This is a genomic window from Ancylobacter polymorphus, from assembly GCF_030813495.1.
GTDB classification, from domain to species: domain Bacteria; phylum Pseudomonadota; class Alphaproteobacteria; order Rhizobiales; family Xanthobacteraceae; genus Ancylobacter; species Ancylobacter polymorphus.
Map to the genome: position 1 here is coordinate 1 of NZ_JAUSUI010000004.1, position 55,166 is coordinate 55,166.

At 68.2% G+C, this 55,166-nt stretch carries 55 protein-coding genes and 1 pseudogene (1 of these 56 running past the window's edge); 22 read left to right on the plus strand and 34 right to left on the minus strand.

What is annotated here, in order from left to right:
• From J2S75_RS09685 to J2S75_RS09730, 10 genes and pseudogenes are all read right to left on the minus strand, one after another.
• Positions 1-151, minus strand: a pseudogene (locus J2S75_RS09685) (NAD(P)(+) transhydrogenase (Re/Si-specific) subunit alpha); the annotation flags it as partial.
• 8 nt (positions 152-159) lie between these two features.
• Positions 160-453 carry an aa3-type cytochrome c oxidase subunit IV gene (locus J2S75_RS09690; RefSeq protein ID WP_244375285.1) on the minus strand — a complete coding sequence of 98 codons (294 nt, stop codon included), beginning with the start codon at positions 451-453 and terminating at the stop codon, positions 160-162.
• Between the two features lie 88 nt (positions 454-541).
• On the minus strand, positions 542-1,906 hold the full coding sequence (locus J2S75_RS09695) for an ABC1 kinase family protein (protein ID WP_307019648.1): 1,365 nt from the start codon (positions 1,904-1,906) through the stop codon (positions 542-544).
• 72 nt (positions 1,907-1,978) lie between these two features.
• A complete protein-coding gene (locus J2S75_RS09700; protein WP_307019649.1) occupies positions 1,979-2,476 on the minus strand; it encodes a DUF6790 family protein in 498 nt (165 codons plus the stop codon).
• Positions 2,477-2,504: 28 nt separating this feature from the next.
• A complete protein-coding gene (locus J2S75_RS09705; protein WP_307019650.1) occupies positions 2,505-3,452 on the minus strand; it encodes a heme-dependent oxidative N-demethylase family protein in 948 nt (315 codons plus the stop codon).
• Between the two features lie 164 nt (positions 3,453-3,616).
• Positions 3,617-4,228 (minus strand): IMPACT family protein, encoded by a 612-nt coding sequence (locus tag J2S75_RS09710; RefSeq protein WP_307019651.1) that lies wholly within the window; start codon positions 4,226-4,228, stop codon positions 3,617-3,619.
• A 117-nt stretch (positions 4,229-4,345) separates the two neighbouring features.
• Complete coding sequence (locus J2S75_RS09715) at positions 4,346-5,947, minus strand: 5-guanidino-2-oxopentanoate decarboxylase (RefSeq protein WP_307019652.1); 1,602 nt, start codon at positions 5,945-5,947, stop codon at positions 4,346-4,348.
• Positions 5,948-5,998: 51 nt separating this feature from the next.
• Positions 5,999-7,189 (minus strand): pyridoxal phosphate-dependent aminotransferase, encoded by a 1,191-nt coding sequence (locus tag J2S75_RS09720; RefSeq protein ID WP_307019653.1) that lies wholly within the window; start codon positions 7,187-7,189, stop codon positions 5,999-6,001.
• A 4-nt stretch (positions 7,190-7,193) separates the two neighbouring features.
• On the minus strand, positions 7,194-7,835 hold the full coding sequence (locus J2S75_RS09725) for a TetR family transcriptional regulator C-terminal domain-containing protein (protein ID WP_307019654.1): 642 nt from the start codon (positions 7,833-7,835) through the stop codon (positions 7,194-7,196).
• A complete protein-coding gene (locus J2S75_RS09730; RefSeq protein WP_307019655.1) occupies positions 7,832-8,710 on the minus strand; it encodes a dimethylarginine dimethylaminohydrolase family protein in 879 nt (292 codons plus the stop codon). Before J2S75_RS09730 ends, J2S75_RS09725 begins: the two co-directional genes overlap by 4 nt.
• 239 nt (positions 8,711-8,949) lie before the next feature.
• Between J2S75_RS09730 and J2S75_RS09735 the strand changes: the two genes are divergently transcribed.
• The 15 genes from J2S75_RS09735 to J2S75_RS09805 all read left to right on the plus strand — a co-directional run bounded on the left by J2S75_RS09735 (position 8,950) and on the right by J2S75_RS09805 (position 23,804).
• A complete protein-coding gene (locus J2S75_RS09735; protein ID WP_307019656.1) occupies positions 8,950-9,723 on the plus strand; it encodes an ABC transporter ATP-binding protein in 774 nt (257 codons plus the stop codon).
• 49 nt (positions 9,724-9,772) lie between these two features.
• On the plus strand, positions 9,773-10,534 hold the full coding sequence (locus tag J2S75_RS09740) for a transporter substrate-binding domain-containing protein (RefSeq protein ID WP_307020063.1): 762 nt from the start codon (positions 9,773-9,775) through the stop codon (positions 10,532-10,534).
• A 63-nt stretch (positions 10,535-10,597) separates the two neighbouring features.
• On the plus strand, positions 10,598-11,317 hold the full coding sequence (locus tag J2S75_RS09745; RefSeq protein ID WP_307019657.1) for an ABC transporter permease: 720 nt from the start codon (positions 10,598-10,600) through the stop codon (positions 11,315-11,317).
• A 131-nt stretch (positions 11,318-11,448) separates the two neighbouring features.
• Entirely contained in the window at positions 11,449-12,183 is a 735-nt protein-coding gene (locus tag J2S75_RS09750; RefSeq protein ID WP_307020064.1) for an ABC transporter permease, read from the plus strand.
• 2 nt (positions 12,184-12,185) lie between these two features.
• A complete protein-coding gene (locus J2S75_RS09755) occupies positions 12,186-13,355 on the plus strand; it encodes a M20 aminoacylase family protein (RefSeq protein WP_307019658.1) in 1,170 nt (389 codons plus the stop codon).
• 43 nt (positions 13,356-13,398) lie between these two features.
• Positions 13,399-14,301, plus strand: coding sequence for a LysR substrate-binding domain-containing protein (locus J2S75_RS09760; protein ID WP_307019659.1), 903 nt, complete (start codon positions 13,399-13,401; stop codon positions 14,299-14,301).
• A gap of 149 nt (positions 14,302-14,450) precedes the next feature.
• Positions 14,451-15,533 carry an ABC transporter ATP-binding protein gene (locus J2S75_RS09765; protein ID WP_307019660.1) on the plus strand — a complete coding sequence of 361 codons (1,083 nt, stop codon included), beginning with the start codon at positions 14,451-14,453 and terminating at the stop codon, positions 15,531-15,533.
• 18 nt (positions 15,534-15,551) lie between these two features.
• Positions 15,552-16,667, plus strand: a complete 1,116-nt coding sequence (locus tag J2S75_RS09770; RefSeq protein WP_307019661.1) for an ABC transporter substrate-binding protein — start codon at positions 15,552-15,554, stop codon at positions 16,665-16,667.
• A gap of 56 nt (positions 16,668-16,723) precedes the next feature.
• On the plus strand, positions 16,724-17,563 hold the full coding sequence (locus J2S75_RS09775; protein ID WP_307019662.1) for an ABC transporter permease: 840 nt from the start codon (positions 16,724-16,726) through the stop codon (positions 17,561-17,563).
• Complete coding sequence (locus tag J2S75_RS09780; RefSeq protein WP_307019663.1) at positions 17,560-18,372, plus strand: ABC transporter permease; 813 nt, start codon at positions 17,560-17,562, stop codon at positions 18,370-18,372. The genes J2S75_RS09775 and J2S75_RS09780 overlap by 4 nt, the downstream gene beginning before the upstream one ends.
• A 1-nt stretch (position 18,373) precedes the next feature.
• Positions 18,374-19,372 carry a fatty acid desaturase gene (locus tag J2S75_RS09785; protein ID WP_307019664.1) on the plus strand — a complete coding sequence of 333 codons (999 nt, stop codon included), beginning with the start codon at positions 18,374-18,376 and terminating at the stop codon, positions 19,370-19,372.
• A gap of 3 nt (positions 19,373-19,375) precedes the next feature.
• Positions 19,376-20,230: a sugar phosphate isomerase/epimerase family protein gene (locus J2S75_RS09790; RefSeq protein ID WP_307019665.1), complete on the plus strand. Its 855-nt coding sequence runs from the start codon at positions 19,376-19,378 to the stop codon at positions 20,228-20,230.
• 12 nt (positions 20,231-20,242) lie between these two features.
• Positions 20,243-21,004 (plus strand): class II aldolase/adducin family protein, encoded by a 762-nt coding sequence (locus tag J2S75_RS09795; protein WP_307019667.1) that lies wholly within the window; start codon positions 20,243-20,245, stop codon positions 21,002-21,004.
• 44 nt (positions 21,005-21,048) lie between these two features.
• Positions 21,049-22,131 (plus strand): aromatic ring-hydroxylating oxygenase subunit alpha, encoded by a 1,083-nt coding sequence (locus J2S75_RS09800; protein WP_307019668.1) that lies wholly within the window; start codon positions 21,049-21,051, stop codon positions 22,129-22,131.
• 47 nt (positions 22,132-22,178) lie between these two features.
• Positions 22,179-23,804, plus strand: coding sequence for a phytoene desaturase family protein (locus J2S75_RS09805; RefSeq protein WP_307019669.1), 1,626 nt, complete (start codon positions 22,179-22,181; stop codon positions 23,802-23,804).
• An 82-nt stretch (positions 23,805-23,886) separates the two neighbouring features.
• Here the strand turns inward: J2S75_RS09805 and acnA are convergent, their stop codons facing one another.
• The 9 genes from acnA to J2S75_RS09850 all read right to left on the minus strand — a co-directional run bounded on the left by acnA (position 23,887) and on the right by J2S75_RS09850 (position 35,232).
• Positions 23,887-26,550, minus strand: a complete 2,664-nt coding sequence (gene acnA / locus J2S75_RS09810) for an aconitate hydratase AcnA (protein WP_307019671.1) — start codon at positions 26,548-26,550, stop codon at positions 23,887-23,889.
• Between the two features lie 16 nt (positions 26,551-26,566).
• Positions 26,567-27,424: a citryl-CoA lyase gene (locus tag J2S75_RS09815; RefSeq protein WP_307019672.1), complete on the minus strand. Its 858-nt coding sequence runs from the start codon at positions 27,422-27,424 to the stop codon at positions 26,567-26,569.
• 17 nt (positions 27,425-27,441) lie between these two features.
• Positions 27,442-28,590: an iron-containing alcohol dehydrogenase gene (locus J2S75_RS09820; protein WP_307019673.1), complete on the minus strand. Its 1,149-nt coding sequence runs from the start codon at positions 28,588-28,590 to the stop codon at positions 27,442-27,444.
• Positions 28,587-30,026 carry an NAD-dependent succinate-semialdehyde dehydrogenase gene (locus J2S75_RS09825; RefSeq protein ID WP_307019675.1) on the minus strand — a complete coding sequence of 480 codons (1,440 nt, stop codon included), beginning with the start codon at positions 30,024-30,026 and terminating at the stop codon, positions 28,587-28,589. Before J2S75_RS09825 ends, J2S75_RS09820 begins: the two co-directional genes overlap by 4 nt.
• A 32-nt stretch (positions 30,027-30,058) precedes the next feature.
• Positions 30,059-31,084 carry an NADP-dependent oxidoreductase gene (locus J2S75_RS09830; RefSeq protein ID WP_307019676.1) on the minus strand — a complete coding sequence of 342 codons (1,026 nt, stop codon included), beginning with the start codon at positions 31,082-31,084 and terminating at the stop codon, positions 30,059-30,061.
• Entirely contained in the window at positions 31,081-31,872 is a 792-nt protein-coding gene (locus tag J2S75_RS09835; protein ID WP_307019677.1) for an ABC transporter permease, read from the minus strand. The genes J2S75_RS09830 and J2S75_RS09835 overlap by 4 nt, the downstream gene beginning before the upstream one ends.
• Positions 31,873-31,988: 116 nt before the next feature.
• The gene (locus J2S75_RS09840; protein ID WP_307019678.1) at positions 31,989-32,801 is read right to left on the minus strand and encodes an ABC transporter ATP-binding protein; all 813 of its coding nucleotides are present in this window, start codon (positions 32,799-32,801) and stop codon (positions 31,989-31,991) included.
• A gap of 58 nt (positions 32,802-32,859) precedes the next feature.
• The gene (locus J2S75_RS09845) at positions 32,860-33,912 is read right to left on the minus strand and encodes an ABC transporter substrate-binding protein (RefSeq protein ID WP_307019679.1); all 1,053 of its coding nucleotides are present in this window, start codon (positions 33,910-33,912) and stop codon (positions 32,860-32,862) included.
• A gap of 81 nt (positions 33,913-33,993) precedes the next feature.
• Positions 33,994-35,232: a CaiB/BaiF CoA transferase family protein gene (locus J2S75_RS09850; RefSeq protein WP_307019680.1), complete on the minus strand. Its 1,239-nt coding sequence runs from the start codon at positions 35,230-35,232 to the stop codon at positions 33,994-33,996.
• A gap of 128 nt (positions 35,233-35,360) precedes the next feature.
• On the opposite strand from J2S75_RS09850, the gene J2S75_RS09855 reads away from it, so the two are divergent.
• A complete protein-coding gene (locus J2S75_RS09855) occupies positions 35,361-36,119 on the plus strand; it encodes an IclR family transcriptional regulator (protein WP_307019682.1) in 759 nt (252 codons plus the stop codon).
• Between the two features lie 21 nt (positions 36,120-36,140).
• Here the strand turns inward: J2S75_RS09855 and J2S75_RS09860 are convergent, their stop codons facing one another.
• From J2S75_RS09860 to J2S75_RS09890, 7 genes are all read right to left on the minus strand, one after another.
• Positions 36,141-36,920, minus strand: a complete 780-nt coding sequence (locus J2S75_RS09860) for a creatininase (RefSeq protein ID WP_307019683.1) — start codon at positions 36,918-36,920, stop codon at positions 36,141-36,143.
• A gap of 20 nt (positions 36,921-36,940) precedes the next feature.
• Positions 36,941-38,458 (minus strand): amidohydrolase family protein, encoded by a 1,518-nt coding sequence (locus J2S75_RS09865; protein WP_307019685.1) that lies wholly within the window; start codon positions 38,456-38,458, stop codon positions 36,941-36,943.
• A 36-nt stretch (positions 38,459-38,494) separates the two neighbouring features.
• On the minus strand, positions 38,495-39,580 hold the full coding sequence (locus J2S75_RS09870; protein ID WP_307019686.1) for an ABC transporter ATP-binding protein: 1,086 nt from the start codon (positions 39,578-39,580) through the stop codon (positions 38,495-38,497).
• A 5-nt stretch (positions 39,581-39,585) separates the two neighbouring features.
• A complete protein-coding gene (locus J2S75_RS09875) occupies positions 39,586-40,392 on the minus strand; it encodes an ABC transporter permease (RefSeq protein ID WP_307019687.1) in 807 nt (268 codons plus the stop codon).
• On the minus strand, positions 40,389-41,300 hold the full coding sequence (locus J2S75_RS09880; protein WP_307019688.1) for an ABC transporter permease: 912 nt from the start codon (positions 41,298-41,300) through the stop codon (positions 40,389-40,391). Before J2S75_RS09880 ends, J2S75_RS09875 begins: the two co-directional genes overlap by 4 nt.
• 71 nt (positions 41,301-41,371) lie before the next feature.
• A complete protein-coding gene (locus J2S75_RS09885; protein WP_307019690.1) occupies positions 41,372-42,535 on the minus strand; it encodes an ABC transporter substrate-binding protein in 1,164 nt (387 codons plus the stop codon).
• 44 nt (positions 42,536-42,579) lie between these two features.
• Complete coding sequence (locus tag J2S75_RS09890; protein ID WP_307019692.1) at positions 42,580-43,074, minus strand: nucleoside deaminase; 495 nt, start codon at positions 43,072-43,074, stop codon at positions 42,580-42,582.
• A gap of 386 nt (positions 43,075-43,460) precedes the next feature.
• On the opposite strand from J2S75_RS09890, the gene J2S75_RS09895 reads away from it, so the two are divergent.
• Positions 43,461-44,423, plus strand: a complete 963-nt coding sequence (locus J2S75_RS09895) for a LysR family transcriptional regulator (RefSeq protein WP_307019693.1) — start codon at positions 43,461-43,463, stop codon at positions 44,421-44,423.
• An 18-nt stretch (positions 44,424-44,441) separates the two neighbouring features.
• On the opposite strand, the gene J2S75_RS09900 is transcribed toward J2S75_RS09895, so the two are convergent.
• The 3 genes from J2S75_RS09900 to coxB are packed head-to-tail and all read right to left on the minus strand — an operon-like array spanning position 44,442 to position 47,976.
• A complete protein-coding gene (locus J2S75_RS09900) occupies positions 44,442-44,780 on the minus strand; it encodes a hypothetical protein (RefSeq protein ID WP_307019694.1) in 339 nt (112 codons plus the stop codon).
• The gene (gene ctaD, locus J2S75_RS09905) at positions 44,777-47,341 is read right to left on the minus strand and encodes a cytochrome c oxidase subunit I (protein WP_307019696.1); all 2,565 of its coding nucleotides are present in this window, start codon (positions 47,339-47,341) and stop codon (positions 44,777-44,779) included. Before ctaD ends, J2S75_RS09900 begins: the two co-directional genes overlap by 4 nt.
• A complete protein-coding gene (coxB, locus tag J2S75_RS09910) occupies positions 47,338-47,976 on the minus strand; it encodes a cytochrome c oxidase subunit II (protein ID WP_307020065.1) in 639 nt (212 codons plus the stop codon). The genes ctaD and coxB overlap by 4 nt, the downstream gene beginning before the upstream one ends.
• Positions 47,977-48,030: 54 nt before the next feature.
• Between coxB and J2S75_RS09915 the strand changes: the two genes are divergently transcribed.
• Entirely contained in the window at positions 48,031-48,540 is a 510-nt protein-coding gene (locus tag J2S75_RS09915) for a DUF2231 domain-containing protein (protein WP_307019697.1), read from the plus strand.
• On the opposite strand, the gene J2S75_RS09920 is transcribed toward J2S75_RS09915, so the two are convergent.
• The 4 genes from J2S75_RS09920 to J2S75_RS09935 all read right to left on the minus strand — a co-directional run bounded on the left by J2S75_RS09920 (position 48,501) and on the right by J2S75_RS09935 (position 52,876).
• On the minus strand, positions 48,501-49,007 hold the full coding sequence (locus tag J2S75_RS09920) for a CopD family protein (protein ID WP_307019698.1): 507 nt from the start codon (positions 49,005-49,007) through the stop codon (positions 48,501-48,503). The genes J2S75_RS09915 and J2S75_RS09920 overlap by 40 nt on opposite strands.
• Complete coding sequence (locus J2S75_RS09925) at positions 49,004-49,627, minus strand: cytochrome c oxidase assembly protein (protein ID WP_307019699.1); 624 nt, start codon at positions 49,625-49,627, stop codon at positions 49,004-49,006. The genes J2S75_RS09920 and J2S75_RS09925 overlap by 4 nt, the downstream gene beginning before the upstream one ends.
• A gap of 220 nt (positions 49,628-49,847) precedes the next feature.
• Positions 49,848-52,130 carry an FdhF/YdeP family oxidoreductase gene (locus J2S75_RS09930; RefSeq protein ID WP_307019700.1) on the minus strand — a complete coding sequence of 761 codons (2,283 nt, stop codon included), beginning with the start codon at positions 52,128-52,130 and terminating at the stop codon, positions 49,848-49,850.
• Between the two features lie 107 nt (positions 52,131-52,237).
• Positions 52,238-52,876 carry a pyridoxamine 5'-phosphate oxidase family protein gene (locus tag J2S75_RS09935; protein WP_307019701.1) on the minus strand — a complete coding sequence of 213 codons (639 nt, stop codon included), beginning with the start codon at positions 52,874-52,876 and terminating at the stop codon, positions 52,238-52,240.
• 163 nt (positions 52,877-53,039) lie between these two features.
• Here J2S75_RS09935 and J2S75_RS09940 point away from each other — a divergent pair, with 163 nt between their 5' ends.
• Positions 53,040-53,294: a BrnA antitoxin family protein gene (locus tag J2S75_RS09940; RefSeq protein WP_307019702.1), complete on the plus strand. Its 255-nt coding sequence runs from the start codon at positions 53,040-53,042 to the stop codon at positions 53,292-53,294.
• 44 nt (positions 53,295-53,338) lie between these two features.
• Here J2S75_RS09940 and J2S75_RS09945 read toward each other — a convergent pair whose 3' ends face one another.
• Entirely contained in the window at positions 53,339-53,593 is a 255-nt protein-coding gene (locus J2S75_RS09945; protein ID WP_307019703.1) for a hypothetical protein, read from the minus strand.
• Between the two features lie 168 nt (positions 53,594-53,761).
• Between J2S75_RS09945 and J2S75_RS09950 the strand changes: the two genes are divergently transcribed.
• The 3 genes from J2S75_RS09950 to J2S75_RS09960 all read left to right on the plus strand — a co-directional run.
• Positions 53,762-54,073 (plus strand): PepSY domain-containing protein, encoded by a 312-nt coding sequence (locus tag J2S75_RS09950; RefSeq protein ID WP_307019704.1) that lies wholly within the window; start codon positions 53,762-53,764, stop codon positions 54,071-54,073.
• 31 nt (positions 54,074-54,104) lie between these two features.
• Entirely contained in the window at positions 54,105-54,758 is a 654-nt protein-coding gene (locus J2S75_RS09955; RefSeq protein WP_307019705.1) for a hypothetical protein, read from the plus strand.
• A gap of 237 nt (positions 54,759-54,995) precedes the next feature.
• Positions 54,996-55,166, plus strand: the beginning of a protein-coding gene (locus tag J2S75_RS09960; protein WP_307019706.1) for an NtaA/DmoA family FMN-dependent monooxygenase. 1,149 nt of this gene lie beyond the right edge of the window; 171 of the gene's 1,320 nt are visible here — the first part of the coding sequence; its start codon is at positions 54,996-54,998; its stop codon lies beyond the right edge, outside the window.

Consider the following 55,166-nt stretch of genomic DNA (forward strand, 5'->3'; position numbering starts at 1 on the left):
CATACTCCCCGTCGCCAATCCCCGACGCCGCCCCCGCCCCCGACGCGACAAAAACCGCCGCACCCAGACCGATATAGCGCTTCACCGTGTCGGCAGACGCGGCGACCCGTGGCTCCGAAGCAGAGCTCTCTTTGACAATCGCGATACGCATGGCTGGTCTCAGGAGGTGATGATCAGGGCGAGCACGAGAACGCCGAGCAGGCCGAACAGCAGCTTCGGCTTGCCGTCTTCCGAGGCGAGGCCGATGGCGCAGGCGGCGACCGAGGCGAGGGTGCCGATGGTGAAGATGCCCCAATGGCCGTTAGCGCCGCCAATGGCGAAGGACACCATGAAGCTGCACAGGGCCAGCGTGCTGACGAGGGTCATCTTGGTGAAGAAGTGGTACGTGCCCCGGTGCTCGGCATAGTCGTTGCCATCCGCCTTGGCGTATTCGGTCACTCCGTGATCGGCCATGTCGACCCCCTCCCAAAGAATAATGATCGCGCGATGCTCCGCTTTAGCGGAAGACTCCGCCTGCGGCAACGGCGCGCGCCGGGGCAGGTCAGCGCAGTCCGGCCTCCACCAGCGCGGCGCCTTGACGCGCCGCCACGCTTTCGGTGGAGAAATCGGCGATCGCTTCCTCGAAAAGCGCGTGGAAATTCAGCTCCGCCTTGAGGTGCAGGAACACCCCGCCAAGGCCGATGGCGGCGCGGTCCATGAAGACGAATTCGCGCGGCACGCGGACCGGGCCCTGTTCCTTCAGCGCCCGGTGCACGGTGAAGGCCTCGCGCCGCCCATAGTCCCCCGGCGCCACGCCGTCGGCGATGGTGCGGACGCGATCGTCGAGCAGCGGGCCATAGATGAAGCGGGCCCAGATGTTGAGCACGTCGATCAGCGCGCGGGAGAGGCCGCGAAAGCCCCAGACCTCATAGGCATGGACGATGCGGGCCTCGTCCCCCGCCTGAAGGCCGCGATAGAGATCGACCACGCCGCCGACGAAGCTGGGCGGGAAGATGCGGATGCAGCCATAGTCGAGCAGATTGATTCCCGCCGGCCGCCCCGCCTCCTCGAACACGGTGTAATTGCCGAGATGCGGGTCGCCATGGATGACGCCGAAGCGGGAAAAGGGCTGCCACCACGCCGCGAACATGGCGCGGGCGATGGCGTTGCGCTCCTCCAGCGGATGGTCGACGAAATCCAGCAGCCGGCGCCCCTCCAGCCAGTCCAGCGTCAGCAGGCGGCCGGTGGAGAGGTCGGGATGCACGCGCGGCACCCGCACCTGCGGGGCCTGCGCCAGCATCGCGGCGTAGAGCCCGGCATGGGCGGCCTCGCGCTTATAGTCCAGCTCCTCGCGCACCCTTTCGCCGATCTCCTCGGCGATGTCTGTCGTGTCGATGGCGGGGTCCATCCGCCGGTGGATGGAAAGCAGCAGGCCGAGCTGCTTGAGGTCCGCTTCCACCGCCGACTGCATGTCGGGATATTGCAGCTTCACCGCCAGGCTGGTGCCATCCAGCGCGCGGGCGCGGTGGACCTGGCCGAGCGAGGCGGCGGCGGCCGGCTCCTTGTCGAAGGAAAGGAAGCGCGCCTGCCAGTCCGGGCCGAGTTCCGCCATCATCCGCCGCTTGACGAAGGCCCAGCCCATGGGCGGGGCCTGGTTCTGCAGCGTGGCGAGTTCCTTGGCGTAGTCCGGCGGCAGCGCGTCGGGGATGGTCGCCATCAGCTGGGCGACCTTCATGATCGGTCCTTTCAGCCCGCCCAGCGCGGCGGCGAGCGCGGCGGCGTCGCCCTGCTTCGCGCCCGTGCCGAACAGCCTGGTGCCGGCCATGCGCGCGGCGACGCCGCCGACGCTGGTGCCGACGCGGGCATAGCGCAGAGCGCGGGCGGAAAGGCGGTTGGCTTCGCGGTCGGGAGAATCGGGGTCGGTCAAGGCAGCCTCACGGATGGCCCATCAGTTAGGCCGCACCGGACGGGAGGCAAGCGTGCCGGCCCCCGCCGTCCATCACCTTTGCGGTACGGGCCCGAGCACGCGCTGGATCAGCAACAGGCCGAGCACGGCGAGCGGCGTGAGGAAATCGGTGTAGAAGATCGGCCCGGCATTGCCGCTGGCCATATTGCCGGTCTCCTCGATCTGGATGGCGTGGCCGATGCCGGCGCCGCCGAGAAAGCCGAGCGCGACGATGCCCACCGCCGCGCGGTAGCCGGGCGAGCCGAGAAAGGCGCCGATCACCCCGGCGACGCCGATGCCGAGATTGGCCATGCCGACCTCGAACTGGAACGGGCTCGGCGCCCAGCCGATGGAGGCCGCCGCCTGGCCGGGGAAGAACACATGCCCCAGAAAGGCCCACAGCCCCATGAGGCCGACCGGCAGCAGCAGGATGTAGCGCAGCAGCTGGTCCACCACGAGCGCGAGCGAGAACGGGTGCGGCCCGCGCCACGACATCAGCAAAGCGAGGCCGATGGCGAGCGCCCAGGCGATCAACGGAACCCAGAAGACCATCAGCCTTTCCCCCCAATGCGCGGCCGGTTCAGGCGCCCGCCGCGAGCCGTTCCAGCGCCGCCGCCACCGCGTCGCGGTGCTCGGTTAGTCCCTTATACGCGAGCTGATCGGCGTCGAGGCCGAGAATCTGCTCGCGCAGCGAGGCGGCGAGGGCGCGCCCTTCCGGGTGGCGGCGGAAGGCGAGGAACGGGTCGACATGGATGCGGATGGTGAACAGCATGTCGCCGCTCTCCGGCAGGCGGCGCAGCGTCTGCCGTTCCACCCGCACGAAGGCTTCCGGGGCGAGATGGGCGGGGTCCTCGAACCAGTGGCGCGGGCGCTCCTTCGATTCGGGGTGGTGCAGTTCGTCATCGGGATAGATCGACCAGTTCACCCGCCACACCGGCTGGTCGACCTTCAGATTCTCGAAAATGCGGTTCATCACCCGGGCGAGCTTGCTCTCATAGCCCGGCACCGCACGGTGAAGTTCGTCGAGCGACTGGCCGAATTTCTCGGTGAGCGACCAGGCGGAGGGGAAGCACAATACGGCGGCGACGAGCCGGTAGCCGGCCTCGCTCTTGCGCAGCAGCACGAGATCGTCGGAGACGATCTGCCCGGCGACGACGAGCGGCGCTTCGCTCTCCTCGTCGAGATCGAAGGTCCGTCCGGTCGCGGCCACGGTGAGGTGCCGGCCCTCCAGCCGGTACTGCGCGGGAAAGCGCGCGGTGAGATGGGCGACGAGAAGCTCCAGCGTCTCGCGCTGCGCCGCGCGGGTGTCCGGCTCCTCGCACACCACGATGTCGCGCCTGTCGCGGATCAACGCCGCGCGCTCTGCCAGCGTGGTGGCGAGATGCGCGTCGGGCTCGATCCACTCCGCGAGGTCGAGCGGGGCGAGGCCGACGGAAAACGCCTTGCGCGACCCGTCATAGGGGGTGTGGGCGAAGGCGTCGGCAATGGGCTCGGCGGCGGGAGAGGTCGGGGGGGCGGCGATGTTCATCGAAGCGTGCTCGGCTGGCGGATGCGGGAAGAGGCCCGCGCCGGTCCAGCTTAGAACCTGTGCAGGGTTTTCGTCAGCCCAAATTGTCGCCAGCCGGCGCCGGATGCCATGCTGAAAACGCAGGGCCCGAGCCGAGGGCGGGGGCGGGCGTCAGACCTCGCGCGTCAGGCGTCGGGCGTCCCGTCCTGCCATCGCAGCCGCGAGCGTCCGCTGGTGAGGTCGGACAGCGCCCGCGCGAGCTGTTCGGCCTGCGCGGCCGGGGCGGCGAGGGAAAGGATGGCGCCGCTCGCGGTGAAGGACTCGACCGCGACCTCGACGCCGGGCAGGGCGCCGAGCCGAGCCTGCACCAGAGCGAGATCGCTGAAGCCGCATTCCGCCGTCCCCGCCACGGTCTCCACCACCGCCACCTTGGCGGCCTCGCGCAGGCATTGCGCGGCGGTGCCGCCATAGGCGCGCACCAGCCCGCCGCTGCCGAGCAGAATGCCGCCGAACCAGCGCGTGACCACGACGGCGACCCGGTCGAGACCCTGCCCGTCGAGCGCGGCGAGAATCGGCTTGCCGGCGGTGCCGGAAGGCTCGCCGTCATCGCTGAAGCGGTAGGCGGCGCCGATCCGCCATGCCCAGCAATTGTGATTGGCCCCAGGATCGGACTGCGCGGCGATGAACGCCTTCGCCGCCGCCTCGTCGGCCACGGGCGCGGCCGCCGCGCGGAAGCGGCTTTTCTTGATCTCCTGCTGGCACAGGGCCACGTCAATGAGGGTGAAGCGCTCGACCATGGCCCCGTCTAGAGCAATTCCGGCGAAAATGCCTAGCTCGGCTGTTGCCGCCGGACCGGAAAGGCCCGCCCGCCCGCGCCTTTCTCCCGTGCGGGCTGGCTGGAAACCGACGGCGCGTCAGGCGGTGGCGCCGCGTGTCCGCGTCTGGTGAATCTCGATTAGGCTCGGCCCGTTACGCTCCTTCGCGGCGGTGAGTGCCGCGCCGAGCTCGCTCACATCCGAAAGGCGGAGCGCAGGCACGCCATAGGCCCCGGCCATGCCCAGGAAATCCGGCGGCGACGGCTTCACGCCCTCCGGGGTGATGCCGTTCGCGACCATGTAGGTCTCGATCTCCTGATAGCCGTCATTGTTCCACACGAGAAAGATCACCCGTGTCCCGGCATCGACCGCCGAGCCGATCTCGGCGAGGGAGAACTGGAACCCGCCATCGCCGGTGAGGCAGACGACCGGACGATCCGGCGCGCCGAGCGCCGCGCCGATGGCGGCCGGAGGGCCATAGCCCAGCGCGCCGAAGCCGGTCGCGGCATTGAACCAGGCGCGCGGGCGGGCGAGATCGAGATAGAGATTGCCGGCATAGACGGCCTGGGTGGAATCCCCGACCACGAGCGCGTCCGGCAGCGCGGCGTAGATCGCCTCGATCACGCCGATTTCGGTGCGGATCTTCGGCGTCAGCTCCTGCCAGGCCGCCTCGCGCGTCGCCGCCGCCCGCGCCGCGCCATCGCCGCTGCGGGCGGCAACAAGCGGGAGGAGGCCATCGACCGCCGCTTCCACCGTCGACAGCACGGGCAGGTCCGCGTGCGGCGCGCGCGCGAGCTGGAGCGGGTCGATGTCCACGCGCACGAAACGGGCGAGCGGCGGGAACCGGCCATCGTCATACATGTCGTAATCGGTCTGGCCCATTTCGGTGCCGAGCCCGATGACGAGATCCGCCTCGGCGATGAGCCGGCGGGTGGCCGCAAGGCTCGGGCTCGCCGGCACGCGCAGGGGATGGCCGGCCATGAGGCCGCGGGCGTTCACCGTCATGACCACGGGTGCGTCGAGCTTTTGCGCCAGCGCTTCGACCGCGCCCGCCGCCGCGACGGCGCCGCCGCCGCACATCAGCACGATGCGCCGGGCCTCATCGCACAGGGCGGCGAGCTGGCGCAGCGTCGCCGCCGCCGCGCCGGGGCGGGCCGGCACGGTGGCCCTGGCGACGATCTCGCCGGCCGGCAGGGGCATCACATCGGTGGGGATTTCGATATGCACCGGCCCCGGCCGCACGGACCCCATGACCGCGAAGGCCTGCGCCACCACCGAGGCGAGGTCGGCCGGGTCGTTCAGCGTCCAGGACGCGGCGGCGAAACTCTTCATCAGTGCCGCCTGATCCGGCAGCTCGTGCAGATAGCCGAGGCCCTGGCCGAGCGAGGCGCGCCGGTTGACGCCTGAAATCACCAGCATGGGCACGGAATCCTGCCGCGCCTGCGCCATGGCGGTGATGGTGTTGGTGAGCCCCGGCCCGGTGATGACCAGCGCCACGCCCGGCTTGCCGGTGACGCGGGCATAGCCATCGGCCATGAAGCCCGCGCCCTGCTCATGGCGCGGGGTGATGTGGCGGATTTTCGCGCCGGCGAGGCCGCGATAGAGCTCGACCGTGTGCACGCCGGGAATGCCGAACACCACCTCGACGCCATTGGCTTCCAGGAGGTCGATCAGCGCCTCCCCAACCGTTTTCGTACCCATGACCGCTCCTCCCACCCCGCCTTGCCCGCCAGTGGCCGGCGCCACCGAATTCTAGGCCCGTCTCGCCTTCCGCAGACCCGAGCGCGCGGCCAGCGCCGCCATGCGCCGGCACGCTTCTTCGATCCTGTCGTCCGGTACCGTCAGGCTGATGCGGATGAAATCCCGGGCCTCGGCACCGAAGGCGGAGCCGGGCATGACCGCGACCTCTTCCTCGTTCAGCAGGGCCCAGGCGAAGGCTTCGCCGTCCATGCCGGTGCCGCTGACATCGACGACGATGAACATGCCGGCCTCGGGCGGGAATGGCACCAGCCCCGGCGCCTCCGCCAGCATGGTGGCGATGAGGGCGGCGCGCCGGCGATAGGCGGTGCGCATGAGGGCGGAGGTGCCGATGGGGTTGTCGAGCGCATGCGCGGTCATGTCGGCGATGAAGGGCTGCTGGCCGAACAGCATGGTTTCCGACACCGCCAGAAGGCGGGCGCAGAATTCGGCCGGCCCGATGGCCCAGCCGCTGCGGAAGCCCGGCGCGGCGTGCGATTTCGAGATGGAGGAACAGACGATGGTGCGCTCGGCCAGCGCGGGATCGTCGAAGGGCGAGGCGAAGCGGCCTTCGAGGATCAGTTCCTCATAGACCTCGTCGGAGACGATCCACAGATCGTGGCGGCGGCAGACCTCGCCGATGGCGGCGATCTCCTCGGCGGTGAGCACGGCGCCGGTGGGGTTGTGCGGCGTGTTGAGCAGCAGCACGCGGGAATGCGGGGTGATCGCCCGCTCAAGATCCGCCGCCTGCATGTGGAAGCCCTTTTCCGGGCGCAGCGGCACGGGGATCATCTCGGCGCCGGTGGCGCGGACGACGCCCTCATAGGTGGCGTAGAGCGGATCGCCCACCAGCACCGCGTCGCCGGTCTCGACCAGGCCGAGCATGACGGCGAACAGCGCGGTCTGGGTGCCGGGAAAGCACAGCACATTGTCGCCGGTCACGCCCGGCCGGCGCCCGGCGTATTTGCGCACCAGAGCGTCGACCACCACCGGCTCGCCGCGCCCGTTGGAATAGCGGTGCCGGCCGGCCGCCATGGCGCGCGTCGCTTCCGCGATCAGCCGCTCATGCGGCGGCAGGTCCGGCTCGCCGATGGTCAGCTCGATGATGGACCGGCCGGCGGCCTTGCGGCGGCGGCCCTCGACATGGACGGCCCATTTCTCGGAGCCGAGGCGGGCGAGCCTGTCGGTGATGGATGCGTAGCGCATTGGGCTACTCCCGGTCGCGATCGGTGGGGGTTGGCGCGGCGATCGGGTGGCCGATCAGCGCCTCGACGGAGGAAAAGGCGATCGAGACCAGTTCGCTTTCCTCGAAAAGTTCGCCGGCGAGGCAGCCTTCCAGCCAGAGGCCGTCCAGAATGCCGTTGATGGCGATGGCGAGCGCGCGGATGCGCGCCGGGGTGACGGGCGCGCCCCGGCCGGCGAGAAAATCCGCCAGCAATTCTTCCAGTTCGGCGCGGAAGCTCAGATAGCCCTCGCGGTGGATCGCCGCGAGAGCGGGGTCGACGCTGACCCGGCTGATGAACGCCGCCCAGAGCGAGAGGCTGCGGCTGTTGGCGACGGGCTCGGTCAGGTTGACGAAGATGAAGTCCGACAGCCGCTGCTCCGGCGTGCCCTCAAGATTCTTCGCCTTCTCGGTCAGCCGGGCGATGAGGACCTTGTAGGCTTCCTGGAGGATGATGTCCTTGGAGGCGAAATAATGCCGGATCAGCCCCGCCGTCACCCCGGCCCGTGTCGCGATCTGGCGCACCGTGGCGCCCTGCAGCCCGGCTTCCGAAATGCAGTCGAGCGTCGCCTCGATGAGGTCGTGCCGACGCTCGGCCTCGGTGCCCCTATGGAAATCCCGGCGGGTCATGCCGCGCGACGCAGCACGGGCCGCGTCAGGCAGGTGGGGCCGCCCTCGCAGGCGATGCACAGCGCGTCCGCCGCGAAGGTCGAAACCGTGCAGCCGGCGGCCTCCATCGCCGCTTTGGTGGCGGGGAAGCCCTCGACCATGATCACCTCGTTCGGGCGTGTCGGCAGCACGTTGAGCGAGAGGCCGTTGCTGGCGTGGAACTCGTCGGCCGGGGCTTCGATCAGGCGGATGCCGCGCGCCTTCAGCAGCTGGTAGAACGCGGCCGGCAGAAGCGGGGCGAAGACGAGGGCGAGATCGTCGGCCAAGGGGCTGATGACGCTCATGAGATGCAGGCAGGCTTCTTCCCCGTGCCAGAGCGGCAGGTCGAAGCCCAGCACGGCGATGCCATGAGGGGCGAGGAGGGCGCCGAGCTGGTCGATGCCCGCCTGATTGGTGCGCACGCCGCGCCCGACAATGAGGGTGCGCGCATCCAGCCACACGCAGTCGCCGCCCTCCACCGTGCCGGGGGCCTCGATGCGCCCGAGGATCGGGATCTGGCGCTCGGCATAGGCCCGCTCATGCAGCGCAGGCTCTCCGGCGCGCAGCGGCTTGCCCATGCGCAGGATCACCGCGCCATGATCGGACATCAGCGAGGGGTCATGGGTGAACATGGCATCGGCCAGCCCGTCGCCGGGATCGTCCAGCCAGAGGATCTCGGCGCCGGACTGTTCGACCAGGCGGGCGAAGGCGCCATATTGCTCGACGGCTTTCGCCCCGTTGAAGGTCGGGCCGTAATGCCACTGCGCCGGGTCCGCCGCGAGGAGGCTCGGGCCCGGGCGCCGCATGAGCACGCGCTGCAGCGGCGCCGACATTTCCTGCGACCCGAAAGGCGACATATGATACCTCTTGGCGAGCGGCTGCCAAATTTTTGGCACTGCACAAAAACGTTGCGGTCCGATTAGTTATACGCTTGAATAACTGCTAAGGAAAGTGCATCGTTAACCCGTGAAATGACCCGACGCCGGAAAGCGTCGCCCTGGCCGGTCCTGCGGCGGGGCGCGCGAGGGTGTTGGAAGGGAAAGAGGGACGGCATGAGCCAGATGCCTTGGTCTCGGCCTGCGGAGGCGCCCATCCGATGACGGAGCGCGCCGAGGCCATCGCCATTCGCGACCTGCACAAGCATTTCGGTGCGCTGGAGGTCCTCAAGGGCATCTCGCTCACGGCGCATGAAGGCGATGTCATCGCCATCATTGGCGGTTCCGGCTCCGGCAAATCGACGCTGCTGCGCTGCATCAACATGCTGGAAGTGCCCAGCCGTGGCTCCGTCGCCATTCGCGGCGAGGAAATCGCGCTGAAGCCGAACGGCGTCGGCGGGCTGACCACGGCGGACCGGCGGCAGGTGCAGCGCCTGCGCTCCCGCCTCGGCATGGTGTTCCAGAGCTTCAACCTCTGGCAGCACATGACCATTCTGCAGAATGTCATCGAGGCGCCGGTGCATGTGCTCGGCGTGCCGAAGGCCGAGGCGGTGGCGCGCGGCGAGGCGCTGCTGCGGCGTGTCGGCCTGTTCGACAAGCGCGACGCCTATCCCGCCTTCCTCTCCGGCGGCCAGCAGCAGCGGGCCGCGATCGCCCGCGCCCTCGCCGTCCAGCCGCATGTGATGCTGTTCGACGAACCGACCTCGGCGCTCGACCCCGAACTGGTCGGCGAGGTGCTGACCGTCATCGGCGATCTCGCCCGCGAGCAGCGCACCATGATCCTGGTGACGCATGAGATGAAGTTCGCCCGCAATGTCGCCAGCCACATCGTGTTCCTGGCCCATGGCGTGATCGAGGAGCAGGGCCCGCCGGAACAGATCTTCGGCGATCCAAAATCGGAGCGGCTGAAGAAGTTCATCAGCTCCAGCCACTGAAAAAGCCCAAAAACCAGAGGGGACAAGCATGAAACACGCATTCAGGACGATGATCGCCGCTGCCGTCATCGGCATGGCCGGCATTTGCGGCGCCGCCGCCGAACCGCTCAAGGTCGGCTTTGCCGCCGAGCCCTATCCGCCCTTCGCCTCGCCGGACGCCAGCGGCAAGTGGGAAGGCTGGGAAGTCGAGTTCATGGAGGCCATGTGCAAGCAGGCCAAGCTCGAATGCGTGATCACGCCCGTTGCCTGGGACGGCATCATCCCGGCGCTGACCTCGAAGAAGATCGACATGATCGTCGGCTCGATGTCGATCACGCCCGAGCGGCTGAAGACCATCGACTTCTCCGACAAGTACTACAACACGCCGACCGGCGTGATCGGCCCCAAGAGCGAGAAATTCACCGCAACGCCCGAGGGGCTGAAGGGCAAGACCATCGGCGTGCAGGTCGCCACCATCCACCAGGACTATGCCAACAAATATTTCGGCAAGGCCGGCGCGACCGTGAAGGAATACCAGACGCAGGATGAGGCCAATGCCGACCTCGCGGCCGGGCGCCTCGACGCGGTGCAGGCCGACGCCATCGCGCTCGCCGCCTTCCTCAGTACCGACCAGGGCAAGCAGTGCTGCGATCTCAAGGGCAATGTGAAGGATGACCCGGAAATCCTCGGCGCCGGCGTGGGCGTGGGCCTGCGCAAGGGCGACACCGAGCTGAAGGACAAGATCAACGCCGCCATCAAGGCGATCCGCGCCAACGGCACGTACGACAGCTTCTCCAAGAAGTATTTCGACTTCGACATCTATGGCGGCTGATCCTGTGCGGGCCGGGCCGGCAGGGGATGCCGGCCCGCGCCCGCCGGAGCCCGGGAGGGGCAGATGGCGGCCGACCTGATCAATTGGGGCCTGCTGGCGCTGGAGCCGCCCGGTTGGGGCGGCGTGCTGCTCGGCGGGCTGATGAACTCGCTCAAGATCGCCTTTGGCGGCTACGCGCTCGGCCTCGTGCTCGGCACGGGCGGCGCCTTCGGCAAGCTCTATGGCGGGCCGGTGACCAGGGACCTGATGGAGGTCTACACCACGCTGGTGCGCGCGGTGCCGGAGCTGGTGCTGATCCTGCTGCTCTATTACGCCGGTACGGATTTGCTCAACCGTCTCTCCGCCGCGCTGGGCTATGGGTCGGTGGACATCAGCGGGCTGGCGGCCGGCATCTTCGTCATCGGCGTGGTGCAGGGGGCCTATTCGACCGAGGTGCTGCGCGGGGCCATTCTCGCCGTGCCGGCCGGGCAGATCGAGGCGGCGCGCGCCTTCGGCATGTCGCCGCTGATGGTGCTGCGGCGGGTGACGCTGCCGGCCATGCTGCCGCATGCGCTGCCGGGGCTGTCCAATCTCTGGCTGATCTGCACCAAGGACACGGCGCTGCTCGCGGTGGTCGGCTTCAGCGAACTGACGCTGGTGACGCGGCAGGCGGCGGGCACGACCAAGGCCTATATGCTGTTCTTCTGCGCGGCGGGCGTGCTGTATCTGCTGCTGACGCTGGCTTCCACCCTCGTCATCCGCTTCATCGAGGCCCGCGCCCGGCGCGGCTGGGTGGCGCGATGACGCCCGAGCGCCGCGCCGGCGCGCCGGAGCCGCTGGTGGAGCTTCCGCCGGAGGAAAGCACGCTCGAGGCGACGGCGCTGACCCGCCTGCCGAGCGGGCGCGGTTTCCTTGAGCCGCATCGCCTCGCGCTGATGGCGGTGGCGGCGGTGCTGGTGTTCTGCGCCGCGTGGTTCATGCGCTGGGACTGGCTGCCAACCTATGCGGGCGCGCTCGTCTCCGGCGTCGGCGTCACGCTGCTGATGCTGGTGAGCACGGCGCTGCTCGGCTTCGTGCTGGCGGTGCCGATCGGGCTGGTGCAGGTGACGGGGCCGTGGTGGCTGAGCCTGCCGGCGCAGGGCTTTTGCACCATCATCCGCGGCACGCCGCTGCTGCTGCAGCTCTGGCTGCTCTATTACGGGCTCGGCTCGCTGTTTCCGCAATTCCCGGAAATCCGCCAGTCCTTTCTCTGGCCCTATCTGCGCGAAGCCTGGCCCTATGGCGTGGCGGCGCTGACCTTTTCCTTCGCGGCCTATGAGGGCGAGGTGATGCGCGGCGCCTTTGCCGGCGTGCCGAGGGGCGAGCTGGAAGCGGCCCGCGCTTACGGCATGAGCCGCTGGAAACTGTTCTGGCGCATCTGGCTGCCACGCGCCGTGCACCGCGCCTTGCCCACGCTCAATGGCGAGACCGTGCTGCAGCTGAAGGCGACCCCGCTCGTCGCCACCATCACGGTGATCGATGTCTATGCCGTCATCTCCAAGATCCGGCAGGTGACCTATCTCACCTATGAACCGCTGCTGCTGCTCGCGCTGATCTACCTTATCCTCACCGCTTTGCTGGTGGCGGGATTCCGCTATTTCGAGAACAGAATACCCAACCGGAGTGCCTGAACATGAACGCGCGCGCCACGCTCACCAATGCGATGCCGGAATTGGTCGCGCTGCGCCGGGACCTTCATGCCCATCCCGAACTCGGCCTTGAGGAGGTGCGCACCTCCGACCTCATCGCCCGCGAACTGACCGCGCTCGGCTATCAGGTCACGCGCGGGCTCGCCAAGACCGGGCTGGTGGCGACGCTGTCCCAGGGCAGCAGCGGGCGCTCGGTCGGGGTGCGGGCCGATATCGACGCGCTGCCGATCCTTGAGGAAACCGGCCTGCCCTATGCCAGCACGACGCCGGGGCTGATGCATGCCTGCGGCCATGACGGGCACACCGCCATGCTGATCGGCGCGGCGCGCGCCATCGCCGAGCGGCGCAATTTCGACGGCACGGTGCATCTCATCTTCCAGCCGGCGGAAGAGAATTTCGGCGGGGCGAAGATCATGGTGGAGGAGGGGCTGTTCGACCGCTTCCCCTGCGACGCGGTGTTCGCCCTGCACAATGACCCCGACGTGCCCTTCGGCACCTTCGTGTTCCGCGACGGGCCGATCATGGCGGCGGTCGATGAATGCCGCATCACCGTGCATGGCCGCGGCGGGCACGGGGCCGAACCGCAGTCGACGGCCGATCCCATCGTCGCCGGGGCGTCCATCGTCATGGCGCTGCAATCCATCGTCGCGCGCAATATCCACCCCATGGACCCGAGCGTGATCACGGTCGGCGCCTTCCATGCCGGGGCGGCGAGCAATGTCATTCCCGAGCGCGCCGAACTGGTGGTCGGCATCCGCTCCTTCGATCCGGGCGTGCGCGACGAGCTGGAGCGCCGCATTCGGCTGATCGCCGAGGGGCAGGCGGCGAGCTACGGCATGACCGCGACGGTGGACTATCAGCGCAGCTATGACGCCACCATCAACCACGCGGCGGAGACGGACTTCCTGCGCGCGCTCGCCACCCGTTTCGCCGGGGCGGACAAGGTGCGCGAAATGGCGCGTCCCAGCATGGGCAGCGAGGATTTCGCCTATATGCTGAAGGAGCGGCCGGGCAGCTATTTCTTCCTCGGCGGAAGGGTGTCGGAAGCCGACCGCCCGCTCCACCATCCCGGCTATAATTTCAACGACGATCTGCTGCCGATCGGCGCCGCCTTCTGGACCGAACTGGTCGAGTCCTATCTGAAACCGGCGTGAGCGGGCACGGGGCGCGGTTGCGGCGGGCGAAAGACGAGGTTTCATGCGAGTGCCCTCGACACAGGCGCTGCGGGCGCTGGAAGCCTTCGCCCGGCATGGCACGGTCTGGCAGGCGGCGGCGGAGCTGAACATCACCCGCAGCGCGGTCAGCCACCAGCTGCGCTTCCTCGAACAGGATCTCGGCTTCGCTTTGCTCCAGCGCGCCGGCAAGGGCGTGAGCCTGACGCCGCAGGGCAAGCGCTACGCCGCCGATGTCCGCACCGCTCTGGCCCTGCTGGCTGACGCGGCGGTGCAATATGGCGATCGCGGCCTGCTGCAGGGGGCGATCACCATCAGCTCGACGCCGGGCTTCGCCACCTTCTGGCTCTGCACCCATATCGCCGAGTTCCGCCAGCTTCACCCCGGCGTGACGCTGCGCATCGTCACCCCGCCGCGCCTGGAGGATGTCGACGCGCCGGGCGTCGACGCCTTCATCGCCTATGGCGACGGCGACTGGCCGCGCCACAGCGTGGAACTGCTGAGCGTCGTCGACTTCATGCCGGTGTGCAGCCCGGTGCTGCTCAACCAGCTCGGGGGCTTGAGCGAGCCGGTGGACGTGTTCCGCACGGTGCTGCTGCATCTCGACGGGCTCGGCGACTGGTTCACCTGGCTGTCGGCGGCCGGTGTCGTGGCGCCGCGCACCGATCAGGGCGTGGTCTTCTCCGACATGAACCTCGTCCTGGCAGCGGCGCTGGCGGGGCAGGGGATCGCCATCGGCGACAATTTCGTCTGCCGGCAGGCGGTGGAGACCGGGCGGCTGGTGGTGCCGTTCGATCTCACCATCCGCGCCTCGCGGGCCTATTACTTCGTCACCCCGCGCGACCGCCCCGGCAATCCCGCGATACAGGCCTTCGCGGACTGGCTGAAATCACGCCTCGTCCAGACCGCGCCTGTCATGCGGATATGAGTGCCGAATAGATAGGCGGCGCATTATCCGTGCTTAGCACGCCACCAATGGCGTGAATTTATAGCTACAGCATTCGGCAGTTTTATTCATTTGAGGTGAGCGGATCACGAGATTAGGATTTCTACATATACAGGGAGCACGCGGCAAACGTGAGCAAGCGCGCGGTCGGGTTGCAGGCGGTCGGGATCGGCAAAACCTTCGGCCACTTCACGGCGCTGGAGGACATCACGCTCGACATCGCGGCGGGTGAGTTCCTGACCCTGCTCGGTCCTTCGGGGTCCGGCAAGACCACCTTCCTCATGGTGCTCGCCGGTTTCCAGGCCGCGAGCACGGGCCGGCTGTTCAGCGACGGCACCGACATCACCCGCAGCCGGGCGGAGGACCGTTCCTTCGGCATGGTGTTTCAGGGCTATGCGCTGTTTCCGCACAAGAGCGTCGCGCAGAACATCGCCTTTCCGCTGCAGGTGAGGGGCGTGGCGCGCGAGGACATCGCCCGCCGGGTCGACGCCATCATCGCCCGCGTCGGGCTGGTGGGGCACGCGAACAAGCGCCCCGCCCAGCTGTCGGGCGGGCAGCAGCAGCGCGTGGCGCTGGCCCGCGCGCTGGTGTTCGAGCCGCCGGTGCTGCTGCTCGACGAGCCGTTTTCCGCTCTCGATAAGCATTTGCGCGGCCGTATGCAGGACGAGGTGGCGCGGCTGCATGGCGAGTTCGGCACCACCTTCGTCTTCGTCACCCATGACCAGAGCGAGGCGCTGTCGCTGTCCTCGCGCATCGCCATCTTCAACCATGGCCGGCTGCTTCAGGTCGGCGCGCCGCGCGACATCTATGAGCGCCCGTCGAGCCGCTTCGTCGCCGAGTTCCTCGGCGAGATCAACCTGCTGCCGGTGGGCGGCATCGGCCATTGCGCGCGCGGCACCAGCGGCCTGTTCGAGGAGGTGCGCCTCACCGCGCCACGGCATGAAAACCTTAACGGCAGTGCCGTGCTGGCGGTGCGGCCCGAGCACATGTCGGTCAGCCCCGAGCCGCCGGCAGAGGGCAATGGCGTGCCCGCCCGGCTCGCCGGCACCACCTATCTCGGCTCGGCGATGCGCCTTGCCTTCGCCACACGCAGCGGCACCCCGCTGACCGTGACCCTGCCGAGCGAGGCCGCCGGCCGCATCCTCGCCCATGGGCCGGATGTCTGGGTGACCTGGTCCTTCGAGAATGGCTTCCTTCTTCCAGAGCAAAGCTGAAAACAGCAGGAGCACGCCGTGAACGACGCATTCCAGAAAGACTGCCTCGACATTCTCGCGGCGAAGGCCGCGCGTGGCGAGATCGACCGCCGCCGCTTCACCCAGCTCGCCGCGATGGTCTTCGGCGGCGCGACCCTGCTCCTGCGCACGCCCGAGGCGCTGGCGCAGGTGCGCCAGCTCGTGCTGGTCAATTGGGGCGGCGACGCGCTGAAGGCCTATGACAAGGCCTATGGCCAGCCCTTCGAGAAGGCGACGGGCATCGTCGTCAAGGAGGACGGCACCGGCCCGACCGAGGGCGCCATCGCCGCCCAGTTCAAGAGCGGCAAGCCGACCTGGGATATCGTCGATGCCGACCCGTTCTCGGCCATCTCGCTCGGCAAGCAGGGGATGATCGAGCCGATCGACTATACGATCGTCGACAAGACGAAGATGCGGCCCGGCTTCGACTGGGAATATGCCGCCTCGACCTATTTCTTCTCCTATGTCCTTGCCTATGACGCGGAGAAATACGGCGCCAATCCGCCCAAGACCATGGCCGACTTCTTCGATGTGAAGACGTTCCCGGGCAAGCGCACCATGTATAAATGGGGCGCGGGCATGTGGGAGGCGGCGCTGCTGGCCGATGGCGTCGCTCCCGACAAGCTCTACCCGCTCGATCTCAAGCGCGCCCATGCCAAGATCGCCGCGCTGAAGCCGGATGTCGCGGCCTATTGGGGCGGCGGCGCGGAGAGCCAGCAGCTGATGCTGAGCGGCGATGCCTCGATGGGGCTGATCTGGTCGACCCGCGCCTCGCTGATCGAGAAGGATTCCGGCGGCCAGATCAAGTTCACCTGGAACCAGGGCCTGCTGTCGCCGGGCGCGCTGGCGGTAATCAAGAACAATCCCGGCGGCAAGGAGAACGCGATGAAGTTCATCGCCTCCACCTCCGTGCCCGAGCGCCAGCTGGTCATGTTCGAGATGCTGGGGCAGGGACCGGCCAATCCGGCGACCGATGCGCTGATCCCCGCCGACCAGCGCCGCTACAACCCGGTCGATCCCGCCAATATGAAGGGCCAGGCCGTGCTCGACATGCCCTGGTACGCCGACAATTACGGCGCCGCGCTCGACGAGTTCACCAAGGTCATCTCGGCCTGAGGCCCGCGCCCTCCCGCGTGGCGCGCGGGAGGGCTTTTCCTCCGACGGATTCCCCCATGCGCCCGCGCTCCGCCTTCTGGCCCGCACTCGCCCTGACAGCGCCTCTGGTGCTGTTCCTGGCGTTTGCCTATGCGCTGCCCTTCCTTGGCGTCGCGCTGTGGAGCGTGACCCTGCCGGAGCCGGGAGTGGGCCAGTATGAGCGGCTGGTGAGCGATCCGCTGGTGCTGTCGGTGTTCCTGCGCACCTTCCGCATCTGTTTCCTCGTCACGCTGATCGCGGTGGCCTGCGCCTATGCCGTCACCTATGTCTGGGTGCGGGGCTCAAGGATGCAGCGCCGGCTCATCGAGATCTGCATCTTTGTCCCGTTCTGGATTTCGCTGCTGACGCGCGCCTTTGGCTGGCTGGCGCTGCTGTCCAATCGCGGCATCGTCAATAGCTGGCTGCAGGCGCTCGGCCTCATCGACGCGCCGCTGGCGCTGGTGCGCAACGAGCCGAGCGTGATCGCCGGCATGGTGCATGTGCTCATTCCCTTCGCCGTGCTGCCGCTCGCCTCCGCGATGCGGGCGGTGGACGAGCGGGTGCTGCTCGCGGCCCGTGGCATGGGCGCCTCGCGCCTGCGCATCTTCTGGTCGGTGTTCTTTCCCATGACGCTGCCCGGCGTGATCGGCGCGACGCTGATCGTCTTCGTGTTCAGCCTCGGCTTTTTCGTCACCCCGGCCATTCTCGGCGGCGGCCGTTCGATCATGGTGGCCGAACTGGTGTATCTGCGCATGTTCCAGAGCCCCGACTGGGGGCTGGGCGCAGCGATCAGCGTGGCGCTGGTCGTTCTCGTCGCCGCGCTGATGGGCCTGCTCGCGCGCTTCGCCCGGCTCGGGCTGATGGGGAGCGGGCGATGAAAATCCAGCGTCCCGGACCCGTCGCGGTCGTGCTTGCGCTGTTGGTGGGGGTGTTCCTGCTGCTGCCGCTGCTGGCGGTGGTGCCGATTTCCTTCACCCCCGGCCGGCTGCTGACCCTGCCCAAGGGCAGCCTGTCGCTGACCCATTACCGCACGCTGTTCGAGAATCCGGACTGGCTCGCCAGCATCCTGCTGAGCGCGCGCATCGCGCTGTTCACCAGCGTGATCGCGACCGGGCTGGCGACCAGCTTCGCGCTCGGCATCTGGATGCTGCAGCCGCGCTTTTCCCAGCTGCTGGTCGGCTTCGTGCTGCTGCCGATGATCGTGCCGCCGGTGGTTTCCGCGATGACGCTGTATTTCCTGCTCACCGGCATGTCGCAGGTCTCGCACGCCATCGGCTTCGACAGCGTGATCGGCGTCACCCTCGCCCATGTGGTGATGACGGTGCCTTTCGCGGTGGTGATGGTGCTGGTGGCGCTGGCGCAGGTCGACCGGCGCATCGACCTCGCCGCGCGCGGCATGGGGGCGGGAATCGTCCAGCGCATCGTGCATGTCATCCTGCCCAATATCGGCTTCGGCGTGGCGACGGCGGCGCTGCTGGTCTTCGTCCTGTCCTGGGAGGAGATCGGCGTCACGCTGTTCATCACCAGCGTCGACGCGATCACCCTGCCGCGCCTGATGTGGATGGGGCTGCGCGACAATGTCGATCCCGCCGTCGCCGCCATTTCCGTCGTGCTGATCGTGGTCACGACGCTGATCCTGCTGGCCCGCATGGCGCTGCAGCGCCGCCCCGATTTCGAGGAGGAATGAGATGGACGAGGTATTCGGCCGCAAGGACATGATCAGTCCCTCCCGGCTCAAGGAACTGAGCGCGAAATCGGATGTGTCGGGCTTCATCCAGCTCGGCAGCCATCTCGGCGCGCTGGCGATCACCGGCGCGGCGCTGTGGTTCAGCTGGGGCACGTGGTGGATGGTGCCGGTGTTCATGCTGCACGGCACGCTGATCAACTTCCTCTATGCCGGCCAGCATGAGATGAGCCATTCCACGGTGTTCAGGACCAAGGGGCTGAACGAGTTCTTCGGCCGGCTGTTCGGCTTCGTGCTGATCTATCCGCGCGATTTCGACCAGATCCAGCATTTCGCCCATCACCGCTACACCCAGGACTGGGAGGGCGATGGCGAGCTGGGGCGCGAGCGCTATTCGATGCTGTCCTATCTGCTCTGGGTGCTGGGGCCGACCTATTGGTACAGCCGCATCCGCCGGGTGCTGCGCTTCGCCTTCGGCATCGTCAGCGAGCATTACATTCCGCAGGACCAGCACGCGAAGGTGATCCGCGAGGCACGCTGGCATCTAGCGGGCTATGCGCTGATCGCGCTCCTGTCGGTGGCGACGGGCAGCTGGCTCGCGGTGAAGCTCTGGCTGCTGCCGATGCTTGTCATGAAGCCGGTGCACCAGCTGCAGAACACGATCGAGCATCTCGGCCTGCCGCATGTCGACCAGATCACCGAGAATACCCGCACCACGCGCACCAATGCGCTGATGCGCTGGATGTGCTGGAACATGCAGTTCCACACCGCGCACCACGCCTTCCCCGGCGTGCCGTTCCACCGGCTGCCGGATCTTCACCGCACCATCTTCGTGGAGAAGGGCCGCAAGCCGCATTCCATGACCTATCTCGGCTTCCAGCTGGCGGTGATCAAGGCGTTCTGGAACGGGCGGACCGAGGCGGACTATCCCGACGACAAGATCTGGATCATGGACGACACCGACCTCGAACCGGTCGGCCCGCGCGCCGCCAAGCGGGTCTGAGCCATGCCGCTCAAGGTCTACCAGTCGCTCTGGGCCACGGAACAGCGCCGCCCCGGCACGCCGGAGCGGCCGGTGGCCGAGCGCTTCGATGCGGTGAAGGCGGCGGGCTTCGACGGCATGGCCATCGACCTCGGCGCCATGGATATCGACGCGGCGCGGGGCACGGTGGCCGAGTTCGCCCGCACCGGCCTTGGCGGGCTGCTGACCGCCTTTCCCCGCTCGATCGAGGAACTGCGCCCGGCGCTGCACCTCGCCAAGGAGATCGGTTCGCCCTTCGTCATCGTCATCGGCCAGGTGATGCCGCTCTCCGTGGCGGAGATGGTGCCGGTCATCGAGGCGTGGATGCGGATCGGGCGGGAGGAGGGCGTCCCGCTGCAGTTCGAGACGCACCGCAACTGCATCACCAACGACATGTTCGCGACGCTGCTGCTCATGGACGCCATCCCCGAGATGCGGCTCGCCGCCGACCTGTCGCATTATGTGGTCGACCGCGAGATGATGCTGCCGATCAGCGCCGATTATCAGGCGCAGGTCGGCCGGCTGCTGGAGCGTTCGGACAGCTTCCAGGGCCGGGTCGCCAATCGCTGCCAGGTGCAGCTGCCGCTGCATTTCCCGCAGCACCAGCCCTGGGTCGCCGTGTTCCGCGACTGGTGGCGGCGTGGATTCACCTCATGGCAGGCGCGCCACGGCACGGACGCCGACTGCCTGTTCCTGTGCGAACTCGGCCCCCGCGACTACGCCATCACCGACGCGCAGGGCGAGGAATTGTCGGACCGCGCGCAGGAGGCCCTGCACCTGCGCCAATGGGCGCTTGAGGACTGGGCCGCCGCCGCGCGCCCCGTCGCCGAACCGAACTGAGGAGAAGCCGTCATGACTGTGGCCTGCCTGAGTTCCGAGATGAGCGCCGCCGAATGGCAGCAGCGGGTCGACCTCGCCGCCTGTTACCGGCTGCTCGCACATTACCGGATGACCGACCTCATCTACACCCATTGCACCGTGCGGGTGCCGGGCGAGCCGGGGCGGTTTCTCATCAACCCCTATGGGCACCGCTGGGAGGAGATCACCGCCTCCTCGCTGGTGAAGATCGATGTCGACGGCAACAAGGTGGGCGACAACCCGCACCGGGTGAATCCCGCCGGCTTCACCATTCACTCCGCCGTGCATATGAGCCGGCACGACGCGGCCTGCGTCATCCACACCCATACCCGCGCCGGCATGGCGGTGGCCTCGCTGAAGGAAGGGCTGCTGCCGCTCAACCAGATTGCGCTGCAATTCTATGGCCGGCTCGGCCTGCATGACTATGAGGGCATCGCGCTCGACCTCGACGAGCGCGAACGCATCATCGCCGACCTCGGCACCCATTGCGGCCTGCTGCTGCGCAATCACGGCCTGCTCACCGTCGGGCGGAGCGTCGCCGAGGCGTTCAACCTGATGTTCTATCTGGAGCGCGCCTGCGAGGTGCAGGTGGCGACCCTTTCCATGGGCCGCGAGATCGTGCTGCCGCCGCCGGACGTCTGCGAGAAGGTCGGCGCGCAATACGACCAGATGAATTTCGACGACGGCGACCTGCAACTCGAATGGGACGCGCATCTGCGGATGCTCGACGCGCTCGATCCGTCCTACCGCACCTGAACATTCAAGGGATCAGCAAGATCCGAACGCCTGGGAGCACGCACATGACCACCGAGACGAGTGCCGCCGCTGGCGGCTTTGACTGGACCCTACCGGCCAGCGACTATTGCGATCCCGCGCTTTACGAGCGCGAGCGCAGGGAAATCTTCGCCCGCAACTGGATGCTGTTCACCTGGTCGGAGCGGCTGCAGAAGCCGGGCGACTATGTGACCGGCACGCTGGCGGGCTACCCCGTCTTCGTCATCCGCGACGATGACGGTGTGGTGCGCGCCTTCCACAATGTCTGCCGCCATCGCGGCGCGCAGCTCCTGGAAAAGGAGGAGGGCCATTGCGGCAAGCTGGTGGTCTGCCCCTATCACAGCTGGAGCTTCACCCGTGACGGCGCCCTGAACAAGGCGGTGGATTTCGGCGAGGGCATTACGTTCGACCCGAAGGCGTGGGGCCTTTACGCCATCGACGCCGAGGAATGGCGCGGCCTCGTCTTCCTGCGCATCGCGCGCGGCGGCGAGAGCCTCATCGACTGGCTCGGTCCGATCCACGCCATGGCGGCGGATTATCCGCTGGAGCAGCAGCACTATTTCATGTCGAAAGACCGCGACTGCGCCGTCGACTGGAAAGTCTATGGCGAGAACTATCTCGAATGCTACCACTGCCGGACCATGCATCCGGGCCTGTGCCAGTCGATGGATATCGACAATTACCGGATCGACACCTATCCGAAGGACAAGTTCTTCCACCTGCACGCGCCCAAGCGCGATGGCGGGCTGACGCGGGGACTTTATTTCTATCGCTTCCCCTTCCTCATGCTGAACCTCTACGACTGGGGCTCCTCCATCGCCACCATCGAGCCGCTGGGGCCGGGGCGCATCCGCCACATCAACTGGTACTTCTTCACCGATGTCTCGCCTGAAAAGGCGGAAGAGAACCGCCGTTCGGCCGAGTGGTCGGCGCAGATCGTGACCGAGGATCTCGACATCATCACCGGCGTGCAGCGCAACCTCGCGGCGGGAATCTATACGCGCGGGCCGCTGTCGCCCAAAAATGAGCATTCGGTCAAAGCCTTCCAGGACATGTGCCGCGAAGGACTTGAGCCCAAGGCCCCGCTGCGCGGCGTCGCCGCGGAATAAATCGTGCCGTCCTTGGGAATGCGATCCGTCAGCGTGGGGTTAAAGCGATGAATGCCGACGTTACCGTGGGCAAGGTTTACGACGCCATCATTATCGGCGCCGGGCATAATGGCTTGGTCTGCGCCAACTATCTCGCCAAGGCGGGGCAGAAGGTGCTGGTGCTGGAGCGCCGCGATGTCGTCGGCGGGGCGGCGGTGACGGAGGAGATCGCGCCCGGCTTCCGGGCGTCGATCTTCTCCTACCTCATGAGCCTGCTGCACCCGCGCATCATTCGCGAGCTGGAGCTGAAGAAGCACGGGCTGGAAGTGCTGCCCTGCTCGGACATGGTCTCCCCGCTGGACGGGGAGGACTACATCCTGTTCTCCGACAACATCGCCAAGTCGCAGGCGAGTTTCGCCCGCTTCTCCAAGCATGATGCGGACATGTATCCCGAGTTCGACCGCTATCTGAACGAGGCGGCCAACATCGTGCGCAAGCTTTTGTGGGAGACGCCGGTCGACCCGACGAAGCGCGACTGGCGCACCTTCAAGGACGGGGCGTCGCTGCTGTGGCGCCACCGCAAGATCGGGCGGAAGATGTACCGCATCGTCGATATGCTGACGATGAGCGCCTATGACTTCCTGCGCGAATGGTTCGAGGATGAGCGCGTGATGGCCGTGCTGGCCTATTACGCCTCGATCGGCACCTTTGCCGGGCCGAAATCGCCGGGTTCGGCCTATGTCATCATGCACCACATCATGGGCGAGCATGAGGGTGCCGGCGGCTGGGGCTTCATCAAGGGCGGCATGGGGTCGATCACGCAGGCGCTGGCCTCTTCCGCGCGCGAGAAGGGCGTCGACATCGTCACCGGCGCGCCGATCCGGGAAGTGCGCGTGCAGAATGGCCGCGCCACGGCGGTCTCGACCACGACGGGCGAGACCTATGCGGCCAGGACCATCATCTCCAATGCCAGCGCCAAGACGCTCTATCTCGACCTCGTCGGCGAGACGCATCTGCCGGAGGAGGTGGTGCGGGAGATCAAGGGCTATCGCACCTTCTCCACCGCCTTCAAGATGAACATCGCCTGCGAGCGCCCGCCGCAATACCGCATCCTCGACCGCGTGCGGCGCGAAGGGACGCTGGGGAATTTCGACTACCCCACCTACATGCACATCGCGCCCGACATCGACTATCTGGAGCGCGCCTATGACGATGCCAAGCATGGCTGGTACTCGTCGCGCCCCTTCATCACCCCCGTGGTGCCGACCATGGTGGACACCACGCTGGCCCCGCCCGGCAAGCATGTGGTCAATCTGTTCGGCGGCCACGCGCCCTACACGCTGAAGGGCGGCGACTGGGCGAGCGAGAAAGAGAACTTCCGCAAGACGGTGTTCGACACGATCGAGGAATACGCCCCCGGCTTCCGCGACGATGTGATCGAGGCGCAGCTGCTCGTCGCGCCCGATATCGAGAACATCGTCAACCTGCCGCAGGGCCACATCTTCCATGGCGAGCTGTCGACCGACCAGCTGTTCTTCCAGCGGCCGGTCTCGGGCTATGCGGATTACCGCACGCCGGTGAAGGGCCTCTACATCTGCGGCTCGTCCATGCATCCCGGCGGCGGCGTTTCCGGCATTCCCGGCTTCAACGCCGCCCGCGAGGTGATGCGCGACATCAAGGCGAAGCGGAACTGACCCGCCCAACGGGGTCCCGCGCCGCGGGGCCCCGTCTCGGTTCACGTCTGAGCGGCGGTTTCCGCCTTGGAGCCTGATCCGATCAGGTTGGAGCAACCTGATCGGAACGTGCTCTGGCCCACAGGCGCTCGGCCACATAGGGCAGGATGCCGCCGGCCCGCAGATAGTCCATCTCGACCGAGGTATCGACGCGCAGAAGGGCGGCGAAGTCGGTGGTCGTCCCGTCGGCGCGGTGCAACAGGAGTGGCACCTGCTGGCGCGGGGCGAGAGCGGTCGGCTCCAGCGCCAGCGACAGGCGGTCCGCGCCGCCAATGCCGAGGCTGAGCCGGTTCGCGCCGCCCGCGAATTCCAGCGGCAGCACGCCCATGCGCACCAGATTGGCCCGGTGGATGCGCTCGAAGCTCTCGGCCAGCACCGCCTTGATGCCGAGCAGGCGCGTGCCCTTCGAGGCCCAGTCCCGCGCCGAGCCGGCGCCGTACATCTTGCCGGCGACGACGATCAACTCTTCCCCCCGCGCCTGGCAGTCGCGGCTCGCGGCGTGGATGTCGAGCGTGCGGTCTTCCGGCAGCAGCCGGGTGATGCCGCCGGGGCGGTCGACCAGTTCGTTGCGCAGCCTTGTGCCGGCGAAGGTGCCGCGCACCATCACCTCATGCGCCCCGCGCCGCGCGCCATAAGCGTTGAACTGCGCGGGCGCGATGCCGAGTGCGCCGAGATAGGCGGCGGCGGGGCTGCCGGCGGCGATCGGCCCGACCGGGGAGATGTGATCGGTCGTCACCATGTCGCCGAGCACCAGCAGCGGGCGCGCCCGGTGCAGGGCCGGCTCCCCCGGCGCGAACATCGGCGGCAGATCGAAGAAGGGCGGGGAGCGCAGGAAGGTGCTGGCGGGATCCCAGGGGAAGCAGGCGCCCCGCGTCGTCGCGAGGGCCTGCCAGTCCGGCGGGCCGTCGTCGATGCGGCTGTAGCGGTGGAGGAAAGGCGCGCGCGTGACATGGGCGGCCAGGGCGGCGTCGATCTCCTCCGCGCCTGGCCAGAGGTCGTCGAGAAACACCGGGCGCCCGTCGCGGTCATGGCCGAGAGGATCGCGGGTGAGGTCGAGGCACACCGTGCCGGCAAGCGCGTAGGCCACCACCAGCGGCGGCGAGGCGAGGAAATTCGAGCGCAGCTTGGCGTGGATGCGGCCCTCGAAATTGCGGTTGCCCGAGAGCACGGAAACGAGATGCGCCGGTGCCGCGTCATAGGCGGCCTCGATCTCCGGCTTCAGCCCGCCGCCATTACCGACGCAGGTGGCGCAGGCATAACCCACCACGTCGAAGCCCAGCGCCGCGAGCGCGTCCAGGCAGCCGGCGCTGGCGAGATAGTCCGTCACCACCTGCGAGCCGGGCGCGAGCGAGGTTTTCACATGCGCCGGCACGGTGAGCCCGCGCGCCACGGCCCGGCGCGCGAGAAGGCCGGCGGCGAGCAGGGCGGCGGGGTTGGAGGTGTTGGTGCAGCTGGTGATGGCGGCGATGGCGACATCGCCGTCCTTCAGCACCGGCGAGGCGGTGCGCGCCGTGCCGATCGCCGCCGCGGCGACGGCCGGGAGATCGGCGAGATCGCGCGCCTGCTCCGGCCGGCTGGGACCGGAGACGACGCGGCGAAGCCCATCGAGGCGAAAGGTGAGATGATCGTCCGCCGCCGGCACGAAGCCGGGGTCGAACCACAGGCGGTTGCGGCGCAGATAGGCCTCGATGAGGGCGATGCGCCCCTCGTCGCGGCCGGTGAGGCGCAGATAGTCGAGGGTGCGCGCATCGGTCGGGAAGAAGGAGCAGGTGGCCCCGAACTCCGGCGTCATATTGGCGATGGTCGCCCGATCGGCGACCGCGAGCGCGGCGACGCCGGGGCCGTAGAATTCCAGCATGGCGCCAACCACCCCGTGGCGGCGCAGGCGTTCGGCGAGGGCGAGAACAACGTCGGTGGCGAGGAGGCCGGCGGGCACGTCGCCTTCCAGCCTTATGCCGAGGACGGGCGGCAATTGCATCGACACCGCCTCGCCCAGCAGCACGGCCTCGGCCTCGATGCCGCCGACCCCCCAGCCGAGGACGCCGAGGCCGTTGACCATCGGCGTGTGGCTGTCGGTGCCGATCACCGTGTCCGGGTGCAGCCAGGCGCCGTCGGCCTCGGTCCGCTCGCTGACCACCTCGGCCAGATGCTCGATATGGACCTGATGCACGATTCCCTTGCCGGGCGGCACGACGCGCAGGCGGTCAAAGGCGCGCTGCGCCCATTTGAGAAAGGCGAAGCGCTCGGCATTGGCCTCGAATTCCCGCGCCAGATTCAGCGTGGCCGCATCGGCCCGCCCGGCGGTCTCGGCGATCAGCGAATGGTCGATCACCAGGGCGGAGGGGACAGCCGGATGCAGCCGCGCCGGATCGAGGCCGCGCGCGGCGGCGGCGTCGCGCAGCCCGGCAAGGTCGAGCAGGACGGGAAGCCCGGCATAGTCCTGCATCACCACGCGGCCGGGATGAAAGGCGATCTCGACCTCGGCGCCCGCCTTGGGACCCGTCTGGCCGCCCGTCTGGCCGCGCGCGACGGCCTCGATATCGGCGCTGGTGACGCTGGTGCCGTTCTCGTGGCGCAGCAGATTCTCCAGCAGGATGCGGGTGGCGATGGGGAGTGTCGCCATGCCGGGAAAGCGGCGCTCCAACTTCCCGAGATCGACGATGTGGCGGCCCTCGAAAGAGGCGCGCGTCCCGAAACTGTCCAGCATCCTGATGCCTCGCCGCTCAGTCCGGCTCGGTAAGCGAACGGCGCCCGGGGCCGGCATAGCGATAGCCGAAGGCCGGGGGCGTCGGCCCCTTGATGCGCCCGCCCTGCTGCGCCTGCTCATGCGCGTGCGCCATGATGCCGACCGAGCGCGAGAGGATGAACAGGCCGCGGGCCAGCATGGGGGAGAAGCCGAGTTCGGCGAAGATGACGGCGGTAACGCCGTCAATGTTCACGGTCAGGCGCTTGTTCTTTGCCGCCGCCAGCCAGTCCTCGACGCCGAGGCCGATGGTGACGAAAGCGCCGCCGATCGTGCCTGCCGCCACCGCCTCGCGCGCCAGCGCGATGAGCCGGGGCGCGCGCGGATCGACGGGGTGAAAGCGGTGGCCGAAACCGGGGAGGGGTTGGCGCGCCGCGATCAGCGGCCGCAGCACCGCCTCCAGCGCTTCCGCCAGCGGGGCGCCGGCGCGCTGGCGCGCGTCGATGGCGAGATAGAGTTCCAGCGCCGCCTGTCCGGCGCCGCCATGCACGTCGCCGAGCACATTGGTGGCGGAAGCCATGGCGTTGTTGATGTCGACGCCGCAGGTCATCGCCATGCGCGCAATGGCGATGGACGGCGCCTGCGGGCCGTGATCGACGCCGGCGACGAGGCAGGCTTCCAGCAGGGCCGCCTGTGCGGGGGAGGGAAGCTCGCCGCGCACCATGAGCCAGACCATTTCGGCGAAACCGATGCGGCCGATCAACTGCTCGATCGGATAGCCGCGAAAGGCGATCCTGCCGGGCTCGATATCGACAATGGAGGTCGACCACCAGTCCTTGAGGCGGTCTTCCGGCGAGGCCGGTGCGGCGGTGGTAATCTCGGCGGTGGTTGTAGTCATGGGCGCGTGTCCTCGGCTCAGAACGCCTGATCGAGCAGGAGCCGATAGTCGGCAGCGTGCAGCGGGCGGGGATTGGTCTTGTGCGCGTTGTCCTCAAGCGCCTTTTCCGGGATCGCGGCGAGATCGTCCCGCGTCAGGCCCAGTTCGGAGAGACGCCGGGGCACGCCGAGGCGGGCGTTGAGCGTGTCGAACGCCTCGGCCACGTCGGCATCCGGCGCCAGCGCCATGGCGCCGCGCATGGCGTCGAGCTTGGCGCCGAGGGCTTGCGCGTTGTGGCGCAGCACATGGGGCAGGAAAATGCCGTTCAGCGTGCCATGGTGATGGCCCAGCGCGCCGATGGGATGGGACAGCGCGTGCACCGCGCCCATGCCTTTCTGGAAGCAGACCGCGCCTTCCAGCGAGGCCATCATCATCTGCCAGCGCGCGCCGATATCCCCGCCGCCCCGTGTGGCCGGCTCCAGCGCGCCGAAGGCACGGGACAGCCCGTCGAGCGCGATGGCGTCGGCCGGCGGATTGACCGTCGGCGAGCAGAAGGTCTCGACACAGTGCGAGAGCGCGTCGAGGCCGGTGACGGCGGTGATGCGGCCGGGCAGGCCGGCGGTGAGTTCCGGGTCGTCAATGGCGGCGGTGACGATGGAAGGGCAGCCGACACCGGCCTTGATGCCATTGTCGAAGACGATCACGGCGGAGCGTCCGACCTCGCTGCCCGAACCGGAGGTGGTCGGCATCAGGATCAGCGGCGCGGGGCCGACAATGGGACGCGGCCGGGCGTGGCGGTTGCAGAAATCCCACAGCGGGGCGTCGTCGGTGGCGAGAATGGCAATGGCCTTGGCGAGATCGAGCGCCGCGCCGCCGCCGACACCGATAACGCCATCGCAGCCCTCGCGCCGGTAGAGCGCCGCGCCGTCGCGCGAGGCCGCCTCGGTCGGGTTGGGCGGGGTGTCGAGAAAGCGCGGTGCCCGCGCCGCCACCGGCGCGGCGGCCAGCGCTCTGTCGAGCACCCCGGCCGCCGCCACGCCGGCGTCCGAGACGACCAGCGGGCGGCGCAGGCCGGCACGGGCGGCAAGATCGGCCAGCCGGGCCCGCGCGCCGCAGCCGAAATGCACCTGGGTATTGAACTGAAGAACCGTGATGGCGGAGAGGTCGGGCGGGGTGAGGGGGCTCATGGCTGCAGATCCTCGCCGGCGAGGCGCATCGTGACCGATTTGGTGACGAGATAGGCGTCGAGGCCCTCAATGCCGCCTTCCGAGCCGTAGCCGCTCTCCTTGACCCCGCCGAAGGGCGAGGCGGGCGTCGAGACGGTGAAGTGGTTCACCACCACCATGCCGGCCTCGATGGCGCGGGAGAGCCGGTCCGCGCGCGACAGCGAGCGCGTCATCACATAGGAGGCGAGGCCGAAGGGCAGGGCGTTGGCCTTCGCCACCGCCTCGTCGAGGCTCGCCACCTTCTGGATCGGTGCCACGGGGCCGAAGGGCTCCTCGGACATCATCCGCGCCGTGTCCGGCACGTCGGCCAGCACGGTCGGCGCGTAGAACAGGCCGTCATTGCCGAGGCGGTGGCCGCCGGTGGTAAGACGCGCGCCCTGCGCGCGCGCATCGCCGACCAGCGCCTCGATGCTGGCGAGCTGGCGCGCATTGGCGAGCGGGCCCATCTCCACGCCGGCCTCCAGCCCGTTGCCGACCACGATCTTGCGCGTCGCGGCGGTGAAGGCGTCGACGAAGGCGTCGTAGACGCCTTGCTGCACGAAGAAGCGGGTGGGGCAGGTGCAGACCTGCCCGGCATTGCGGAACTTGGCCTTGACCGCCAGCGCGGCGGCCGCGGGCACGTCGACATCGTCGCAGACGATGACGGGCGCATGGCCGCCGAGTTCCATCGTCGCCCGCTTCGCCCCCTGCGCGGCGAGGCCGAGCAGGTGCTTGCCGACGGGCGTGGAGCCGGTGAAGGTGACCTTGCGGATCACCGGCGAGGCGATGAGATGGGCGGATATCTCCGCCGACCGTCCGAAGACCAGATTCAGCACGCCCGGCGGCAGCCCGGCATCGTGGAAGGCGCGCACCAGCTCGAAAGCGGTGAGCGGCGTTTCCTCGGACGGCTTGAGGATCAGCGAGCAGCCGGCCGCCAGCGCGCCGCCGATCTTGCGCAACGGGGTCAGCGCCGGGAAGTTCCACGGCGTGAACGCCGCCACCGGGCCGATCGGCTCGCGGTGGACGAATTGCTGGATGCCGGGGGTGCGTGGCACCAGGATGCGGCCATAGGCGCGGGTGGCTTCCTCCGCCATCCATTCGAGATTGTCGACCGAAGTGGCGATCTCGCCTTTGGCTTCCGCCAGAGGCTTGCCCTGTTCCAGCGTCATCACCCGGGCGATGGCGTCGATACGCTCGCGGATCAGCCGGCAGCCGTCGATGAGGCGGCGGCCGCGTTCATGGGCGAGTGTCTGGCTCCAGACGCGGAAGCCGGCGGCAGCCGTGGCCAGCGCGTCATCGAGATCGGCCGGTTCGGCGCCGGCGACGGTGCCGACGCTCTCGCCCGTCGCTGGGTTGATGACGGGCTTGGCGACGGAGGTGGGACGCCATTCGCCGCCGACATAGAGGCTTGCATGCATGGGGGTGATCCTCGGGGAGCCGCGCGGCCGGCTCAGGCGGTCTTGATGCGGACGAGCTGCTTGCCGATGTTCCCGCCCTGCAGCATGCCGATGAAGGCGTCGGGCGCGTTTTCGAGACCGTCGATGACGGTCTCCTCATAGACCAGCCGGCCCTCGGCATAGGCGCGTTCGAGCTCCTGCGTGGCCATGTCCCACACGTCGCGATGGTCGGAGATCACGAAGCCGCGGATCGTCAGCCGCTTGTTGAACACCTCGCGCAGGTTGCGCACGCCATAGGGCTCGGCGGCGTTGTACTGCGAGACGAGGCCGCAGAGCGGAATGCGGCCGAACAGGCGCATCAGCGGCAGCGTCGCGTCGAAGATGGGACCGCCGACATTGTCGAAATAGATGTCGAAGCCCGGGCCGGCGGCCTGCGCCAGGCGCTCGGTGAAGTCGGGCGCCTTGTAGTCGACGCAGTCGTCGAAGCCGAAGCGCTCGCGCACGACGCCGCATTTGCGCGCCCCGCCGGCAATGCCGACGACGCGGCAGCCGCGCGCCCTGGCGAGCTGCCCGACCACGCTGCCCACCGCGCCGGAGGCGGCGGAGACGAGGACGCTCTCGCCCTCCTTCACCCCGGCAATATGCACGAGACCGATCCAGGCGGTGATGCCGGTGGAGCCGAGCGAGCCGAGATAGGCGGAGAGGGGCGCGCGGTCGGGATGGATGAACTGCACATCCGCCTTCGTGCCGACGGAATAGTCCTGCCAGCCGAGGCGCCCGACCACCCACGATCCCTCCGGGATCGCCGCGTCGCGGCTTTCGATCACCTGCCCCACGGTGCGGCCGACCATGGTTTCGCCAAGCGCCATGACCGGGGCGTAGGAGTCCTTCGCCTCCATCCGCATGCGGATATAGGGGTCGAGCGAGAGATAGTGGTTCTCGACCAGCACCTGCCCCTCGGCCAGCGCCGGCAGCGGCCGGCTTTCCAGCGCGAAACAGGTGGCGTCCGGCAGGCCCTCCGGGCGGCGGGCGAAGGTGACGACGCGGTTGCTGATGGGACGGCTGATGGGGCGGCTCATGCCGGGGCTCCGACGGTAGCGGCCTCGCGCGGCTGCCAGTGCAGCAGGCGGGCTTCGACCACGCCGACAATGGCGTCGAGGATCAGGGCGAAGAAGGTGAGGAGGATGACGCCGGCGAAGACGCCGTTGATATCGAACAGGCCTTCCGCTTCCAGGATCAGGTAGCCGACCCCGGCGGCGGAGCCCATATACTCGCCGATCACCGCGCCGACGAAGGCCATGCCGACCGCCGCATGCAGGCTGGAGAACACCCAGCTGGTGGCGGAGGGGATGTAGACGCTGCGCAGAAGCTGCGTGCGGGAGGCGCCGAGCATGCGCGCATTGGCGAGCGTCACCGGGCTCACCTCGCGCACGCCCTGATAGACGTTGAAGAACACCACGAAGAAGACGAGCGTGATCCCGAGGGCGATCTTCGAGGTGACGCCGAGCCCGAACCACACCGCGAAGATCGGGGCGAGGATGACGCGCGGCATGGCGTTGAAGCCCTTCAGATAGGGCGAGGCGAGCTGCGAGGCAGTGGGGCTGAGCGCCAGCCACAACCCGACCAGCAGCCCGAGCACCGAGCCGAGAATGAAGGCGACGACGGTCTCGAACAGCGTGACGCCGAGATGCTTGAAGATCATCCCGGTGGCGAACCACTCATAGAGCCGGCCGGCGACGATGAAGGGGTCGCCGACGAAGAATTTCGACATGATGCCGAAGGTCGTCAGCGCCTTCCAGCCGGCGATGAAGAGGATGAAGATCAGGATCTGGGCGAGGAGGATCCTCGTATTCTGGGAGCGGAACATGCCGTGGCTCTCCTTCAGATCATGTCACTGTTTCAAGGCATCAGTGGAATGATCTAACTATCTGTTTCATCGCGTTTTCTGCGCGCGCAGCGGTATCGGCTTCGCTCGAAGACGCGCTAGCGCTTGCCCTGGGCGTAACCCTTGAGGACCTCCTCCTTGAGGGCCTCCCAGATCTGCGCGTGCAGGCGGCTGAATTCCTCGAGATGCCGGATCTCGGCCACGTCGCGCGGGCGCGGAAGGTCGATCGCGAACTCGCCGATGGGGTGGGTGCCCGGGCCGGCGGCGAGGGCGATCACGCGGTCGGAGAGGGCGATGGCCTCTTCGAGATCGTGGGTGATGAACATCACCGACTTGCGGTCGGCCTGCCACAGATCCAGCAGCTCGTTCTCCATGAGCTGCCGGGTCTGCACGTCGAGCGCGCTGAACGGCTCGTCCATCAGGATCACTTTCGGGTCCATGATGAGCATCTGCGCCAGCGCCACGCGCTTGCGCATGCCGCCGGAGAGGTGGTGCGGATAGGCCTTCTCGAAGCCGGCGAGACCGACGCGGGCCATCCAGTCGCGCCCGAGGCGATCGGCCTGCGCGCGGTCCATGCCGGCAAATTCGGGGCCGACCACGACGTTTTCCAGCGCCGTGCGCCACGGCATCAGCGCATCGGCCTGAAACATGTAGCCGGCCTGCCGGTTGATGCCGGTCAGCTTCTGGCCGAACACCTCGACCGTGCCCTGGCTCGGCTTGAGCAGGCCCGACGCGACGTTGAGCAGGGTCGACTTGCCGCAGCCCGTAGGGCCGACGATCGAGACGAATTCCCCGGGCGCGATGGTGATGGTCGAATCCCGGACGGCGGTATAGGTGCCGCCGGGATTGCCGCGCGCGGGAAAGTGGCAGGCGATGTCGCGAAGCGCGAGGGCCGGAACCGCGCTGTCCATGCCGGGCATCGTCCGGGCCTCCCGATCATCCACACGAAGGGCTGCGGCGCTCATAAGCTCAGCCCCCCGCCCCGGCCTTGTCGACGAAGGCGTTGGTATAGGTGGCATCGAGGTCGACGTTCTTGGCGTCGCGGACCTTCGGGTTGTAGATCTTCAGCGCCTCATAGGTCGTCTCCACCGCTTCCTTCGACAGCCGCCCGTCGGGCGAGAAGGCGGGGCGGACGCGGTCGAGCATCTGGGCGTAGAGCTTGCGATCGCCGCCCACCATCATGTCGGCCGGCAGCACGTCGAGGATTTCGTCATTCGAGGCGGTCTGGATGAAATGCAGCGCCTTCACCATGGCGTTGGTGAGCGCCTGCACGGTCTTCGGATTGGCCGCGATGAAGGCGTCCGTCGCCGAGAGCGAGGCGGCGGGCATCGGGCCGCCATAGACCTCTTTGGTGCCTTCGAGCGTCCGGGTGTCGACCTTCGGCTCGGCGAGGCCCTCGCTGGCCAGCAGCGTGCTGGCGGGGTCGGCCTGGACGGTGGCCTGAATCTGCCCGTTGCGGAAGGCGGCGAGCACGCTCGGGCCGGCGCCGACGCCGATGATGGACACGTCGCTCGGCTTCAGGCCGGCACGGATCATCAGCAGGTCGATCATCTTGTTGGTGCTGGAGCCGGGCGCGGTGACGCCGACATTCTTGCCGACGAGCGACTGCACGCCCTTCCAGTCTTTCGCCAGTTCCGGCGTGACGCTGAGCACGAAGCCGGGATAGCGGCCCTGCAGCACGAAGCTCTTCAGCGGCTGGTCGAGCACCTGCAGGTTGATCATGTGCTCATAGGCCGAGGACAGCACATCGGCGCTGCCGCCGACGACGGCCTGCACCGATTTCGACCCGCCCTGGAAGTCGGCGATGGTGACGTTGAGGCCTTCTTCCTTGAAGAAGCCCTTGAGGTCCGCGATGTTGAGCGGAAGGTAGTACAGCGCCAGCTTTCCGCCGACGGCGATGGTCACATTGGGCTTTTCCGGCTGAGACTTTTCCGGCTGAGACTTGGCCGTTTGGGCCAGCGCCGGGGTCGCAAGGCCGAAGCCGAGGGCCAGCGTGGCGGCGAGCAGGTGACGCCTTTTCATCATTTCCCTCCCAGGAACCTGTTTGGCTGAATGTCGCCCCGTTGGCCGGTGCGTCTGCTTGTGGAACGCGGCGGTGCCGCCTCAGGCGGCTCCGTTATGAGCCGCGCGCGTGGCGTTCGGCGGCGGGCGGGTGTCGGCGCGCACGATGCCGGCGCCGATCAGCGCTTCGATCTCCTGCGCGCCATAGCCGATGCCCGCCAGCACGGCGCGCGCGTCCTCGCCCACCAGTGGCGGGTCCGAGAGCACCCGCTCGGGCAGGCCCTGCATCTGGATGGGGGTGCGCGGCAGCGCGGTGACGGTCCCGTCCGGCAGCTCGGTCTCCATCAGGCCGCCCGTCGCCGCGAGATGGGGATCGGTGAACAGGTCTTCCGGGCGGGCGATGGGCGAGAAGGGGATATGGGCGCTCTCGCACAGGGCGGTCGCCGCCGGCAGGTCGAGATTGGCGAACATCTCCACCAGCAGCGCCATCAGCCGCGGGCGCGCGGCGATGCGCTGGTTATTGGTGGCGAGTTCGGCATCGTCCAGCAGCTCCGGCCGCCCCATGGCGCGGCAGAAGCGCTGCCAGTGATTGTCGCTGGTGATGCCGACAAAGAGCTGCTTGCCGTCCCGGAGCTGGAACACGTCATAGACCGCCCAGGCGGATACGCGTTCCGGCATGGGCGGGATGGCGACGCCGGTGCGGGCGGCGTAGCACAGGTGCTGGCCCATGAGGAACACGGCGGTTTCGAACAGGGCGGTGCGTACTTCCTCGCCCTCGCCGGTGGCGTCGCGGCGGCGCAGGGCGAGCAGGATGCCGATCACCCCGAACAGGCCGCCGGTGATGTCGACCACCGAGGTGCCGGCCCGCAGCGGCCGGCCGGTGGGGCCGGTCATGAAGGCGAGGCCGCTCATCATCTGCACCACCTCGTCCAGCGCCAGGCGCTGGCTGTAGGGGCCGTCGAGGAAGCCCTTGAGGCTGGCATAGATGAGGCGCGGGTTGCGGGCATGCAGGGCCGCAAAGCCGAGGCCGAGGCGGTCCATCGTGCCCGGGCCGAAATTCTCGATCAGCACATCCGCGCTGTCGCACAGGCGCAGGATGATCGCGCGCCCTTCCTCCGTCTTCGCGTCGACGGCGATCGAGCGCTTGTTGCGGTTGAGATAGCCGAAATAGCCCATGCCGAAGCCGCGCAGGTCGCGGGTCGGGTCGCCCTTCGGCGCCGGCTCGACCTTGATCACCTCCGCGCCCATATCGGCGAGGATGAGCCCGCAGGACGGGCCCATGACGGTGTGGCCGAAATCCAGGACGCGAACGCCCGACAGGGGCGCGGAAGGCAGTGGCATGGGCGCTCCTCGCGCACCGGATCGAGCCGGTGCATTTCTCTTAAGTTCTGTCTAGCAGAACGTCATTGCATCTGTTAGAACATGTCAGGCGTGGCAAGGTCAAGCCGAAACCTGCCGGAGGAGGGCGCATGACCCGCAATAAGGTATCCCAGGAAGGTGTGTCGCCGGCCAAGGAGGCGGGCGGCGTGGAGGCCGTGGACCGGGCGCTGGCCATTCTCACCGCCTTCGCGAGCCATGACGGCCAGATGTCGCTGGCGCAGATTTCCGAACAGACCGGGCTCTACAAGAGCACGGTGCTGCGCATCGCCGCCTCGCTGGAGCGCGGGGGCTTCCTGTCGCGGCAGGAGAACAAGCTGTACCGGCTGGGGCCGCAGCTGTTCCGGCTCGGGCTGCTGTATCAGCGCGCGTTCAAGATCGAGGACATGGTGCGCCCCATCCTGCGCCGCCTCGTCGAGGTGACCGGCGAAAGCGCGTCGTTCTTCGTGCGCCAGGGCGATGTGCGGCTCTGCCTGTTCCGCGAGGAATCCCAGCACGCCGTGCGCGATCATGTGATGGAGGGCGCGACGCTGACGCTGGACCGCGGCGCCGCCGGCCATGTGCTCGTCGGCTATGACAACCGGGCGCTGCCGGCGGAAACCTTTCGCAGCCGGCTGGCGCTTCTGCCCATCGTCAGCATTGGCGAGCGCAGCGCCGAGGTGGCGGCGGTCGCCGTGCCGGTCTATCGGCGGGGGACGGCCGGCGTCGAACTCGCCGGCGCGCTCACCGTCTCGGGCCCGCGCACCCGGCTGGAGGACAGGGAGACGCTCGCCCGCATCGGCGCGACGCTGCTGGAGCAGACGCGCCTCCTGTCGCGGCAATTGGGGGCGGACGAGGTCTGGCGGGCCTGAGCCGGGCCGCCCGCGCGCCGCTCATTCCGGCCCGAAGGCCGTGCGCAGGCTCGCCGCGATGTCCGGCACCACCTGCGCCAGCACGGTCGCGCCCTTTTCCGCCGAGGATGATTTGGCGGAGGACAGAACGCCGGTGGGCGGGATCGGGCGGGTGTCGAAGGGATACACGTCGTAAGGCGGGAACACGGCGGCGGGGTCGTCGGGAATCTTGTCGTCGCGCACCAGATCGGGCCGCAGATGCAGCATGATCGAGGTTTCCATGACGGCGGCGTGTTCGAGTTCCCAGCTGGGAAAGCCATCGGGAAACAGCACGGCCTCGGTCGCCTTGTTGATGAAGTCCCAATAGCCGAGCTTGACGATTTTCACGTCGCTGCGGCCGAGCATGGCCTGGTCGCGCAGCGCGAGGTCGGCGGCTTCGACCAGAAACCACGCATTTTCCATATGCCCGTCGAACAGCACGATCTTGCGCGCGCCGTGGCGGACCAGCTCGTTGACGATGTTGCGCACCAGGGCGATGAACACGCTGGCGTCGAGGCTCAGCGTGCCGGGAAAGTGGTTGCCGCCGCCGGATTTCGGCTGCGACTTGTAGCCATAGCTCACGGCCGGCGCGACCATGCCGCCGACCTCCGCCGCCACCGCCTCCGCCACGCTGACGGGGAGGATCACATCGGTCAGCAGCGGCAGATGCGGGCCGTGCTGCTCCACCGAGCCGGTGGGCAGGAAGACGATGGGGTCTTCCTTCATCCGGTCGGCGAATTCGTACCAGGTCATGTCGGCGATGCGGACAGCGTGTGTGCTCATGGCGGGGGCTCCGTCGGGGGTCAGGCGGGCCACATGTCGCTGGTGCCGACCAGGCGGTGAATGCCGAGATCGACCTGGTTGCAGCGGCGGTGGATGGCGTCAAAAGCCGGGGCGAAGGCGCGGTTCGCCGCCTCGACGCCGGAATGATAATCGTTGAACGCCGGCATCAGCGACCGCAGCTCGGCCAGCAGCGCCTTTTCGTCGATCTTTGTCAGCCGGCCGTTGTCGACCACGATTTCGCCATTCACCATCACCTTCTCGATGGAGGAACCGTTCTCGCTGTAGACGAGGTGGTTGAGGATGTCGTGGCGCGGGGTGAAGCACACCGTGTCGAGATTGATGACCAGCAGGTCCGCCTTCTTGCCCGCTTCCAGCGAGCCGGTCTCATGGCCGATCAGCGCGCTCCTGGCGCCGGCGAGGGTGCAGGCGTGCAGCACCTCGGCGGAACTGAGCCACTGGCTGTAGTCAGGCGTCGTCACCTTGTGGATCAGGCCGCAGGCATGCATCACGTCGAACATGCGCGGCGTGTCGTTGGTGGAAATGCCGTCCGAGCCGAGCGCGACATTGACCCCGGCGCTGAGCAGCTGCCGCACCGGGGCGACGCCGGCGCCGAGCTTCTGGTTGGAGATGGTGTTGTGCACCACCGAGACGCCGGCCTCGCCCATCAGCGCGATGTCGTCGGGGCTCACCCAGATCGAGTGGGCGATGGTGGTGCCGGGATGCATCAGGCCGAGATCGGCCATGTAGCGCATCAATGACTTGCCATACATCGCCGGGCCGGTGACGCCCTGCACCTTGGTCTCGACGATATGGGTATGAAACGGCACCTGCCATTCGAGCGCCAGCGCGTTCACCGCCTGCATCAGCTCCGGCGTGCAGCGCTGCGGGGCGGAGGGGGCGAGCATGAAGCGGATGCGCCCCGAACGGCCATGGAACTGCGCATAGGCCTCTTTGGCGAAAGCGAGATATTCCTCCGTGGTCGGCGGGGTGAGCTTGGCGACTTCCGCCTGAAGCTCGGCCGAGACATGCTCGCGCGAGAACGGGATGGAATCGAGAAAGTCGCGGTCCATCACATGGCCGGAGACGGTGGCGCGGATGCCGGCATCGTCATAGGCCGATACCGCCGCGCCGAGCTGGGCCAACGACTGGCGCGGGGCTTCGAAGATGTCGTCGGTCAGGCAGGTGACGCCGGTTTTCAGCGACTCGATGGCCACCACCATGCTGCGCAGATAGATCATGCGCTCGCTCAGCGCCTTGGCGCCGAGGATGGGGTAGGCGTAGAGCATCCACAGTTCGAGCGGCAGGTTGTCGTAGCGGCTCTTGAACAGCGCCTCGCCGGAATGCAGATGCGCGTTGATGAGGCCCGGCATCACCAGCTTGCCGCTGCCGTCGATGACCGTGGCGCCTTCCGGCAGCGGCAGGTCCGCGCCGATGGCCTTGATGCGGTCGCCCTCGACATGGACATCGCCGAGGAAAGGGGTGCTGCCGTTCGGGCCGCCCATGGCGAGTACGGTGGCGCCGCGGATGACGATGGACATTGGCGAAGCTCCAGAGGTTCGCGCGGAAAGGGGGTGTCAGCCCGGCAGGAAGAAGCCCTGGCTGGGGGACCAGCGGGCGACGACCGGCTGGCCGACGGCGAGCGGCGTGTTCTCGATCTCGTGCAGCGAGCGCTGGGCGCGCAATTCGCCGCCGCCTTCGGTCTCCAGGAAGACGGTGACGGTGGTGCCGACGAATTCCACGGTGACGACGCGCGCCGTCACCTCATTGCCTGTGCCGGTGCCCGCGCTCGCCAGTTCGATGCGGTCGGCCGGCACCACCAGCGTGGCGGTCGTGCCGGAGGCGGGGCCGCCCTCACTGGGGGCGGGGGCGTGGACCGTGCCCACCGGGCTTTCGAGCGCGATGGCGCCGTTCGCCTCAACCCGCGCCGTGCCGGTGAAAAGGTTGTTGCCGCCGACGAATTCGGCGACGAAGCGGTTGGCGGCGCGGCGGTGGATCTCGCGCGGTGCGCCGATCTGCTGGATGCGCCCCTCATTCATGATCACCACCCGGTCGGCCATGGCGAAGGCCTCGGAATGGCTGTGGGTGACACAGATGAAGGTGATGCCGAGTTCGCGGTGCAGCCGCACCAGCTCCGACTGCATGCGCACCCGCAGATGCGGGTCGAGGGCGGAGAGCGGCTCGTCGAGCAGCAGCATTTCGGGTTCGAGGGCGAGGGCGCGGGCGAGGGCCACGCGCTGGCGCTGGCCGCCGGAAAGCTGGTCGATGCCGCGCTCGGCAAAGCCGGCGATGCCGAGCCGTTCCATCCACTCCTCCGCCTTCTTGCGGCGCTCGGGCGCCGGCAGGCGGCGCTGCTTGAGGCCGAATTCGACGTTCTTGCGCACGGAGAGGAAGGGGAACAGCGCGTAGCTCTGCCACACCAGCGGCGCGTCGCGCTCCCAGGGCGCGTCCTCGTTGAGGCGCCGGCCCCACAGGCGGATTTCGCCCGAGCTCGGCTGGTCCAGCCCGGCGATCATGCGCAGCGTGGTGGTCTTGCCGCAGCCGGAAGGGCCCATCAGCGCGATGAACTCGCCCTTGTCGATGGTGAAGGAGACATCGGCGACGGCGGCCTGGCCGCCATAATGCTTGGCGACGCGGTCGAGTTCGATCATGGGGGTGGCCATGCGCGTCATCCTTTCCTGCGGGCCGCGCGGCCGGAGAGGCGGCCGAGCAGCAATTGGGCGAGCACGATGAGGGTGATGCTGACGCCGAAGACGATGGCGCCGATGGCGTTGATGCGCGGGCTGACCTGCCCCTGCAGCATGGCGAGCACGCGCACCGGCAGCGTCTCGTTCACCCCCGAGACGAACCAGGCGATCATGAACTCGTCGAAGGAGACGGCGGCGGTCAGGAACAGCGCCGCGAGGATCGCCGGCAGGCAGAACGGCACGATGACGCCGAACATGGTCGCCCAGGGCGAGGCGCCGAGATTCCACGCGGCGCGCTCGATGTCGGGGTCGAGATCGGCAAGACGCATCCGCACCAGCGCCATGGCGAAGGGCGTGCTGAGCACGACATGGCCGACGATGATGCCCTGGAGCGTCCCCGACAGGCCGACCCGCCCCTCGAAGGTGAGCAGCGCCACGCCGAGAATGACCACCGGCACGGTCGGCGGCAGGGCGGCGAGGGCGAGATAGACCGACTTGCCGAGGAAGCGGTAGCGGTAATCGACATAGGCGGCGGAGAAGCCGAGGAAGGTGGCGATGATGCAGGTGGCGCCGGCGACCACGAGGCTGTTCGTCAGCCCGCGCTGGATCGTCGCGTCGGCGAAGATCGCCTCGTACCATTGCAGGCTGAACCCGCCCCAGGGCAGGCTGGGGAAGCGGTCGGCGTTGAACGAGAACACGATGGTCGAGACGATGGGCGCGAAGATGAACGCGAACACCAGCGCCGTATAGGCGAGGAGAAGAAGGCGGCGAAGCGCGGCCATGCTCATGCCCTGCCTTTCCGCCGGCCATAGGCGAGGCCGATCATGACCAGCATCACCACCATCAGCGTCACGATCATCATCACCGCGACCACAGAGGCGCGCGGCCAGTTGTTGCCGGATTTCACCTGATCGGCGATGAGGATGCTGAGCGTGGGCGGCTTGGAGCCGCCGAGATAGGTCGGCGCCACATAATCGCCGAAGGCCAGCACGAAGGCGAAGGTGCCGGCGACGATGAGACCGATGCGGGCCGACGGGATGATGACCGTCGCGATGGTGCGAAAGCGGCCGCAGCCGAGATTATGCGCCGCCTCGATGAGGGTGCGCGGCACATTGGCGAGGGCGAAGGTCTGCAGCAGCACGACGAGCGGCAAAGTGAGCACGAGATAGCCCACCACCGTGCCGGTCGGCGTGTTCAGCACGTGCAGCGGGCCGAGGCCGAGCGGCGCGAGGGCGGAATTGATGATGCCCTGCGGGCTGAAGAAGATCTGGGTGGAATAGATGCGCACGGGGTAGCTGGTGAAGAACGGCACCACCAGCATGAAGATCATGAAGCGTCGCGCCGCCGGGCTCACCTTGTAGGCGAGCGTATAGGCCGCCGGAAACGCCGCCACGCTGGCAATCAACGCGGTGAACACCGAGAGCCAGAAGGTGTAGACATAGGCGTTGCGGAAGAAGCTGGCGTTGAGGATGAACACCCAGTTGGCCAGCGTCGAATCCGGCGTCAGGCGGAAATTCTTCACCGACCAGAAGGTCATGGCGACGAGGAAGCCGAGCGGCACGAGGAAGAACGCGGCCTGCCACAGCGCCGGCGGCGCGCCCCAGAACAGGGCGAAGCGCGCGCCGGTGGCACGGCGCGACGGGACCGTCGCAGGCGGGGCCGTTGAGGATGCAGGGGCGGGTGCTGTTTCGCTCATGAAGCCTTCGGGGCTCGTGCCGGGCAAAGCAAGGCCGGCAGGCGGCGCGCGGCCGCCCGCCGGGGCGCGCGTCACATCGCCTTGAATTCCGACCAGACGTCGTTCCACTGCTCGATGCTCTGCTGCACCGGCGTCTTGCGGATGAAGATCTTGCCCTCCTTGTACTCGTCCATGACGTTGCGGGCGTCGAAGGTGTGGCGCAGCGCCTTGGCCTCGGCGAGGTGCTGCTTGTTGAGCAGTTCCCAGCCCTTCTTGTTGGGGATCGAGGCCCAATAGGCCGGCATGATCGAGGAGCGCACCTGGCCTTCCGGCGAGGACATGTACTGGATGAAGGCCTTGGCGAGGTCCTTCTTGGTGGAGGAGGAGACGATGGACATCGATTCCGTCCACTGGATGCCGCCCTCGTCCGGCACGGTGGCCGAGACCGGCACGCCGTTCTTCTGCAGGAGCAGCACCACCCAGTCGCCGACGCCGGGAATGGCGGCGGCGGTGCCGTTGGTCAGCATGGAGAACTGGTCGGCCATGGAATAGAAGCCGGCGGTCTGCGGCTTCAGCGAGAACAGCGTCTCCTTCAGCTTGCCGAAGGCGGCATCGGAAATGTCGAAGGGCGGTTTGTTGCCGTCATAGAGGCTGAGGCAGCCCATGGTCGGCAGGTACCAGTCGAAGAAGCCGAGCTTGCCCTTGATCTTCGGGTCCCACAGCACCTTGTAGGACTTCACGTCGGCTTCCGAGAGCACGTCGGTGCGGTAGGCGATGCCGAGATAGCCAAAGCGGATCAGCACCGAATAGAGATCGTCGCCGACCCAGTGCGGCTCGAATTTCTGGAACTCCGGCCAGTAATCGGCGAGCGGGTAATCGGCCGGGTTCATCTTGTCGATGAAGCCGCCCTCTTTCAGCATGTGGATATATTCGGCATCGGCCAGCACCACGTCGAAGGAGCCGGGGGGCGACTGGTTCATCAGCGCCAGCATCGGCTCGCCGCCGACATATTCCTTGGCGACGACCTTGACGCCGTATTTGTCCTCGAAGGGCTTCACGACAGCCGGATCGGCATGGCCGGGCCAGGACAGCAGGTTCAGCACCTTGTCCTGCGCATAAGCGGGCTCCGGCGCCGTGGCGGTGACGCCGAGCGCGGCGGCGCCGGCCAGCGCGCCCGCGCCCTGCAGCAGGCGGCGGCGGTTCATCGGGTGCAGCAGCGCCCGGAAATCGGTGATCGGACCGTCGAACTCTTTCATGTCGTCGTCTCCATCGGGAAGGGCGTTCGTGATTGGGCCGGCACTCACTGGAAGGGGCTGAAACCGGGCGAGGCCGCCCATTCGTCGAGCACCTCGCGGGCCTCGGTGGGGAGCAGGCGTTCGGCGGGGAGGGTGCGCTCATGCAGATCGCTGCGGACCATGTTCGTCAGCGGTTCCAGCTTGAAGCCGATGTCGGCGCAGTCCTTCAGCGTGTTGGCGTAGTAGAGCCGGCGGATCTTCGCCCAGAACATGGAGGCGACGCACATCTCGCAGGGCTCGCAGGTGGTGTAGAGGTCGCAGCCCGAGAGGTCCCACGTCTTGAGGTTCCGCCCGGCATCGCGGATCGCCTCGACCTCGCCATGCGAGGTGGCGTCGTGGTTGTTGATGACGTTGTTCACACCCTCGCCGACGATCACCCCGTCCTTGACGATGACGCAGCCGAACGGCGCCGAGCCGTCCGCCCGCATCTTGTCGCGGCTGATCTCGATGGCGCGGCGCATGAAGGTGTCGTGGGGGCTCGGATCGACGACGCGGGACATGGGCGCTCCTTAAACGCTGGGGAGAGTGCCGGCGCACAGCCGAACGTCGCCGTCGCCGCCAGAGGCTGGCAGCGCTGGGATGGTGCGGAAGGCAGTGGCGTATCTCCCGAAGCCACGGGTTGCGGGGGGCTTTGCGTGGCTCGACGAGGCAGAGGCTAGAGACAAGCAGCCGCCATCGGCAAAGACGATTTTCCGATCACATATATAGGTTCAGCCTATGGTTTTTATTTATAGGCAGCAATGATCAATCCCCTGTTTGCGTAACGTATTGTTTGAAAACGAGTATTGGAAAAATCCTGCCTATAGATCATGCAAATGATGATTTGTTAGTCAGTTTGACAATTGGGCGATGGCGCGCAGAGTTGCCCTGTGAGCCGGGGCGATCCATGGATCTTCGTCAGCTGAAATACTTCGTGCAGATCACCGAAAGCGGCAATTTCTCCCGCGCCGCCGAAATGCTCCGCATCGCCCAGCCTTCGCTGAGCCAGCAGGTGAAGAACCTGGAGGACGAGTTGGGCGTCGAGCTGCTGCTGCGTCATGCGCGCGGCGTGACGCCGACCGAGATGGGCCAGCAGCTCTACGACCATGCCCGCCGCATCCTCGAAGAGGTGGAGCGGGTGAAGGACGTGGTGCGCTCGCAATCGGTCAACCCGTCCGGCCGCGTCGCCGTCGGCCTGCCGACCTCGGCCTGCCGTGGCCTCTCCATCCCGCTGATCACCGCCATGGCGGAGCGCCAGCCCAACATCACCCTGCGCGTGGTGGAGGCGATGACCGGCTATCTCGACGAGTTCCTGCAGGTGGGCCGGCTCGATGTCGCGCTGCTTTATGACCGGCGGGCCTTCGAGACCGTCGCCTGGACCGAGCTGATGGTCGAGGAGCTGATGCTGTTCGTGCCGCCGGGCCATGCGCTGGCGGCGAGCGCCGGGGTGACGCTGCGCGCCCTGTTCGAGCATCCCATCGTGCTGCCGGGCGCGCCCAATGTGCTGCGCACCGTCATCGAGCAGGTCGCCGCCCGCCACGACATCAAGCCGGTGGCGATGGACTGCGACAGCCTGCCGGCCATCGCTCAGCTGGTGCAGCAGGGCCGGGCGCTGGCCGTCATGCCGCATTTCGCCTTTGTCGAGGAGATGCGGCGCGGCGAGATGGTGGCCGTGCCCATTCTTGACCCGACGCCGTCCTGGCGCCTGTCGGTGGTGGTGTCGCCGCGCACCATGAACCCGCGCGGCAGCGACGCGGTAGCGAAAGTGATGGCGGATGTGATCGCCGGCCTGGTCGAGGCCGGCGTCTGGCGGGCGCGGCTGCGCGGCGACAAGGTTCGGGGCGAGGGCGCGCGCGCCGCCACGCGCTGACGCCGGCGCGGCGACCGCTCAGCCGAGGCCGGGCCCGCAACTCGTCGCCACCAGCACCGGCGCCAGGCTGAACAGGGTGGCGACCAGCCCGATCCACAGGCCGAGCCGGGGGAGGTCCGCCTCCGGCCCGAGCGCGGTCTTCACCCGCGCCAGCAGGCCGAGGCAGATCAGCGCCCCGGCGAGGGCAGGGAGGGCGATGGCGAGACGGTGCAGGCTGACCGGCCCGACCGCGACCGCCGGCCAGCCGAACTCGCACCCCATGCCGTGCAGCCCATAGGCGAGCGAGAACGCCACTGCCCACACGGTCGGCCCGGCGATCAGCCAGCCGAGCCAGAGCACGCCGCCCGCCGGCCTCACGACGCCGCCTCCTGCGCCCACAGCGCCGCCAGCGTCACCGCCGCAGCGGCGAGGGTGTAGCTCTGCCACAGGCCCGCATTGCGCAGCGCGCCGGCGCGGCCCGGAGCCAGTTCGCCCCGCCTTGCCTGGTCGAGCGCGAAGGCGGTGAACAGGGTGGCGATGGCGGCATGCAGGCCGACATAGGCCACCAGCGCGGCGCGCACCGCGTCCGCGGCGTGGCGCGTGGGGTCGGGCAGCTGACCGAGGCCGAGCGCGAGGAGGAGGGCGAGCGCCAGCAGATTGGCGGCGAAGGCGACCGGCAGTCCCGCCCCGGCGCGGCGCCCGGTTTCAATATGGCTGAGCGCCCGGGGCAGGCCGAGCGCCGCCATGGCGAGCAAAGCGAGCACCGCCCCGGTGGCCAACAGCACCGTTCTGTCCGCGGGCCAGAGCGGCCGGGGCGGGCCGGGCGAGACCAGCGAGATAAACGCCAGCCCGAACAGCAGCGAGGCGAAGAAGGTGCCATTGGCGAACAGCAGGCTGACGAGGCCGCTGCGCGTCAGCGTCCCACCATCGCCCGGCTGGACCGGAAGGACCAGCCCCGGCGCCACCTCGATCGGCGTGGCGTCGAGAGGCGCCATCGCGCGCCGCGCCCAGATCCAGATCAGCGTCACGACCGGGATCAGCGCCAGCGGCGCCAGCGTGTAGAGCCCCGCCAGCATCAGCAGCACGAAGGCTGAGATGGCGAGCGCCAGAAGCAGAGGCAGGCCGGTGTTGACGGGCAGGATCGCCACATGTTCCGGCCGCGCCGTGCCCACCGAGGTGACGAGGATTTCGCGCCGGCCGCGCGGGGCGCCGGGCAGCAGGCCCTCGCCCTTCGCCAGCGCCAGCATGGCGGCCTCGGCCCCGGCCTGTTGCAGCGCCGGCCCCGGCAGCGAGGCGAAATTATAGTTGGGCGGCGGCAGCGCCATCGCCCAGTCGAGCGACGGCGCCTTCCACGGGTTGCGCACGCTGCGCTTGCCGAAGCCCGCCTGCAGGATCAGGTCGATGGCGAACAGCGCGAAGCCGATGGTCATGACGAAGCCGAAGAAGGACGAGGAGAGGTTCAGCGCCGTCCATTCCGGGTTTTCGGGATAGGAGGGGATGCGGCGCGCCATCCCCATCAGCCCGGTGAGGTGCATGAGGAAGAAGGTGCCGTGGAAGCCGACGAGGATGAACCAGAACGCGGCCTCGCCCAGCCCGCGCACCCGCCGGCGCCCGCTCATCAGCGGCATCCACCAGGCGACGCCGGCCAGCATGGGGAAGACGAAGCCGCCGATCAGCACATAATGCAGATGCGCGGTGACGAAAGCGGTGTCATGCGCCTGCCAGTTGAACGGCACCACCGCCAGCATGACGCCGGTGAGCCCGCCCATGACGAAGGTGAAGAAGAAGCCGAGAATATAGAGCATCGGCAGCTTCAGTTCCGGCCGGCCGCGCCACAGCGTGGCGATCCAGGCGAAGATCTGCACGGCGGTGGGCACCGCCACCAGCATCGAGGCGGCGGAGAAGAAGGCCAGCGCCAGATGCGGGATGCCGACCGCGAACATGTGGTGCACCCACAGGCCGAAGCTGAGGAACACCATGCCGAGAATGGCGGCGACGATGGCTCCATAGCCGACGATCTGCGTGCGGCACAGCACCGGAATGACGGTGGAGAGCACGCCCGCCGCCGGCAGGAAGATGATGTAGACCTCGGGGTGGCCGAACAGCCAGAACAGATGCTGCCACAAGAGCGGGTCGCCGCCGCGTTCGGGGTCGAAGAACGGCCAGCCGAAGGCGCGCTCCATTTCCAGCAGCACCGAGCCAAGGATGAGCGGGGGGAAGCCCGCGAGCATCATCGCCGCCGTGCCCAGCATGTACCAGGCGAAAAGCGGCATCTGCGTCAGCTTCATCCCCGGCGCCCGCAGGCGCAGGATGGAGACCATCAGCTCGATCGCCGCCGACAGCGCCGAGATTTCGACGAAAGTGACGCCGAGCAGCCAGACATCGGCATTGATGCCGGGCGAATAGGTCTTGCCGGACAGCGGCGTATACATGAACCAGCCCTCGCCCGGGGCGACGCCGGCGAGCAGGGCGGCGATAAGGATCAGGCCGCCGAGCAGATAGCACCAATAGCCCAGCGCCGAGAGCCGGGGAAAGGCGAGGTCGCGCGTGCCGAGCATTTTCGGCAAGAGATACATCGCCAGCCCTTCCAGCATGGGAATGGCGAACAGAAACATCATGATGCTGCCATGCATCGTGAAGATCTGGTTGTAGAGCGCGGTGTCGAGAAAGGCGCCATTAGGGGTCGCCAGCTGCGCCCGGATCAGCATGGCCAGCAGCCCGCCAATGCCGAAGAACAGGAAGGCCGTCACCATGAAGCGCAGGCCGAGCGTGGTGTGGCTGACGGCGGTGATCTGTCCCCGCAGGCCCGGCGCGTTGCGCCAGACGCGGTCCAACTCCCGGTGCAGGCCGAGCGCGCGCTGTGGCGGATTGGCGGGGATGGAGGCGGGGTCGTGGGGCGTGAGAGGCGTGTTGGCTGGCGTATTCATGGGCGTGTTCATGGGCGCGGGCCCTCCGGCGACACGGGCGGCCATTGGGCGGGATCATGCGCGATCACCTCGAAGCGCATGGCCGCGTGTTCCAGCCCGCAGAACTCGGCGCACAGGCCCTCATAGGTGCCGGGCCGCGCGGCTTCGAGGCGCAGCCGGTTCTCGCGGCCGGGGATGGCGTCCATCTTGCCGCCGAGCTGCGGTACCCAGAAGGAATGGATCACGTCGGTCGAGGTGATGAGCACATCCACCGGCCGGCCGGCGGGGATGTGCAGCACGCCCTCGGACGTGACCGGACCTTCCGCGCCGGGATGGCTGAAGCTCCACGCCCATTGCCGCGCATGGGCGCGCACTTCCAGCGCCGGCCCGTGCGGCAGGATGCGCTCGCCCACCCAGAGCGCGGCGATGAGGATGAGGCTGAGCACGCCGAGGGAGAACCACACCCCCATGCCGAACACCCAGCGCCCTTCCGTGATGGCGCGCGGACGGCCGAAGCCGAGGGCGACGAGCACGAACACCATCAGCGCCAGCGCCATCGCCCCGGCCAGCAGCCCCCACCATAGTGAGGCGATGTCCTGCGCGATCGGCCCCGCCGGGCTCAGCGCCGAGAGCGGGCCCTTGCATCCCGCGAGGACAAGGGGAACCAGCGCGAGGGCTGCGCACTTGCCCGGAGAGACCGACCGCCACGCGAAGGAGGCCCGATGGACGCCCGCCCCGATCTGTTCGACCCGCTGGAGGAGCGGCGCGCCCTTGAGGACACGGAATCGAAGATCGCGATCTCCGGCCATCCCCTGCACGCCATGCTGGTGACCTTTCCGATCGCGCTGTCCTTCAGCACGCTGGGCGGCGATCTGCTCTATCTCTGGACCGGCAGCAGCTTCTGGTCGCATGTCTCGGCCTATGCCGTGTTCGGCGCCTTCGCCATGGGCGTGCTGGCGGGGATCACCGGCACCGCCGAACTGCTGATGGTGCGTGGCATCCGCAACCGCTCCGCCAGCTGGACGCATTTCATCCTCGCGGTGATGCTGCTCTCGCTCATCGGCATGAACTGGATCATCCGCATCGGCGACCCCGACGGCGCGGTGCTCCCCGTTGGGCTGGCGCTGTCGCTGGTCATGGCCGGAATGACCGCCCTGACCGGCTGGCATGGCGGAAAACTCGTCTTCGACTATCAAATCGGCACCAGAACATCGGGGAGCGAACGCCCCTGAGGGGTGGTCAGCGCCGCCGGCAGCGCCTCGATCAGCGGCTGCAGGTCCGGCTTGGCGAGGACGAGATAGAGCACCGCGCTCATGCAGATGAGGCTAGCGGGGAGGGCGGCGATGGCGTGCGGCATCTGGTACGAGCCGCGCCCTTCGGAGGCCTCGACATTGAGATGGCCGAGCCAGGCATGGGCCAGCACCATGCCCGCCACCGCCACCAGCTTCGCCACCAGCCAGGGCTGGGTGACGTCGGCGGCGAAGATCAGCGCCGTGCCGGCGGCGATGGCGACGATGGCGGCCGGGGTGACGATGCGCGTATAGGCGGCGTGCATCAGCAGGCGGAATTCGGTGAAGCCGGCCTGGGTACGCACTTCCTCGCGCCGGCCATAGATCTGCAACACCAGCGGCATCGCCACCAGCCCGGCGCACCACAGGCTGAGGGCGGCGATGTGCAGCGCTTTCAGCAGCGCGATCATGCCACGCTCGCCTCGCGCCAGCCGCGCCGCAGCAGCAGCGCGCCGATGAGGGCGAGGGGCAGCATGCCCGGCACCCACATGATGAGGCCGGCCAGCTGCTGGTCGGCGAGGGCGCTTACTCCATAGGCGTCGGTGGCGCCGAGATGCTGGAGATAGAGCAGGCGCGGGGAGAAGGTGAGGATGGCGCCGATCAGCCCCATCTGCCCGGCCAGCGCCAGTACGAGCCCGACGGAGGCGACGCGTTCGACCGGACGCTCCACCCGGAACACCGACGACCAGAAGGCGAATCCCGAGCCGAGGAGGCCGGCCTGCATCAGCCAATAGGCGGCATGGCTGTTCCAGGCCAGCGTATAGGCCGCCGGCAGGTGCCAGAGCCAGAGCAACAGCGACAGGCCGAGAAAGCCGCCCATGCGGGCGAAGGGCAGGCGGAGCGGGAAGGCCAGCGCCAGCGCCGGCGCGGCAACCAGCACCAGCACGAGATGATGCAGCCCGCGCGCGGAAAACAGCGCGACGGTGAGCGCGCAGAGCGGCGAGACGAAAGCGACAAACAGCGCCGCCGCCGCCAGCGCCGCCGGCCCGCGCGGCACATCCCGGCGCAGGAAGGCGAGCCCAAGCGCCACCGCGCACAGGGCGAGCGGCAGAGGGGCGAGGTTCCACGCCGTCAGCAGGCGTTCAGGCGCGGGACCGCAATAGGGAACGACCGGGTCCAGTTGCGACCTCCATGGGTTGTCGTGGCGCCGAGCCTCCCGCCACGGCGCGCGGTAGCGGGAAACGCCTTCGCCTAACGCGCCGCCGCGGCAGGGGTTCCGGCCGGGGCCCGGCGTGTTCCCTGACGGCAGATCATTCCGGCCGGACCCGGATCGGCACCGATTTCGCCGCCGGGGTCTTGCTGCCTTCGGCATGGTGCCAGAGCGGGATCAGCGCGTTGCATTCGGGGAAATAGGCGGCGCAGGTGCCGGGTGGCAGGTCGTAGTCGATGACCTGAAAGCCGCCCATGGCGCGGTGGATGCCGTCATCCACCGCCGTCACCAGCCGCGCCCGTCCGTCTTCGGTGAGCCCGAGGCGGATGCGGTCGTCGCGGTTCATCATCACCACCATCCGCGAGCCGTGAATGCCGCGCAGCCGGTCGGCATAGCCATAGACCGTGGTGTTGAACTGGTCGTTGGAGCGCAGCGTGATGAGGCGCAGCACATCGGCATCGCGGCCATCGTCGAAGCTGGCGGAAAGCGCCTTCGGCCGGGTGAAGGTCGCCTTGCCCGATTCCGTCTCCCACCGCCGCTCGCGCGCCGCCACCGGCCGGGGAAAGCCGCCGGGCGTGTCGAGCCGGGCGTTGAAGGCGCGGAAATCGTCGGGGAAGGTCGCCTCGATGGCCTCGCGCACCCGTGCATAATCCTCCACCCAGCGGTCCCACGGCACGCACGGATTGGGCGGCAGCGTCGCCTTGGCGATTTCGGCGACGATGCGCGGCTCGGAGAGCAGCGTGTCGGCGGCCGGCTCGAACTTGCCACGCGAGGCATGGATGCAGGTGGTGGAATCCTCCATCGTCACCACCTGCGGCCCGGTGGCCTGCCGGTCGATCTCCGAGCGTACCAGCGTCGGCAGCAGATAGCTGGTTTTCGCCGCGATGAGATGGGTGCGGTTCAGCTTGGTGGCGATCTGCACGGAGAGGTCGAGCTCGCGCCACTTTTCCTCCATCAGCTCGCGCTCGGGAATGGCGCGGACGAAGTTGCCGCCGAGGCCGATAAGGGCGCGGACCTTGCCGGCGATCACCGCCTCGCAGGCTTCCACCGTGTTCATCCCGTCCGCGCGCGGCGGCTCGAAACCGAACTGCGCGGCGAGCCGGTCGAGCGGCACCAGTTCCGCCTTTTCCGCGATGCCCACCGTGCGCTGGCCCTGCACATTGGAATGGCCGCGCACCGGGCAGATGCCGGCGCCGGGCCGGCCGATATGGCCGCCCATGAGCAGAAGATTGACCAGCATCTGCACGGTATCGACACCCAGCCGGTGCTGGGTGAGGCCCATGCCATAGATGGCGATCACCGCCCGGGCATTGGCGAAGGTGTGGGCGGCGGCCTCGATTTCCGCCTGCGCGAGACCGGATTCATGCTCGATCTCCGCCCATTCCGTCGCCCGCACCATGGCCTCGAAGGCGGGGAAGCCATGCGTGTGGGCGGCGATGAAGTCGGCGTCCAGCACCCGCGCGTCACCCAGCGCCTGCGCCTTGTCGTCCAGCGCCAGCAGCGTCTTGGCCATGCCGGTCATGGCGGCGATGTCGCCGCCGGCGCGCACCTGATAATATTGCGTGGCGATGGTGGTCGGCTCATTGGTCAACATCTGGCCGGGCCGCTGCGGATTGACGAATGCCTCCCAGCCTTTTTCGCGCAGCGGATTGAACACCACGACGGGCACGTCGCGTTCCCGCGCCTCCTGCAACGGGTGCAGCATGCGCGGCGAATTGGTGCCGACATTCTGGCCGAAGGAGAAGATGCAGTCCGTCTCCCGGAAGTCGTCCAGAAGGACCGTGCCCACCGGCGTGCCCAGCGTCGGCGGCAGGGCGACCGACGTGGTCTCGTGGCACATGTTGGAACTGTCGGGCAGGTTGTTGGTGCCGTAGAGCCGGGCGAGAAGCTGGTACATGTAGGAGGTTTCCAGCGAGGCGCGGCCGGAGGCGTAGAACACCGCCTCATCGGGCTGGTAGCCGCGCAGCTTGGTGCCGATATCGGCGAAGGCGTCCTCCCACGCCACTTCGACATAGCGGTCGAGGCGGGCGTCGTAGCGCAGCGGATGGGTGAGCCGGCCCTCGTTCTCCAGGTCGTAATCCGACCAGCCGAGCAGTTCGGAGACGGTGTGCCGGGCGAAGAAGTCCGGCGTGGTGCGCCGGGAGGTCACGTCCCAGAAGGTGGCCTTGGCGCCGTTCTCGCAGAATTCGGCCGCATGCGGCTGGGCGGGCTTCGCCCAGGCGCAGCTGGTGCACATATAGCCGCCGGTCTTGTTGTGGTCCTTCACCAGCGCCGCCACGGCGGAAACCGCGTGCTGCTCGGTGGAATGTTTGAGCAGGGACTTTGCCGACCCCCAGCCGCCAACGGGTTGATCATAGGTGGCGTGCCGGGCGCGCTCGGTCATCTCGGTCTCCTTGGCTGTGAGACGCTAATGGCCTGGCGACGCTTCCGTTCCGGCGATGCCCATGCGCCGGCCGGACACTTCGATGTGAGGGGCCGGCGGAAGCCGGTTCAGCCCTCGGCCGGCGCTTCCCCGGCGGCGAGGCGGGCGCGCAGCGCGGCATTCTCCGCCTCCAGCTCCGCCAGCCGGTCGCGCAGCGGGCGGACGGCCTCGGTGATCTCGGCCTCGGTGAAGCGCGGGGTGATGTGCTGCGGGCAGTTCCAGTCAAAGGCGTCGAGCCGCAGACGATAAATGCGCTCGGGGCGGGCACGGTAGCCCTGCGGGCTTACCTTCGCGGTGAGTTCCGCGTCGGCGCCGAGGGCGAGAACCTCGGCATGGGCATAGATCTTGAGCCGGGTGCGCCTGGGATAGTCGATCAGGAACAGGCAGGTGCGGCTGTTGGCGGCGACATTGCCGGTGCTGATATATTGCCTATTTCCACCGTAATCGGCGAAGGCGAGGGTGCGCTCGTCGATGACTTTGAGAAAGCCGCGCGGCCCGCCGCGATGTTGCACATAGGGCCAGCCGGTCTCGGACACGCTGGCGATGTAGAAGCTGTCGCGCTGGGCGATGAAGGCTTCCTCGCTGCGCGAGAAGCGGTCGGAGGTGCGGTCGCCGCGAAAGTCCTCCCAGAGATGGGCGACGCCCATCTCCTCCTGCGCCGCCCGCACGCTGGGGGTGATGGCGATATCGAGAAAGCCGTAGGACATGGCGAACCTCCGGGCGCTGTGCCGGCGGGCGCGCCCTTGCTCTGGCGGCAAGAGTGGGGGCGGGGGCGCGGGGACGCAAGGCTCCGATTGGTCACGGCCGGTCCGCGTGGCTGGCCGCGCGGCGCGAATGAGTTGTAAGCTGCGGCCGATTCGAGGATCCCCGATGGCAATGACCCCCACACGACGCGGCAGCGGTTCGGCCCGCGACATCGCCGAAGCCGCCTTCAAAAGCGCGACGGCCAAGCCGGCGCCCGTGACGGAGAAGCCCGCGCCGGCGCGGGCCACCCTGTCGCTGCCCAATGCCAAGGAGATGGTGTCGCTGCGTCTCGACCGGGATGTGCTGGAGCACTTCCAGCAGGACGGCCCCGGCTGGCAGGAGCGGATGAACGCCGCGCTGCGCAAGGCGGCAGGGCTCTAGGCTCCGGTCTTCAGGAGGCGTGGCGAGACACGCCGGCCTCTGGCTCAGGAAGCCGGTTTCCGGATCACCGGCGGCGCGTTGCAGGGCAGGGTGACGCAACCTGGATTGGGATTGAGCTGACGCGCGGCCGGGGTGGGCTGCGCCGCGGGCTCCCAGGTCTGCGGCGGCTTGCCGGCCTGCTTCGGCACCGGCGTCGTCGCGCCCGGATTGCGCAGGCCGGGATTGCCCGCATATTGCGCCGAGGCGACGACCGCGCTGGCCGGAAGGGCCAGGGCGACGAGAAGGACCGTAAGCGGCATGCGGTGTTTCATGGCGTTTCCTTGCACGCGCCCCGGTTCCTAATCAAGCGCATCCTGCATCGGCGTCAAGGGAAGCGTCGCTCTGTTGCGTTCCGGTCATGCGCCGCGCGGAACTGTTCTGCCTAAATGGCGTTCACTCCTCACAATTTGTGATTGGAGGGCCATCAGATGAAGCGCATTCTGCCTATTCTTGCTGCAATGGCGATCGCCGCGCCGGCCTGGGCGCAGACCCCGCCGGCGGCGCAGGACCCCAACACTCCCGCGGTGACCACCGAAAGCGCGCCCCAGCCGGCCATGCCTGCCAAGGGCGCCAACAGCTTCACCGAAGCGCAGGCGAAGGAGCGCATCGAGGCGCGCGGCTTTTCCGACGTGACCGGTCTCGCCAAGGACCAGGACGGCGTCTGGCGCGGCAAGGCGATGAAGGGCGGCGCCTCGCATGACGTGGCGCTCGACTATCAGGGCAACGTCTTTCCGAACTGATCTCACGCTGGCCCCTTAGGGAGGATCTATCATGGCGACCGTTTCCGGACTTTTCGACAATTATGACGACGCGCTCACCGCGGTGAACAAGCTGCAGGCTCTGGGCATCGACCGCGCGCAGATCAGCCTCGTGGCCAATAATTCCGACGACTGGTATGGCCGCGACAGCGCCACCACCACGTCCACCACTTCCCATGCCGATGGGCGCACCCATGAGCACCATGAGAGCCATGCCGGCGAGGGCGCGGCCACGGGGGCCGGCATCGGCGCCGTGCTCGGCGGTGCTGGCGGCCTGCTCACCGGCCTCGGCCTGATGGCGATCCCCGGCGTCGGCCCGGTGGTGGCGGCGGGCTGGCTGGTGGCGACCGGCGCCGGCGCGGTGGCCGGCGCGGCGGCGGGCGGCGCGGTCGGCGGCCTCGTCGGCGCGATGACCTCGGAAGGCGTGCCCGAGGAGAGGGCGCATATCTATGCCGAGGGCGTGCGCCGTGGCGGCACCGTCGTTTCCGCCCGCGTGCCGGACGAGCGCGAGGCGGAGGCGCAGGCCATTCTCGACGCGGAGTCGGCGGTGGATGTGACCGCGCGCGAGCGTGTGTACCGTGACGAGGGCTGGACCCGCTTCGACCCGGAGGCGCCGGCCTATACCGCCCCGGAAGTGCAGCGCGAGCGCGCCCGCTATCGCGCGTGACCGGCACACGCTGCGGCGCATGATGCGTGAATGACCAGAATGCCGGGCCCTCGGAGCCCGGCATTTCCTTTTGTCCGACGGGTCGGAGGCACCATATGCCGGCTTCTTGGGCAGGATTAATTCACAAGCAGACGATCAAGCTTCGCCTCTTCACGATACTCCCCCCGGGTGTTGCGCCCTTAACCTCTCCTGCGTGCTGGCGGAAGCCGGCGTGCGGATCAGGACAAAGGTGCGTGCATGACGGCGAATCCCTTCCATCTCGCCTGGTTTCTCCAGGGTTCCAGCGTTCAGGCCTGGGGAGAGCCGTGGACCGGCAATATCGGCCAGGACTGGATGAGCGCCGATCTCTTCGTCGATCTCGTGCGCTCGATGGAGCGCGCCTGCTTCGATTATCTGCTGATCGAGGAT

What these genes read in the sequence shown, in the direction of transcription:
- J2S75_RS09690 (WP_244375285.1), bottom strand. Translation starts at nt 453, where the DNA reads ATGGCCGATCACGGAGTGACCGAATACGCCAAGGCGGATGGCAACGAC.
- J2S75_RS09700 (WP_307019649.1), bottom strand. Translation starts at nt 2,476, where the DNA reads ATGGTCTTCTGGGTTCCGTTGATCGCCTGGGCGCTCGCCATCGGCCTC.
- J2S75_RS09705 (WP_307019650.1), bottom strand. Translation starts at nt 3,452, where the DNA reads ATGAACATCGCCGCCCCCCCGACCTCTCCCGCCGCCGAGCCCATTGCC.
- J2S75_RS09710 (WP_307019651.1), bottom strand. Translation starts at nt 4,228, where the DNA reads ATGGTCGAGCGCTTCACCCTCATTGACGTGGCCCTGTGCCAGCAGGAG.
- J2S75_RS09715 (WP_307019652.1), bottom strand. Translation starts at nt 5,947, where the DNA reads ATGGGTACGAAAACGGTTGGGGAGGCGCTGATCGACCTCCTGGAAGCC.
- J2S75_RS09720 (WP_307019653.1), bottom strand. Translation starts at nt 7,189, where the DNA reads ATGCGCTACGCATCCATCACCGACAGGCTCGCCCGCCTCGGCTCCGAG.
- J2S75_RS09725 (WP_307019654.1), bottom strand. Translation starts at nt 7,835, where the DNA reads ATGACCCGCCGGGATTTCCATAGGGGCACCGAGGCCGAGCGTCGGCAC.
- J2S75_RS09730 (WP_307019655.1), bottom strand. Translation starts at nt 8,710, where the DNA reads ATGTCGCCTTTCGGGTCGCAGGAAATGTCGGCGCCGCTGCAGCGCGTG.
- J2S75_RS09735 (WP_307019656.1), top strand. Translation starts at nt 8,950, where the DNA reads ATGACGGAGCGCGCCGAGGCCATCGCCATTCGCGACCTGCACAAGCAT.
- J2S75_RS09740 (WP_307020063.1), top strand. Translation starts at nt 9,773, where the DNA reads ATGATCGCCGCTGCCGTCATCGGCATGGCCGGCATTTGCGGCGCCGCC.
- J2S75_RS09745 (WP_307019657.1), top strand. Translation starts at nt 10,598, where the DNA reads ATGGCGGCCGACCTGATCAATTGGGGCCTGCTGGCGCTGGAGCCGCCC.
- J2S75_RS09750 (WP_307020064.1), top strand. Translation starts at nt 11,449, where the DNA reads ATGGCGGTGGCGGCGGTGCTGGTGTTCTGCGCCGCGTGGTTCATGCGC.
- J2S75_RS09755 (WP_307019658.1), top strand. Translation starts at nt 12,186, where the DNA reads ATGAACGCGCGCGCCACGCTCACCAATGCGATGCCGGAATTGGTCGCG.
- J2S75_RS09760 (WP_307019659.1), top strand. Translation starts at nt 13,399, where the DNA reads ATGCGAGTGCCCTCGACACAGGCGCTGCGGGCGCTGGAAGCCTTCGCC.
- J2S75_RS09775 (WP_307019662.1), top strand. Translation starts at nt 16,724, where the DNA reads ATGCGCCCGCGCTCCGCCTTCTGGCCCGCACTCGCCCTGACAGCGCCT.
- J2S75_RS09780 (WP_307019663.1), top strand. Translation starts at nt 17,560, where the DNA reads ATGAAAATCCAGCGTCCCGGACCCGTCGCGGTCGTGCTTGCGCTGTTG.
- J2S75_RS09785 (WP_307019664.1), top strand. Translation starts at nt 18,374, where the DNA reads ATGGACGAGGTATTCGGCCGCAAGGACATGATCAGTCCCTCCCGGCTC.
- J2S75_RS09790 (WP_307019665.1), top strand. Translation starts at nt 19,376, where the DNA reads ATGCCGCTCAAGGTCTACCAGTCGCTCTGGGCCACGGAACAGCGCCGC.
- J2S75_RS09795 (WP_307019667.1), top strand. Translation starts at nt 20,243, where the DNA reads ATGACTGTGGCCTGCCTGAGTTCCGAGATGAGCGCCGCCGAATGGCAG.
- J2S75_RS09800 (WP_307019668.1), top strand. Translation starts at nt 21,049, where the DNA reads ATGACCACCGAGACGAGTGCCGCCGCTGGCGGCTTTGACTGGACCCTA.
- J2S75_RS09805 (WP_307019669.1), top strand. Translation starts at nt 22,179, where the DNA reads ATGAATGCCGACGTTACCGTGGGCAAGGTTTACGACGCCATCATTATC.
- acnA (WP_307019671.1), bottom strand. Translation starts at nt 26,550, where the DNA reads ATGCTGGACAGTTTCGGGACGCGCGCCTCTTTCGAGGGCCGCCACATC.
- J2S75_RS09815 (WP_307019672.1), bottom strand. Translation starts at nt 27,424, where the DNA reads ATGACTACAACCACCGCCGAGATTACCACCGCCGCACCGGCCTCGCCG.
- J2S75_RS09820 (WP_307019673.1), bottom strand. Translation starts at nt 28,590, where the DNA reads ATGAGCCCCCTCACCCCGCCCGACCTCTCCGCCATCACGGTTCTTCAG.
- J2S75_RS09825 (WP_307019675.1), bottom strand. Translation starts at nt 30,026, where the DNA reads ATGCATGCAAGCCTCTATGTCGGCGGCGAATGGCGTCCCACCTCCGTC.
- J2S75_RS09830 (WP_307019676.1), bottom strand. Translation starts at nt 31,084, where the DNA reads ATGAGCCGCCCCATCAGCCGTCCCATCAGCAACCGCGTCGTCACCTTC.
- J2S75_RS09835 (WP_307019677.1), bottom strand. Translation starts at nt 31,872, where the DNA reads ATGTTCCGCTCCCAGAATACGAGGATCCTCCTCGCCCAGATCCTGATC.
- J2S75_RS09840 (WP_307019678.1), bottom strand. Translation starts at nt 32,801, where the DNA reads ATGGACAGCGCGGTTCCGGCCCTCGCGCTTCGCGACATCGCCTGCCAC.
- J2S75_RS09845 (WP_307019679.1), bottom strand. Translation starts at nt 33,912, where the DNA reads ATGAAAAGGCGTCACCTGCTCGCCGCCACGCTGGCCCTCGGCTTCGGC.
- J2S75_RS09850 (WP_307019680.1), bottom strand. Translation starts at nt 35,232, where the DNA reads ATGCCACTGCCTTCCGCGCCCCTGTCGGGCGTTCGCGTCCTGGATTTC.
- J2S75_RS09855 (WP_307019682.1), top strand. Translation starts at nt 35,361, where the DNA reads ATGACCCGCAATAAGGTATCCCAGGAAGGTGTGTCGCCGGCCAAGGAG.
- J2S75_RS09860 (WP_307019683.1), bottom strand. Translation starts at nt 36,920, where the DNA reads ATGAGCACACACGCTGTCCGCATCGCCGACATGACCTGGTACGAATTC.
- J2S75_RS09865 (WP_307019685.1), bottom strand. Translation starts at nt 38,458, where the DNA reads ATGTCCATCGTCATCCGCGGCGCCACCGTACTCGCCATGGGCGGCCCG.
- J2S75_RS09870 (WP_307019686.1), bottom strand. Translation starts at nt 39,580, where the DNA reads ATGGCCACCCCCATGATCGAACTCGACCGCGTCGCCAAGCATTATGGC.
- J2S75_RS09875 (WP_307019687.1), bottom strand. Translation starts at nt 40,392, where the DNA reads ATGAGCATGGCCGCGCTTCGCCGCCTTCTTCTCCTCGCCTATACGGCG.
- J2S75_RS09880 (WP_307019688.1), bottom strand. Translation starts at nt 41,300, where the DNA reads ATGAGCGAAACAGCACCCGCCCCTGCATCCTCAACGGCCCCGCCTGCG.
- J2S75_RS09885 (WP_307019690.1), bottom strand. Translation starts at nt 42,535, where the DNA reads ATGAAAGAGTTCGACGGTCCGATCACCGATTTCCGGGCGCTGCTGCAC.
- J2S75_RS09890 (WP_307019692.1), bottom strand. Translation starts at nt 43,074, where the DNA reads ATGTCCCGCGTCGTCGATCCGAGCCCCCACGACACCTTCATGCGCCGC.
- J2S75_RS09895 (WP_307019693.1), top strand. Translation starts at nt 43,461, where the DNA reads ATGGATCTTCGTCAGCTGAAATACTTCGTGCAGATCACCGAAAGCGGC.
- ctaD (WP_307019696.1), bottom strand. Translation starts at nt 47,341, where the DNA reads ATGAACACGCCCATGAATACGCCAGCCAACACGCCTCTCACGCCCCAC.
- J2S75_RS09915 (WP_307019697.1), top strand. Translation starts at nt 48,031, where the DNA reads ATGGACGCCCGCCCCGATCTGTTCGACCCGCTGGAGGAGCGGCGCGCC.
- J2S75_RS09920 (WP_307019698.1), bottom strand. Translation starts at nt 49,007, where the DNA reads ATGATCGCGCTGCTGAAAGCGCTGCACATCGCCGCCCTCAGCCTGTGG.
- J2S75_RS09930 (WP_307019700.1), bottom strand. Translation starts at nt 52,130, where the DNA reads ATGACCGAGCGCGCCCGGCACGCCACCTATGATCAACCCGTTGGCGGC.
- J2S75_RS09935 (WP_307019701.1), bottom strand. Translation starts at nt 52,876, where the DNA reads ATGTCCTACGGCTTTCTCGATATCGCCATCACCCCCAGCGTGCGGGCG.
- J2S75_RS09940 (WP_307019702.1), top strand. Translation starts at nt 53,040, where the DNA reads ATGGCAATGACCCCCACACGACGCGGCAGCGGTTCGGCCCGCGACATC.
- J2S75_RS09945 (WP_307019703.1), bottom strand. Translation starts at nt 53,593, where the DNA reads ATGCCGCTTACGGTCCTTCTCGTCGCCCTGGCCCTTCCGGCCAGCGCG.
- J2S75_RS09950 (WP_307019704.1), top strand. Translation starts at nt 53,762, where the DNA reads ATGAAGCGCATTCTGCCTATTCTTGCTGCAATGGCGATCGCCGCGCCG.
- J2S75_RS09955 (WP_307019705.1), top strand. Translation starts at nt 54,105, where the DNA reads ATGGCGACCGTTTCCGGACTTTTCGACAATTATGACGACGCGCTCACC.